Here is a 53806-nt window from a genome sequence, read left to right on the forward strand (position 1 = left end):
CTGGCATTAACGATGGCATCACCTTCAATGGGTGTGGTTATACTGGGTGTGCTTGCACTGGTATCAATGTTAATAGCAAGTGCGCTTGATGCACTACTATTATTACCGGCCAGATCTGTCGCAACTACGGTAATAGAATGTGTGTTTGCAGACAGTGCAGATGATGGCGTAAAGCTCCAACTTCCACCAGCAGGCACCACCACCGACCCTAACACACCATCCTTATCTGACGTGAGTGTTATCGTGTCTCCAGCTGCCGCCGTTCCATCAATGGTCGGCGTGGTATCTGATGTAATATTATCCGTATTTGAGCTACCGGTATCACTTGCACTGTTTAAGTCTGGGGTACTTGGTACACTTGGAGCTGTTGTGTCTAATGTGACACTCAAACCCGTTGAAGTTGATGATGTATTGTTACTAGCATCCGTTGCTGTTGCTGTAATCGTGTGTGATGTGTTAGATGTTAGCGTGCTTGTTGTTATCTCCCATGAACCACCGGTTGCAGTGCCTGAGCCAATAACAGTCGTGCCTGACACACTGCTAAATAGCTTAACCGTTGATCCTGCCTCTGCAGAACCTGACAACGTTAAGGTTGTATCATTGGTATAATTATCAGTGCTTGAAGCGCCTGTATCTGACGCTGCATCTAAATCTAACGAGGTTGGCGCATTTGGCGCTACATCATCACTGACTGTAATGGTAAATGACTCTTGAAACGAAGACGTACCATCATGTGATTGCACACACACAATATAACTGCCAGCGCTGATTGCTGCTTGTGTTTCTAATATGCTGCCATTTATCTGGAAACTGCCATTGCCACTATTGGCTGTACACGTCCCGCTTGTTGAAGTGCCAGCATCAACTAAGGTGTATGTGTGGCTACTATCATCCACATCCGTGGTACTTAAGGTGCCAACATCTGCCCCCGCACTGGTGCTTGATTGAGTCATACTTGATGAAGACAATGCAATATCGGTTGGCGTATCATCCACTGCTGAAATCGTGACTGTCGCTTGGTTTGTCCCTGTACTATCAGATGTACCATCATTAAAGGTGTAATCTAACGTTACACTACTTGATGGGTCTTCAGACGTATTAGCATAAGTAAGTGATGAAATAACCGAATCAACAATACTTGATGTTGCGCTGCTATTAAATGTGAGTTTAATCGTACCAGCAGAATTGGTCGTTACGGTGCCGACTGACACACTATTATAAGTAAAGCTATTACCTTGTGTCAGTGCCCCTAGTAAACCGGTGTTGGCAAATACATCGGTGCTATTTGCGCCACCATTTCTTGTTATTGTTAAACTGGCATTATTATAATCACCGGTATTGCCATTGAGTGCATCCAATTCTGTATCAGCAACGGTTACGTCACTGTCTATTGTAACGGCACTATTGCCCTCTGTGAAAGTTGCACCGCCATTTAACGAAGCAAAAACTGGGACGTCATTACTGGCAATAAAGGTGATCACCGTATTAGCGCCACTATCCGCAACAGTAAATGATAAATTTGATGCCGGCGCATTTGTCAGCGACAGTGTCAACTCAGATATATTAAAATCCGTTGCATCGGTATCAACTTCTAATGTACTTGAGCCATTAAAGCGTACATTGTTAGTCGATAAGCCAGTGACACCTGTTATCGTGATCATGTCCCCAATTGCTAAATCTGCGATGGTATCACCCGACAGGTCAGAGGTACTCCCTATGAAATTGTCATTCCCCCCGTTACCCGTCATTGCATCAGTGCCGCCGCCAGGGCGGATAGTATCAGCACCAGAGCCACCGGTATAAGTATCCGCACCGTTAAAATCGGTGGCTGAAATGGTTAACACGTCGCCACTAAAAGCACTGGCATTTAAGGTAATAGCGCCCGTTACAGCACTACCAGTTGCATTGGTTATATCAACCGTCCCGCCATCTGAAGCAAAGTTATCTGTTAAGGTAAGCGTAAAATTACTATTTGTTCCTATGGCTACACCTTCAACTGATGAAACCGATGTGCTGCTAAAATCAAACGTCCCACCATCCATTAATTTCAGTATTTCGCTGCCAGCCCCACCAACAATTGACGTACTAAAATCACCGATATTGGCAGCATCAATTGCAACGGTTGCACCGCTACTTAAGCTCAGGGTCCCTATATTAAAGTAACTGCCACCAGAGACATCCGCACCATTGGATGCAGATACAGTATCGGTTTGGCTTGCATCACCGGTTAGTGTGCCTGTATAGGCACTTGAGCCAATATCGAACGTAACCGTATCTGTGGACGAATTAGCTGTCACATTCGTTGTACCATTACTAATAGTAACAGTTCGCGTATTAGTACTATCATCACCTATGGTATAGGACTCAACGGAAGAGAATGTGGTTAAATTACCATCGCCACTGATAATAATTGTTTCAGAACCAGACGCCGTAATTGTGCCACCAAATGCGTTGTGCTGACTTGCCGTCATAGTCACTGAGGCGCCCGACGCTAAGGTGAGGTTATTCACATTAGAAATAGACCCTGCTGATATATTCGCACCACTGCTTAAGCTGAGCGTATCTGCAACAGTATTGTCACCCGTAATAGTGCCTGTAAACGCAAGCGTGCCTAAATCAAATGTGATTGCATCAGTCGCTGAGGTTGCAGTAACAGAATGCCCTGCGCTGGTGACCGTCACTGACCGAGCGTTCGTACTGTCATCATTTAAGGTATAATTCTCAATGGCCGATACGGTACTCACATTACCATCACCAGAAACAGATACTGTTTCTGTACCGCTGCCAGATATCGTTCCAGTAAAACTAGACAATTGGGCTGCATTAATTGTTACAGTACCACCAGCAGCAACCGATAAATTCTCAAAGCCACTGACGGTCGCACCCGATATATTTCCACCGTTGGTAACAGCCAATGTATCTGTGCCACTTCCACCCGCTAAAGTCCCTGTCGCACTCAGTGCATTCACATTAACCGTGTCATCGTTACCACTACCCGTTAGGTTTTGTGACGCGCTGCCTAAAGTAAATGTATTCGCTGCACTCAACACATACGTTTCAACCGCACTGTTCCCCGTTAAGCCATCGGTCGCTGCGCTTATGGTAATTGAATCAGTGCCGCTTGCAGTTACTGTTGAAAAGCCATCGTGTTGCGCTTCTGTCATTGTGACCGATGCGCCACCGCTCAATGTTAAAGATTCGAATGCACTGACTGTTGCATTGCTGATACTTGCCCCTGTGCTCATTTGCAGCACATCTGTATCGCCGCCGCCAGCAAGCGTACCCGTAACGCTTAACCCAGCAATATTAACGGTATCTGCACTGCTACTACCGGTAATATTTTGCGCTGCGCCAGATAAGGTAATGTTAAAACCAGCATTGAGAATATATGTTTCAATATCCGCATCAGCAGTAACCGTGCCATCCCCATCAGCACTTGCCAAGGTAAATGTATTTGTTCCGGTACCATTTATGGTTGTAAACCCATCGTGTTGAGACTCACTGAGCGTTAATGAACCATTATTATAAGTCGAGAGGGTTTCAAAGGTGGTTAAACTGGTAAATTGCGTCAGATCACTGCCATCTATTACAACAATTTCATCGGTACCATCGCCACCTTGAGCAGTTGATCCTGAAATATGACTGGCAGATGTTATAGTGAGCGTTTCATCTTCATTGCTAAATGATATAGCTGGGCTTAAGTTGGCACCCGATGTAGTATTAAATGATGCTGCAGAGCTACTTGCAGCGGTCACATTCGCAACACTTAGTACTGCACTTCGTGACGTACTGTTATCAGTACCATCGTTAACAACAACAGTGACTGTTCTAGATGTAGTATTAGGCGTCGAACTCGTATTATTATAAGTCACCGCTTGTAAAAATGTTGCTACTTCTGCGGTCGTCGCAGTTGCGCCCGTAATTGAAAGTGTGTCTTGTAGTGAAATATCAGAGGCACCACTTATCCCTGTCAATGCATTTTGCGCACTTGCTGATACATTGAGCCCTTCCGATGCGCCATCTTGATCATTCGTTAAACTAACTGTAATTGTTGTTATCGTGTCGGTATCTGTAACCGTCGGGCTCGTCATGAAACCGACTGCACCTGACCCTTCAGAAAATGACGCGGTTGTATCATTGCCTGATGTGCCACTATTTAAATCAACCACAGGCGCTGCGTTTACCGTAGTGAAATTAAACGTGGTATCGTCACTGATACCTGCAAAACTATTGCCTGCTGAGTCATCAACTGCCGTTGAATCTACGCGCAGTGCATATTGATTGCTACCGGTTAAGCTATTCGTCGGATTTATATAAATCTTGTCGTTGACAATACCAATGTGGCCCGCGCTCGGGGTATTGGTTGAACCTTCACTTTCAGTCGCAACGTTAAACACTTCAAAATCACTTGATCCTGTGACATCGCGAACGGTTATATTACCCGTGCTTAACGCTACATTTTCACTAAAATCGATGACGATATTATCAGACACCGAGACATTAGTACCATTATCTGTTGGCGTTGAGTTTGCGCTGTCAAATGTCGGCGCTGTCACATCTGCGGTGGTAAAATTAAACGTCGTATCATCACTGATACCTGCAAAACTATTGCCTGCTGAGTCATCTACTGCCGTTGAATCTACGCGCAGTGCATATTGATTGCTCCCAGTTAAATCATTCGTCGGATTTATATAAATCTTGTCGTTGACAATACCAATGTGGCCCGCGCTTGGGGTATTGGTTGAACCTTCACTTTCAGTCGCAACGTTAAACACTTCAAAATCACTTGACCCTGTGACATCGCGAACGGTTATGTTACCCGAGCCTAACGCCACATTTTCACTAAAATCAATGACTATGTTACTAGATACTGACACATTCGTTGCGTTATCTGTTGGCGTTGAGTTTGCACTGTCAAATGTGGGTGCTGTCACATCTGCACTACAAGAACCAACAACCGTGCCCCCAAAACCAAGATTAGGGCTTGTACAACTAAAAGCAGATGCAACCATTCGACAACTTCCATCTGGTAACAAACAGGCAACATTCGCAGCAAATACCTTTTGTATCAATAAATCACTATCAGCATATGTACTATCGCCTGATACAATCGTCACTTTTTGATTACTCGGTTTAAGTAACCCCTGTGAAGTCAAAAAGCTTAATGTACTTCGCACATCCAAGCTTGAACTATTTTGCTTGTCACTTTTTCCTCTGCCAAAGGTATCAAATGGATTACTATTCGCTGTATCAACTACCTCAGTTACCGCCTCGATGTGCTCTGTATCGTATGATTGATTATTATTTGAGGGGGTTTTTACTGTATCAGCATACGCACCAGTGGCAATCAAAGATGGTACAGCGATTGCCAAAATGCTCTTATTAATACTTGTGCGTTCCATGATAATTACTCCTGACAAAATTCAAAAATGAAACTAGATAGTGCATCTGAGCTTTGCAGCACCTCGGGTGCTGTACTACTGGTTACAATTGCAATATCATAAATTTGTTTTACGTCCCCTGAAAAAGTTAAGCAACTAATTACTTTCCCATTATTTATATCTAACAGCCAAATGCCACACTGATTTTCACCTAACAGTCTTTCGTTTCCTGTAAAATTCATTTTTCCGTCAGACGTACGTAATGTACTTGTACCCACAATCATTAAATCACCAAAGAATGTCATCCCTCTCGTGAAGCCCGGGAGCTCAGCCAAAACACGTGTAGTGTCTGCTTCTGGATCATACACATGAATAGCCCCGTCGCCAGATGCACAATAATAGACTTTCCCCAAGTGGCACCTCGGTGAATGCGGCATTGAAATACCCGCCTTGACTATTTTATTTTCAACAACGTCAATAAGTACGCCGTGACTGCCAATCTCATCTCGCCAGCCTTCTGCCGTATCTGATTCACTGAATGCAGTTGCATAACGAGGAATACCATCAAGCATGGCCATACCATTTAAATGGCATCGGTTATCAGGTTTTAACTCGGATATAAATTCAGGCCGCCAAGCTGCAACAAAGCTATAGTCAGGGCTGAGTTTGCATAAACATGAAAATACTGAATTAACTACCCATAACCCTTCGGTACCCCACGCTATATCATGGGCATTAATCAAACCAGTCGATAAGCTGGCCCTTTCAACGAACAAACTATCCGCTGATTTAACACTTTGAACTTGTTCACTTAATTCGTACCTAAACTGCGTAAGCTCTTTAAGCTCACTGTCTTGTAACTTGCTTGGCAGCGCTTCATAATTATCAAACTCACCGTCAATTATAGCCCTATGCCCACTTTTAGTTTTCTTAAAATCAATCACTTGATTCAATGTGCCCAGTGTTATCCGATTATCATCGGCATACAAACCCATTGGTCTTGGAAACGCTTTTAGTTTTGTTTCTAGTTTTCCAACTTGAGACCGCACTACAATAAGTCGTTGTGAGTGATAACTAGTCGCAAGTAAAGAAATACCGAGCTGAGCCAATATTTTTGGTAAGTTATCACTATAGGTGCTACTAAAATCTAAATTTTCAGTTTCAGTTTCAGTTTCAGTTTCAGTTTCAGAATTCACACCCAGTTTCGAGGTACGCAAAATCATATTCTCCATTATTCTTTTAGTGCTTTTTTATTACTGCCAATTACTGTCATTTTGCTATGCCTATTAATACGCTACGTGCTGACTTGATGTGTTCAACTAAATGTAGTTGGCTTAATGGCCGCGCGACACCACATGCTTTTAACTGAGCGAGTATGCCAGAAACAATGGCAGCTGACGCAGATGTCCCCCCCAAATTGATATCCCCCTCCAATGAGGTCGATTTGACTGAAGCTGATGCATAATAATCAACACATTCTCCATAATTAGAAAACTCCGCAAGTTTACCATTTGCATAGAGAGAACCCACCACGACAACCGATTCTAGTTTAGATAATTTATTAATTTCACATGCTTTTTGTCTATTATTACCAGCTGATGCAACAATGATGGGGTCGTGTGCTGCCAACGCTAAATCTTTAATAACGGCAGTAGTGATATCAGATAAAAATGGAAGAACCCAGCTACAGTTAATTACATCTGCTTTCATTAATTTAGCCACGTGAAATGCCAATATCAAAGAAGAAGTCCATGTTGATACTTGCCGAATCGCAATTATTTCACTGGTAGGCGCAAAACCCTCTCCCCCCATATTGTCGCGCTTGGCCGCGATAATCCCAGCGACCAGTGTGCCATGGTAGTCTATTCCCTTTTTAGCACTGGCATCCAATACATGTTCATCAGCGTCGTACTCGAGTAAAACAGTTAAATCATTAAATTCGCTATGGCTAAAGTCAAACCCGTCATCAATAATTGCGACCCTAACTTTCTTAATAGGTGAATGACAAAAAGGAGGCTTAAGTGATGTTACAGAGCTTGCTTGCACGTGAACTTTTTTTGGCTGAACTTCGTGATTGGCTTTAGGTAACTTTCTGACAGGGGCTATATCTGGCTCCACCGCTACGACACTTTGGTGGGCTTTTAATACAGAAAAAACATCAAAAAAATACTCTTTTTCTGGTGTGACCCAATAGACTGCTCCGCCTTGTATCTTTGCAATAACTTGCACTTGGGCAATTTGACTATGCAATTGTGAAATTTCTGTTTCTGATAGCCAAGACTGGATTATTATTTTTTTATTAAACGCATACTTTTTCCCTTTTTCATCGACTAAAAAGTCATTGCTGTATTGACTCAGAACAACCGTTTCTTTGTTACTCTGAAAACGTACCGAATTCACAAAAGGCTGCGCAGATAACCCCATGACAAACAAGTAACTGGTTAAAATTAACGCCAATTTAATCACACGCCAATATAAGCAGCTCAATTTAAGCACTTCGCTTTAATCAAGAAAATACCTACCTGATTCATTAAAATAAAATACATTATACTTCCATTACTAATACACAAGTAATACCCAAACAGCCCCAAAATGTGACATACAACAACAAGGTACACAGATTTTAGTTGATAAACCTGTGCACCTACACGTCAGTTCCGGGGTGGGTAAATCCCGTCCAATGCAATACAAAAATTGAGCACCAATGCAGGTTGCATATTCTCATGAGGTTGGCCTGCGCCCGCCACAGAAAAGCTAGAGCTATCCATTAAATCAACATCATTATCAAGTGGTGCTGTATACCTTAACACACCACCACCTGCGGCATTATCAAGTGCTAACTTGTTATTACTTGGTTCACCTGTATCACCTACCTGAAGCACACCAGAAATACTGTGTGTATGCTCAGGTAACTGAGATGGAACCAATGCTTCTTGAGTGAATCCTCCAAAATAAGAGAATGGCCGCAAGGATAGTCCAGGCCCCTGCCCTGCATGCATCGGCGTACGCCCTGCTAAATCAGGAATGCCAAATGTTGTTCTACCATTTCCTCCAAAATTAGCCCCTAACAAACTAAAGATTGCTGTCATCTGTGCAATACTTAAAATTTGGCCACTACAAGTGGCCCAATCTTGAGGACTGAACGTTGCGCCCAAACTTCGAATTTCTCCAATAAATGGATCTGCCATCATTTATTCTCCTCTAGTTTCTTGATGGAAAAATGCCTTGCAGGCAAATAACAAAGTGAATGGCCAAGTAGGGCATCATATTATTATGAGGCACATTACCTCCAGCGGACTCAACAGCTGATTCGCTCAATTCTTGTACCGCACCTGTTACTGCACCATTTAAATACGCGGTTTCATTTTGTGGACTCTTTGCAAGTACATTACCGATTGCAGTAGATGTGTTTGCACTGTTATTGCTTGCTTGTAAACTATGAGTATGGGCAGGAATTTGACTCACTTGTAAGGTCACACTCTCTACACCCGTTTTAGCCGCAAGTGGATAATTTTGTAAGCCTGGCCCTTGGCCAAAATGAACAGGTATACGGCTTCTCATATCTGGCAGTGCAAACGATGAGCGTCCATTTCCCCCGTATTGGGCCCCTATCAGGGCAAACAAAGCCTGATTTTGATTTACTGCCATAATGGTGCCATTACACATTGCCCATTGCCGTGGTGCAAAAGTGGTGGCCATCATCTTTATTTCACCAATAAATGATTCAGACATGCTTTCTCCTTATTAATTTCTTGGTGGGAAAATACCGTCAAGCGCCATGCAAAAATTCAGTGCTAATAAAGGCTGAATATTCGTATGAGACTGACCGCCCCCCGCGCTAGAAACAACGTCTTGTGCCAGCCCTGTTAGATTTGCAGAACTGCTGTACATAAAGGGCTCTGGTCCGCTAAAAGCATCCTTTGAATTAGAAAACACCCTATCGGTAAAAGTTGGGTTATTTATTGCCTCAGTACTGGTCGCTTGTACTCCATGAGAATGGGCGGCCATTTCAGCAATACTGAGCGTGACATTTTCCACGCCATACTGGTTGCCAGCCGTAAATACCCTACTAGGCTCACTTTTCAGAGTTCCTCTCCCGATTGGCGTTCGCCCTCGAAGGTCTGGTAATTTAAAATTCGTTCGACCATCACCTCCAAATTGAGTCCCTAACAATGCATAAAGTGCCCCATGTTGTGAGATCGTAACAAACCCACCATTACAAAACACCCAATCTTTTGGGGCAAAATTAAACGCAAATGGCCTTATTTCTGACATAAACGGGTCAGCCATAAAAATCTCCTATTCACTTAATTAAACGGATAATTTACTTTATTAATTAACTTAGAACGCCAACTACCTCTTTTGAGCAATATGTATCTCATACTCTGTTTCACTATTTGGCGATAAAAACAATTCAGCTTCACCAAATGCTTCATGCTCGAGCTTATAAGTACCTTGGCTTAGAGGTTCATTGGCTTTGCCGTTTAACAGCACACTAAATGCATTCCACTCGTCTCCATCAAGTTTTGATTTTTTGACCGATGATATTTCTAATTCCACTTCGCCGTTTTGGCCTACAATCTTGACAACAGACCCTTGTGCACTTTCAACATTTTCAAACGTAAATTTTTCCATATTAAACCCCTATGCTTACTTTGATTTAGTTACACACCGCTCATTAACTTCGCTGGGTGCGGGTACCACACCATAAATTCATATGGTGGGCTAATAGATTCAACTTGAAACCCTAAACGATAATATAACTGCTTTGCTGCCACATTATTTTGTTCAACAGAGAGCGTTAAAGGTGCACCCGACTGTAATGCCGCACTTTGAAATGATTGAATGATTGCGGAGCCAAAGCCATGTCCACGGGCGCTGGGTAAAAAACCAATGTCGACAATGCGAATTTCGTTTGGGCCAAAATCGATGGTTGCTTTACCTATCGCTTCATGGTGCTTTTCTATAATAAAGTACATTGCATTGGGAAACTTATCCCCATATCCTTCAGTTTGAGCCCGAAATTGCATTTCTACAATCGACTCTACGAAATCTTTCTCTCCATCAATTAGCTGTAAATCTTGGCGCATAGAATGGTGCAGCTTTTCTAAAAAAGGTTTATCTGCTGTATTAGACGGCCTTATATTGAGCCCTTTTGGAATATTAAATTTCATTACCTCGTTATCTCCTTAACTTACTTTTTTACAGCAATATGTTTTGTTTTTAGAGTTCATAATTAAGTTAAATAGCCACTCATTAACATTGCAGTCTATGACAAGGTTAATTCTTGATGTATCTCCGGTGTTTTTCACTGAATGTTCTGCATCGGCATTGATATACCAAACACTATTTACAGCCATCGGCACAGTTGCGCCGTCGACTTGAAACTGAACTTCTGGAGAAATCTCTAAAGGAATATGAATACGTGCTTGTGATGAAATCTCAACACTAAGCCCTTTATCTCTATGAGGTTTAATATATGAATTAGGGTGCAAACGCATCAGACGTACAGACAAGACGTCACATTCGAACCGAGCAATAAGAGCCCTAATAGAAGGCAAACGTTTCAAATACTGACTTTCTACCCAAGGGCTTTCACAATTATGTGAAAATGCTTGTAAAATGATATGGCTATCTAGGTGCTCTTTGGGAATTATTAAAGGCAATACATCCCAATCTCCGTCATAGCAAGACGTATTTACGTGGCTTACCCAGTCATGGCTTTTCGCAGCTTCAATATCAGATGATAGCTCCGACCCTTCTAACGAAAGATCTAACTGTGCAAACGCCAAAATAGGCTCAGACATCCAACTTCCTTATAATTATTTGGGAGATAATGTATGCCTCTACATAATCTGTCCATAATCATACAATACGATTAATTGCTTTAATATAAATAATTACACAGTTTGGCGTAATTCCAAATTACAACACATTACACTGGCAAAAACTGCCCAAATATGTGCTTAACTCTTTCTCATTATTACAAAAAGCGTATTGCTATCTTTTACTAGCTGCATCAAAATATAGCCTACTTCTAGCCATTATCAACTATTGATAGTCCATTTCAATCGCATGTATTTCTTGCTCCGACACAGCTTTAAGTAAGCCACTTAGTATTACTGCCTTTTCATGATTTTGATCTGAATAACCTATAAATTGCCTTTGTGAATGAACCAACTCAGGTAAAATTGAGACCGGTAAATTAAACTGAGAGATAATTTTCTTGGCCCAGCGCTTATCAACAAGCACTGCGCCAACACGGTTAGATGATAAAATGTCGAACAGAGCCCTCGCATCTTCGTCTGAGCCTTCATAGTAAGAACGTTTAATAATAACTGCATTGATATCAGCAAGTGTTTGAAGGGCTGCTTTTGGGTAGGGATATTCTTGTGCAATCACCACGCTAAATAAGGGCAGAGATTTTATTTTTTCTAACGTTAAAAATTGATTGTTCACATTGACTGCCAATGCCATTTCCCATACCGAAACTCCATGCTCAACCAAATTTAGATCATCTGCACTATCGATGTGTAGCGTAAAGTCGTATTTACCACTCAATACATCGTCAATACATCGTTTATACGGTAGTTCGGTGAACGAAGCCGACATATTTTCATTGTTTAACACATACTTTAGTAAATCGACTTGAATACCTTTTGCATCTCCAGCTTCTTCAACGAAACTGAATGGCCACCATCGTGAAAAACAAAAACTGTACGTATCCGCCTGAGCAAATACATTACAATGAAATAGCCATATAAAAATCAGCACCCATTTCATGTTAAACAACCTGTGAAGTACAGTAATACTTAACTAAGCGTAATAGGTTTTAGGTTAGGTGCAAATATACGCACCACATTTAGTCAGATTATATTTTTACCGTACAAAAGGGAGTGTGTTACTTAACAGTACACATATTACAACGCCTAACGACATTACAAACCATAGCTTCGCAAATTTCGTTTGTTGACACGCATTGTAGTAGCACTGTGTTGGGTTGTCAGGATCGATTAAAATAAACGTTGGCTCATTCGCACTGAATGATTTACACAGTTGCGTACGGTAAGCCGTTTGGCAACTATACTGCTTTTCTTGGAATGTAAATTCGACCAATAAGCTTTCTTCAGACAGCATTTCCATTGGGCCTGCTTTATGTTGCTTTACTTTTACCAAGTTATTGACTTGCACTTGTCGCCAAATACGCTTTTTAAACCGTTTTCTTTTCCCTTGCCAGAACAACAAAGACGCCATAACCAGCATTACTGCGCCTAAAACCAATAACCAGTTCATAAAACCAACCTATACACTAAATGCGCCGTTAGCAAATCACTTAACGCCATCCCGACTGATTTAAACACAGTAATATCATCACCTGAACGTACAAAACTGACATCATGTAGCTCACTTAGTTCAGCAACAACAAACGAGCTATCGATCAGTCCTTCCGAGATAGGAATGAGTACTTCCCCCGCTTCATTAAGCACGTTTACGCGGCTATCTACAAACAATTTAGAGCGGGTAACCGTTGTCGAGTCACATTCTCTGTGTTGTTTATGATGATTACCTATCAAATCAACATGGGCTCCAGGCTTTAACCAAGCGCCATCAAAAAGTGGCTCATGAGATCCGGTTGCACAACTGACTATATCTGCACTGTTTATTGTGGCTTCGTTTGCATTTCCAGATATAAATTCAATACCTTTAAACTTGATAGAAAGCGTTGAAATTAATGATGCTACTTTTGATTTATCACGAGCAACCAAGGTCACTTTTTCTATCGGTCGTACGGACAAATGCGCTTCTATCATATAAAGTGCCAAATTGCCGGAGCCAAAAAATACCAAATGACGGCTGTCAGGGCGAGAAAGGTAAGAAGATGCCAAAGCAGACACGCTTGCGGTACGCCAAAACGTCACGCTTGTACCGTCAATCAATGCTAATGGTTCACCATGTTGTCTGTCGAAAAGCATAATTTTCGAGTATAAGCTTTTAAACCCTTTCTCTGTATTACTTGGAAAATAAGTGAATGACTTAACCCCAATGACTTCATTGTTCCATGCCGGTAACACCGCAAAAGCATCATGATTGTTCGCATCTTCTGTAAGAGGAAACACCTGTCTTGGTGGCGTACCAGCAGGCTTTGCAAACCCTATTTTTAGTGCTTCAATCACAGCCTTAAAACTTAAACTGCTGTGTACTTGTTGCTCTGAGATGATATGCATATCTCTGTTACTCCACTATAAATTGTTTCGGTGCATGAGTTAAACACTCAAACCCCTCGTGCGTTACCAAAATGTCATCTTCAATCCTAACCCCCCCTAACTCTGGAATGTATATCCCGGGCTCTATCGTAATTACATTTCCAGCCTGTAATACAAAATGTGTTTTCGGTGTGATAAATGGTGTTTCATGCAAATGTAGTCCTAAACCATGTCCGAGCCCCTTACCTGCATACTCCTCATAGCCTGCACCAAACAAAACGCGCTCTGACGCTGCGTTCAATTCAATACAATTAGTGCCAGATTTAACCAGTTCAAGACTGGTATTTTGCGCCGCAATAACCGTCTCATACATATGCTGCTGCTTAGCAGTTGCTGATTGATAAACATAGGTGCGAGTCATATCTGAGCGATATCCATTAACCACAGCGCCAAAGTCAATGAGGATCATGTCACCCTCTTTAAGCTGTGTGTTCCCAGGCTTGCCATGAGGTAATGCACTACGAGGCCCAAATAATAATATGGTATCAAAGCTAACACCATCAGAGCCCAGCTTCTGCATCTTGTAGTCAAGCTCAGTGGCAAGCTCCTTTTCTGTTACACCCAAACGCACATGCCCTAGCATGTCAGCAAGTGCAAGATCAGCTATTGCAGCCGCTTTTTTAATGTTTGTGACTTCCCATTCACATTTTACCGTTCTAAGTTGCTCTATCAGACCTGTTATCGGTCTAAGTACCCTATCTAGTGTGGTTGCGATTTCTTGCCATAAATTCACTGTAATATACGCAGCATCAAATCCTGTATCTCCACTGGGTAAATGACGTTGAATACACGCCCCCAATGTTTCACTACTGCGATCTCGGCACACAATATCGCAATGCTGGCACTCCTGCTGAGCTCGCTCAAAGTAACGGTAATCTGTGATTAAAATGTATTTTTTTGGGCTAGCAATAAGATATGCTGCGTTACCGGTAAACCCTGTTAAGTAGTTAATATTTTCAGGGCCAAACACCAGCATGCTATTGAGCTTACTGTCGTTCAAAGTTTGATTAAATTTGGATTGTCGAGAAGTATACCTTGAGATCATTGCGCTATTAGAGTCGTTTTCCATGCGACACAACATAGCGCAATATTAAATTGCATACAATATTAAATATTCAATAAATTTACATATTTGTTATTTTGTTTGCTCTGTTTTTAGTAATAATTGCTTAATGTCATCTTTGGCAGCACTAATATGCAGTTTCAAGTACTGGCATGCTTTTTCTGCATCTTTGGTTTTGCACAATTCAAGTAAAGTACGGTGCTCTTCTGGTGCGGTTTTAATGCCACCTGCCAATAATATATGCATGCGCACGTAACGCTCCGAGTTTTTGCTATACATAGCAACTAACTCCGCCGTTTGCGGACGATTCGCTCTGCTATACAACTTTACATGAAACTCGGCATTAAGCTTACCTGTTGCCAATTGTGTATCACCAGCTTCTGTGGCTTCTTCTAAGTCGTATAATATAGCTTCAGCTTCAAGTAAGTCTCGAGGCGTTAAATTAGCGATTGAATGACGTAATAGTTCTGCCTCCAACAATGCCCGTAAATCAAAGATTTCATCAATTTGATCCGCGCTCAGCATTGTAGCCGTAGCGCCTTTATGCGCTTCAAAATTAACTAACCCTTCTGCTTCCAGCTGTAACAAGGCCTCTCTAACAGGAATGCGACTCACGTTTAACTCGTCCGCTAACGCAGCTTGACGTAATGGGTCGCCGGCTTTAATTTCTCCTGAAAGAATCTTCTCTCTTATTGCTTCTGCGACAAGTTGTGTACGTGTTTTATGCTCAATTCCCATGAGTGCCCCTATATTTTGCATTTAGCATACATTATACATATATCAGCTATTGCTGCTACATTTGACTGATAAACATCACAAATGCTGTATGATTTAATTATTCTTAAGCTACAACGCGCTGGCTTAATTTATCTTCTGCCAAACCTCTCGTTCAACCAGTTTACCATTTTTATGAAGTGTATGGTGCCACAAGTCTTGCTCTATTTGATACGTAAATGCCATCGACTTACCTATCAAATTGTTTACATTGCCATATTCAACGTGCTCGGTGAAATGGGTATTATCCAATTGGTACGATCCACCTCCTGCATACAAAAATTTTCCGTTATTTTGTGTTATGTAACTAAAGTGACTTTTTGAAATTATCTTTACGGAGCTTAACTCAGGCGCGCGTGCTGTAACCAGCCCTTTATCAGTTGCGTACTCTCCTTTAACAAACTGCCACGTGCCTATTAATGGATTTGCTATCACAACGTTGATATTTAAAACAACCGTTGCCAGCCCTAACTTTAACCTTACCATAAATTAACCTCTTGATTTTATTAAAAAACAATCAAGATATTAGAGCATACCCCATCAATTTTATCACTTGAGATACTTTCATAATACTAAGCAAGCTCTCAATATAATGTAATTTTTATATAAAACACAGGTCTATTATTAATTAGTCGTAGTTCAATTAACAATAGCGAAAAATAATGTATATGAACCTCAACAAATTACTCATGCTAGTGCTTTCTATCAGTTTTATTTCACGTGAGGCACTCAGTATAGAATTGAAGTATCAAAACTTTGATGCGCTATCTACTCAACAACAGTCTGTTGTTAAATCTTGGATAGAATATGGCGTACTGGCTAGCGAAAATACATTGGGACCATTATCCCAAGATTATGTCCCCGTTAAATTAAAACCACGATACTTTGCATTTGAGCCAGTTCCTTGGGCAACGGTAAATAGAGGTAACCCTGACGGTATTGAGCTACACTTCAATCGCTACGCAGCAGAATCTACCTTAAAAAAGGATTGGACGCTCTATCACGAAATTGCCCATTTGTATCATCCACTATTAAACTACGAAGACTTTTGGATAAGTGAAGGGTTAGCCACTTACTTGCAAAATATTACCATGTTAGAAAATGGCATTATTTCTTATCATGATTTTAAGAATCGCTTATGGTCTGGCCTTTCAAGAGGGAAACAACAAACTAAAAGTAAGCAAGGTAAATTATCCAGCGTATCAAGTAACATGTGGTCACTACGCGCACAACAAAGAGTCTACTGGAGTGGTGTAGCATTTTTTATTGAAGCTGAAATTGCGCTAAAATCCAAAACACCATCAGCGCCCTCAGTTGCTCAACTGATCAAGCAATACCAACTATACCGCAAAGACCCCACCCAAGATACTAACCACTTTATTAGTAAGCTTGATCAGTTAAGTCACAGTGCTGTTTTTACAAACTTATATCGTAAATACATACACAGAAAAGACTTTCCAATCATTACCCGAACTCAAATTGATCAGTTGAGGCATTAATAAATGATAAAATATCATGGCTAAAAGCAGCCAACGACTGCCCCGAATCAGCACTTCTTTCGTATATGGTAATATTTATATAAAGAGTAGAGCGATGAATTATAAAGAACCAGACATTTCACGAATAATTGAAATGGCGTGGGAAGATCGTACCCCTTACGAAGCAATTGATAATCTATATGGGCTATCTGTGCCTCAATTAACTCAGTTTATGCAAAACCACCTGTCTCGTCGCAGTTTTGTTACATGGAGAAAAAGACATCGAGGTCGCAAAAATAAGCACTTTCACCTGCGCCTTACAACAGTAACTCGTAGCCACTGTAAAACTCAATACAAATTAAAATAGTCTCCCAAAAAAGCCCAGTGCAATGGCGCTTCATATTATTGGCTGGCTTTTTTACAGATGGATTGCCTCAGAACAACACCAAAGCATTCATTTTGAGTTCAGAATGCAATTTAAAAAAGATTGTTTCGGTCTATTACACTATAATTGCAACACTTTTGCTAAGATTACAATTAGTTGCGCTTCATTCAATCTTATATGGGTATCAAATTGGACTATTTATCAACTTTAAAAGTAAAAACACGATTGGGAATAGGGTTTGGCTTTATATTAAGCTTGCTGATTCTACTCACTATAATGGGTATCATTAAAGTTAACTTTATTGATCACACTTTAGCAGAGATTACCGATGTTAACTCTGTTAAACAACGATATGCCATAAATTACCGAGGCAGTGTACACGACCGAGCTATTGCAATCAGAGATATCGCGATGGCACGTTCACCTCAAGAGATAACACGTTTTCAAAACGAAATTAAAGAACTCGCCGAATTCTATTTAGAGTCTGAAGAAAAGATGTCAAAAATGCAAAGAGACGGCATACACTTTTCCAGAGATGAACTGCGCATCCTCAATAACATTGATAAGATCCAATCACAAACCTTACCTCTGATTGAAAGTATCATTAATGATAAACGCCGTGGAGAGGTCATGACGACCACCATTTTAGACTCGGCCCGTCCCGCGTTTATTGAGTGGTTAAATGCAATAAATGAATTTATCGATTTCCAAGAAGTTAAAAACCAACAGCTGACCCCTGAAGCTCGCTCCGTTGCTGGTGGTTTCCAAGAGCTCATGTTGTCCCTTTGTGCACTTGCCATCGCAATATCCATTTTCGTTGGGCTTATGATAGAGCGTAGCTTTAGATCTTCCTTGGGAGGAGAACCGTTTGAGGCAGAACAAGCCATAAAAGCTATGGCCAATGGTTCCTTAACACATACTAATACGGATCACCCTACAGGCAGTATTCTCCACTCTTTGTCCGAAATGAGTAAAACACTCACAACCACAGTACGCAACATCGTCACAGCATCACAAAATGTATCAGTGCAAGTCAATGATGTCGCTCAAGGTTCAGCTTCTGTGTTAGACGCGGCCCGCCAACAAGCATCCTTAACTTCCGATACGGCATCTAAACTCTCTGACATGCGCCACAGTATTGACCAAGTCTCTCAAATAGCGCATCTAACGGAAAACAACTCCTCAATGACTACTGACAATGCCAAGCAAGGTCGAGAGCTCGTATTCGATGCAGCCCAAGAAATGGAAAAAATTGCCACGACAGTTGATGAAGCAGTAAACCAAGTAAAAAAATTGGAAGAAAGAACCAAAGAGATTGGCGGTATTGTTAATGTGATCAGTGGTATTTCTGAACAAACCAACTTACTAGCGCTCAATGCTGCTATTGAAGCGGCCCGTGCCGGAGAAACTGGTCGAGGATTTGCCGTTGTCGCCGACGAAGTTAGGCAGCTAGCACAAAGGACAGGTGAGGCAACCTCACAAATTGAAACAATGATCTCTGAAGTGCAAGCCGAGACAGCGGCCAGCGTATCTGCAATGGAAACAACCCAACCCCAAGTAGAAAGTGGTAAAGAACGTACAACTAAAGCAAGCGAGCTTCTCGCTAATATTGAAGAGCAGGCTGCTGATTCACTTAACAGAATAAAAGAAGTCGCCAAAGCCACTTCGGATCAAGTTAATGTAGTCAGTGATATAGCCACTGCGATGGAACAAATATCCGCGATGTCATCAGACGCTATTCATTCAATGCAAAATAATGAAAAAGCCGTAGATTCGCTGAATAACCTATCTAGTCAGCTTAAAGGGGAAGTGGACTACTTCAAAATTTAACATTAGACGCCTGAAATCTAAATAAGCATTCAGGCGTCTTTTTGACCACGATACGTGGGTCAAAACAACCTAACTGGATAGACTATGGGATTGAATTGGATACCTTGGGTTATTTCAATGACGCTTTCTCCTGCACCATTATTTAATGCGCTAAATGAAATTAAATCGCTTAACCGTACCGAACCAAATAAAGCGCTGCAATACTATGAAGAAATCATAGACCGCATTCCAACTATCCCTTCAAAAGGTTCAATGGAACTTCACTTAGCTGGACTGGAAGCCGCGATTCGAACCAATAATAGCCAACTCATCTCACATTCACTGGGTATCATTACTCAGACCCGCTGGCTTAATACAACTGTACATAGCCATTTTCGCATATTCGTACCAATGGCTATCCATCATCGCAGAATAGGTGATTATGACTATGCAAAATATTTGAACTTATGTGCACTTAATTGGGCTGCAACAGCCCGTGACTATACCAAAGTAGTTGGTAATTTGACCGTTGTATATCGTTATACAGGACAACATAAAGAAGCGGTCACATTACTCAAAAAATCACTACTTCGTGCCAGCACTCAAACTGTAAAAGCTGGAATTTATAACAACCTAGGTAACTTTTATCTACTTGAGAAAGACTATAAACAAGCCGAGTCTATGTATAAAAAAGCATTAAAAATTCATAATTTAGAGAATGATATCTTGCTGTCGTCAAGTGTCGGTTTAAACCTTTTATACATCATGACCCAACAGCAAGATTGGCAAAACTTTGCGCGTTACAAAGACGCTATACAACAAACCGTTACACATAGTGAGAAAGCTGATTTTATTGAGTATCTAAATTGGCTATTACTCGTATTTCGCACGCGCGGTGATGGCGCATTATTAACAGCTGATGAAGTTGCCAGATTAAATACACATATGTCTATGTTAGTCACGACTGAAATTGCACCGTCAATTGCCGAGTTTGTATTATTGTTTGACCATAAAGAATTAAGCGCGGCGTGGGGCCAAGTCTCCCCTTTACTTATCAACAAAATAACTAGCACTGGCAAACGTGCTCCTATTGAACTCTCATGCTCACCTCAGGCCCAGTGAATTACTGCTATAACGGTTTCAATAATCATAAATAGTACTTATAATTACCCTAATTTATTTAAAAACTCAGTGAGCAAAGATGAACAACAAAGATCTATACCGGAGCAACCCATTGACCGGTGTTAAACTTGACCAAGTGATTAACGAACTTGTCGAGCAGTATGGTTGGGAGCTTCTTCACGCTTATTTACAGCTTAACTGTTTTAAAAATAACCCGAGTACTGAATCAGCCGTAAAATTTTTAAAAAAAACAGTATGGGCACAAGAAAAAGTGGAAAATTTTTACCTGTACCGCTTAAAAAACCTACCTAAGCCTGATGATGTACAATACGAACTGCCCCCTCGCGACCGTATTATTCCTGAAGGTCATGTACCAGGCACACCGTGCGAGTTAAGCTTTTCGGATGCAAAGCGTATCCAAGAAAAAAAAGCTGCTAAAGATAGAGCCCGTACAAGAAAGCAACGTTCGTCTGCACAAAACCCTTGGGGTAACTAATCATGTATCGCTGGGCAGCTGCCCAGCTTATTTTTGTATTAATGTTACGCTTTATAAAAGCAGCAGTATTTAGCAAGAACCTCACCTTTCACCCTTGCTCATAACGTTTCACTAAATCATCAATTTTAGGCTTTAAGTTTTTAATTATATGATTAATTTCTTCAACTTGCTCTAAGGTGAAACGCTCTTTCCTAAGTAGAAAGTGCACATCATTGTCATGTACTGGATATGGCCAAACTTTCAACTTATCTAGTGCCAGTTTACTTGCTATGTATTGACCCGTAATCTTATCTTCAATAATGTAATCCACTCGTCCTATCGCTAAAAGCTCTGCTCTGCGTTTAATGCTAGCAATCGCAATAAACTGCTCTTGATATTTATCTTGATTAGCCAAATCTTTGACTTCTTCTCCATAATACGAGCCTAAGCTCACACCGATACGAATGTTTTGAGTTAGAATTTGTTCTAAAGAAGTGATATTAACCGGTGAATTAATTGAAAATAGTCGCATTTTTTCTGTGCGATAAGGCGCGGAATAGAGCCCGAGTTTGGCCCTTTCTTTAGTATAACTGGTCATCAAAACAACATCGACGGAGCCGCGCTCAAGTTCATTAAAACTGCGAGCTGAAGAGGGCAATTTTACAAAAAATGTGCAGTGCCCCCATTGCTTGAAAACCATTTTTGCGATATTCACATCTAAACCATCAGCTCCAGATGCCGTCAACATGGTGAGCGGAGGCCACTCTACCACAAACCCCACTTTAACTGAGTCAATACATTCCTTTGCTATATTTACAAATGAAACACACAAAAGCAAAGTTGCAATAATAAATTTAAATATATATGTAGTGATTCGCATAGCTTTAGATACGAGGAAAAGCAACGTCGCTTTTCCTCACAGCACCTTAAAACTGCTTAATTACTTTAACTTGATCTGTCACAGCACCTGAAGAAACAAATCCGATTGTATCAGGGTTAGCGGCAATCATTTTCAGCACTTCGGCATCATTAGACACCTCTTTTGGCGGCGTTCCTTTACCAGTAAAAATTAATTTTGACCAATACGCTTTAAGTTGCGCTGAGGACTTATTCAACACTTTATCGTTAAACTCATCGGTAACAGCACTCCCCGCCCCTTGCGAAATTGGGATAACTTTATTGCCATTAGAAAAAGACTTCTCTTTACCAGTAAAAATACGCTTAATTGTCGAAGCCTCAAAACTACTTCCGTTACTTGGATGAACAATAACAGACACATCAGCATATGCATTGATTGCACCGGTTAATAGCAGTAAACATGTTAACTTTTTCATGATCTATCCTCCTAAAAAACCACATCGATACCAAGTGTCAGCGCTTTACTATCACCTGCAACGGCCAGTGATACTGAGTCATCGTTAACTTTATCATATTGGACTTTAAATGCCGCGGATGGGTGAAAATCCCACCGCACACCAACCGCTTGCGTATCGTGTTTTTCTGCATCTTGACCTTCACCTTCAAAGTTAGAAACCATCACATATGGGGTGAAATCATTGATACGATACCCAGCACTAATCATGTAGGTATCTAAATTGCCGCCTAGATCTAATCGGTTAAATTCGGATAAGATAAAGAAATTACCAAAGTCAGCATTAGCAGCTAGCCCATAAAACTTGCCATCTCTTGAGTCTTTGCCATCCCACATGGTCGCTTCACCGTTACGGAATCGTTTATTGGTATATTGCATATGGGTAAATCGTAGCTCTAACCAATCGTAGCTTAACTGGACCACGCCTCCCAAAATATCTTCCCAGATTTCTCGCGTTGGCGTTTGAAAAAAGAAATCAGATAGAAGTTTGTTTTCGCCATCATCTTCACGCCCTGTATAAACGTTTGCAGATATCCCCCAATCTCCAATTGAGCCGTTATAAAGTACGTTAATCCCTTCATAATTAAATATTTGCCACGTATAATTATCAGCTGGCGCGCGCATCCAAACGTAAGCATAGCCTACATCGTAAAAATCTGAATAATAGAACAAGGGTAAGCGCTTTTTACCTGCCTGAATTGTCCAATTATCATTAATATCGTAAGACACATACGCCCATTCAAACTCGGCGTCATAGTCATTGGCACCACGCGCAACAATTTGCCCTGTTACACTTAAACCATCCCCTAAATCACCGCTAACCTGTAAGCCTATCAGTGATTCTGGCGAAAATGAGAAATCCTCTTTATATGCACTAACAATTGGATAGTCAGCAAGAAATGTGGGTTCTAAACCGAATTGAGGAACCCCTGTTCCACTCAAAACTTTACCACCATTGATACTTGCAAATCCGGATATATTTACCTCTGCGTGAAGCGCTGTTGAGGTCAACGCTGCGAGCAAGAGAGTTGATTTTAATTTCATAGATAGCTCCGCTAATCTAGTGTTATTGGCAGAGCTAAGTATAGTTAAACATCCGAAAAAGAAAGTTTTATTGATAAAAATTGGATTGGGACTAAGCTTTATTCAGATGACGGATACATCCGATATAGGCACTCAGCCTTATGGACCGACTCATCTGGTCGTATATCACAACTAATATGTTGTAATATTGTTAGCTAATAAGGTGTTATATGTCTTCACTATCGCATTTAAAAAATCTTAGTATCTCCAAAAAGATACACGCAATAACGATCGTGGCTGTGACGGCATTTGTCGTACTAGTTATGATTAACTACAACTCTATGCAAGCAAATCAGCACTCATTGGATGAGCTTGAAAACCAAACCTATAAACTCCTCATACTCACATCAAAAAATGTGACAACGATGCAGGCGTTAGATGAAACCTACACGCAATCAGTCACCTTTGGTGATGCCGAATTGATAGATAAAGCGGAGGGAATGAGCGAGACGTTGCTTGATAATTTAGAAGAAATACCAGCACTTAATCGTAACTTTCCAACAACGAGTACCATTAATGATATTAAAAAGTATGAAGTTATCGCAAAAAACATAGCGAATAGCATGATCGATGGTACGGCAGACTTTGCCACACTTCCTCAAAAAGCAAAACAGAAAAGTGATTTGTTTGACGAAGTGATGGCTCAGCTCAGCAGTGACCAAAAAAGAGCTGATGAGCGATTTTTCGAGCTGATCAATAATACCAAAGTTAATGCTGATAGCGCACTGACGAAAATGTTTATCGTCACGATTATTTCTTTAATTATTGTTATTATGCTGGCTGTCATGATTGCAAAAGGGATCAGTTCTGCTGCGAAAGAGGCTGCCGGTAATTTGAACTTGCTCGCTGAAGGAAAAGGCTCTTTGAGCTCACAATTAACGGTGCACTCGGCCGATGAAATTGGTCAAGTCTCTCGCAACTTCAACGCTTTTGTAAACTTGTTACGCGCAACTGTCGTTGACGTGATAGCCGTTGTTGAACCTCTTACACAAAACTCAACAAGACTCGTTGAAGGTATGCAATCAGCAGAACACGCCACCCAACAACAATCGAGTGACGCTGAGGTTGTGCGTCAGTCTATGGAGGAAATGAAACAAAGCGTTGGGGATATTTCACAGTCTGCTGCAAATGCATTCCAAGCTGCTGAGCTCGCTGAGAATGCAGTTGATGAAAGTATGAAACAAATCAATGTATCTGTGGCTCAGTCTCAGGATTTAAGCGAGGAAATTAATAAGGCAGCGAATACAATCAACAAGCTTGCTGACGACACCCAAAATGTTACTCAAATCTTAAACGTGATCACTTCAATTGCCGAACAAACCAATCTACTTGCTTTGAACGCAGCTATTGAGGCTGCCCGAGCCGGCGAGCAAGGCCGAGGTTTCGCGGTGGTTGCTGATGAAGTTCGAGAGCTTGCATCTCGTACAGCAAAATCAACCAACGAAATACGCGAACTGATCAGTATTTTGACCGTCGCAGCGTCAGATTCAGTTACAGCAATGAATAGCGCAAGAGATATGGCAACAAACAATGCTCAGGCTGCAGAAGCAACAGGGACATCAATACAGCTAATTTCTGAACAAATTTTAGCCATTAACGGAATGAACTCTCAAATTGCAACGGCCACTGAAGAACAAACATCTGTTGCCGCAATGGTGGTCGATAACGTATCGAGTATGCATAGCTCTTTTGAAGAAACAATGAACTCCCTTTCTCAAGTTGGTGATGTGGCTCAAAACCTACATAAGCTATCTGACAACCTGCTCGACTCTACATCTAAGTTCAAAATTTAGACTATTTTTATTAATTAAAACCTCAGTATCTTTATCTGGGGTTTTAATTACGAAAATTCAAAGTTTATGCCGTTTTCTATCGTGTTATCATCAATACTAGACAAACGATTCATTGTATTCCCAATGCATTTTAAAAATGATTAACCTCAGGTTTGGATAAAGGTTTTGGAATAGGAAATATTTTGTAAACAAACTTACGTACAATCCAATGATGATATTTTGTTCAATATCAAGGCGCTTTTATGCAGTAATAGCGGGCTATTACAAATGAAAGCAACGCCGAGAGTGAGTAAAATAGCTTTATTGGGCAAATTCGCTTATCCAGAGCTGAGGTTGATTACCCAAGTGTCAGGCGCATCAATCACATTAAACATAGACACTCTATTTGCACAATAAACATCGTATAATCACCAGGGAAAAGTTGTGCTATAGATAATGTGTATTGATACTACTGTTATCCGCACCCACAAAAAATGACATTTTTGAGTGTATTTTAATCGACCAGTCTCTTACTCTGCGAACGATTTAAGCATGCTGTTGTCATCCATAAAAATGAACAAAGATAATAATAGTGAAAAATTTTAAAAGAAGTTAATCCAAAAGTGATATGAAAGAAGTAGAATTGAAACGAGCCTAAATAAATGGATTAAGCCCGTCAAATGCGCTGCTTTTATTACTTGATTAGGTCTAAACCACCCATATAACTACGTAACGCTTCAGGCACAATAATACTGCCGTCGGCTTGTTGATAATTTTCTAAAATTGCAACAAGTGTACGACCAACAGCTAAGCCAGAACCATTTAAGGTATGTAGCAACTCTGGCTTTTTTTCACCCTGTCGACGGAATCTGGCCTGCATGCGACGAGATTGGAAATCCCACATATTTGAGCACGAAGAAATTTCTCTGTAGGTGTTTTGTGCTGGCAACCAAACCTCAAGATCATAAGTTTTACATGCGCCAAAGCCCATATCACCAGTACACAATACAACCTTGCGATAAGGAAGATCCAGTACTTGCAAAATTTGTTCTGCATGACCTGTTAGTTCTTCCAAAGCGGCCATTGAATCTTCAGGCTTAACTAACTGAACAAGTTCTACTTTATCGAATTGGTGTTGACGGATTAAGCCTCGTGTATCACGGCCATAACTGCCGGCCTCACTTCTGAAACACGGAGTGTGAGCTGTCATTTTTACTGGCAGCTCCTTTTCGTCAAAAATTTCGTCTCGCGCACAGTTGGTCAGCGGCACTTCCGCTGTTGGGATCAAACTAAAACCATCCTGTTCAACACCATCATCGCTAACCAATCCTTTCGTGTGAAATAAATCTTCAGCAAATTTTGGTAATTGACCTGTACCTAGTAAACTATCTTTATTAACTAAATAAGGGACATACATCTCGGTATAGCCGTTTTTATCTGCATGAGTGTCTAGCATTAACTGTACTAACGCACGATGCATACGGGCAATACCACCACGCATTACCGTGAAACGAGAGCCGGTAAGTTTCACACCAGCTTCAAAATCTAAGCCCTTACCTAAAGCTTCACCGAGGTCAACATGATCTTTCGGCTCAAAATCATATTGCTTAGGTTCACCCCACTTCAATATTTCAACATTTTCATCTTCATCTTTACCTTCTGGTACATCTTCAGCTGGTAAGTTTGGCAACGTCATTGCTATATTGTTTAACTCAGCCAAGATCTTATCTTGCTCTGCTTTTGCAGCACTCAGCTGGTCTCCAAGATTTGCAACAGCATCAAGTAACGGCTGAACATCTTCACCTTTCGCTTTCGCTTGGCCAATTGCTTTGGAGCTACTATTTCGTTCACTTTGTAATTCTTGAGTTTTTGTTTGCAGTGCTTTGCGCTGTTCTTCCAACGCATTTATTGTTGCTACATCCAGATCATAGCCACGCTTCGCTAAGCGTGCAGCTGCTTCTGTAATGTCTTGACGTAAATATTTTGAATCTAACATTTGCTATTTCTAACCTTTTTGCATGACCAAGCAAAGGCCTAACCAAGCCATAAAAATACACACAACCACGTTGAGTGTGACATTAAGAGCCATTTTCATAATGTGCCCTTGTTGCAATAACAACACAGAGTCCATCGAAAATGTTGAAAACGTTGTCAATGCGCCTAAAAAGCCAATCCCGAGTAAGGACTTAGCTGGGCTTACAGTAATTATTTGTTTTTCGATAAGACCATATAATATACCCATCAACAGTGAACCAAGAATATTAACGGTCAACGTGCCAAAAGGGAATCCCCTTCCTAGCAGTTTTAAGGCCATATCACTAATGAAAAACCGTAAACACGCACCAAGCGCGCCGCCAAGTGCTATTGTAAGGTACATTTTAATCATCTTGATATCTTTTTCTATTACTTTGCAAATTTTGTTGCTGTAAATATTCCAATTTCGATTTTATTTGTTTTTCTAGCCCTCTATCAGTCGGCTCATAATAAGTTCTATCTTTAATCTCTGCAGGAAAATAGTTTTCCCCTGCTGCAAATGCCCCAGTTTCATCGTGCGCATACCGGTATTCTTCACCAAACCCTAATTCTTTCATAAGCGCCGTCGGAGCATTACGTAAATGCGCGGGAACTTGAAAGTCTGCATCCGTCGTTGCATCCCTTTTCGCTTGTTTGAATGCAACATAAACAGCATTGCTTTTGGGGGCACTGGCTAAATACAAAGTCGCTTGTGCAATAGCGCGTTCACCTTCACTTGGGCCTACTCGTTGATAAATATCCCAAGCATTTAACGCCACTTGCATGGCTCTTGGGTCCGCATTACCTATATCTTCTGTTGCAATTGCAAGTAAGCGACGAGCGACATAGAGCGCATCGCCGCCTCCCGCTAATATACGGCACAGCCAATACAAAGCAGCATCTGGGCTGCTTCCTCTGACAGACTTATGAAAAGCAGATATTAAGTCATAATAAATATCGCCGCCTTTGTCATATTTTGCCAAATGGGTTGGTAAGATGTGGGTCAACACTGCTGAATCAATAAAAACGTTATTGCCGTTACGCTGCGCTAAATCAACAGCTTGTTCAAGTAAATTAAGTGCTTTACGGGCATCGCCCCCGCTGGCTTTTGCAAGCGCATTTATGGCCAACGAGTCAATATGAATATCCAATTGACTCAGCTGACTGTCCTCTACTATCGCGCGTGATAGTACGGTTTCGAGTTCTGAATCTGTTAATGTTTTTAGCGTATAAACACGGGCTCTAGATAGAATTGCATTGTTAAGCGCAAAACTGGGGTTTTCTGTCGTTGCTCCAATAAAAATAAAGGTGCCATTTTCTATATGAGGTAAAAAAGCATCTTGCTGTGATTTATTAAAACGGTGTACTTCATCAACAAACAACAAAGTACGTTTTCCTTGCATTAACCGCTCTTTGGCTAGATTCACGGCATCGCGTATATCCTTAACACCTGCCGCCACAGCCGAAAGTTGCGTCAACTCAGCATCCGCATGATGAGCAATAATTTCCGCCAGTGTGGTTTTACCAACACCCGGAGGACCCCAAACAATTAGACTATGACAACGACCTGAAAGTATGGCTTGATACAAAGGTAGCGCTGGATCTAAAATATGATTTTGCCCTATATATTCATTGAGGCTTATAGGCCTCATACGCGCAGCCAATGGCCTCACATCTGGTGCAAAGTCAAAACCAAGATTTGTCACAATCCGCTACTCACTGCTTGTTTGATCATCGATTACCACCCCTTCAGGGATCTCAAAGCTGAACAGTTTGTCCGTTAGCGCTTCATTTATTTGACTGTTTTTAAAAGCAAACTCTGATATTTGACCTGACACATCCGTGACGCTGACTGACTGCAAAGTATCGGACGCGGTAAACGCAATATCCAATATTTCAACTTGCGATTCAACACCCGTCTTCGGTGTTATTCTAAATCCTTTTTTAGTTTTACTAATTTGATACTTTTGCCATTGTTTTTCATCACGTGTCGTTAATAAAATAAAGGGTGTGGTATCAATAAGCCCATTGGTGCTCATTATCGTTACTTGCTCAGCAAACGCATCATAGTAAAATGTTTTTTTACCATCAGAAACAAACAATGTTTCATCTGGCGAGGCTTGTTGCCAGCGTATTTTTAATGGATGAGCTAATGCAATATTACCTGCCCCAGATTGCAGTACTTCACCTTGTTCGTCTTTTACTTGTTGTAAAAATTGTGCTTTAAAGCTATTCATCGACGCCAATTTGGTTTTTAAGTCACCAGCTGCGTCGGCCCAAGACTGTGAACTTAACATCAAACCAACAACAAGTACTGTTGGTTTGATTAAAAAAGAGTTTAAAACTTTAGATTGAAAGGTCATTAATTTACTCCACCTTTTGGCACCAAAACTTCTCTGGCACCGTTATGACCTGGTGAACTAACCACACCAGATGTTTCCATTTGTTCCACTAATCGCGCCGCTCTGTTGTAGCCTACACGCAATTTACGCTGCACGCTCGACACCGATACTTTACCGGTTTCAATAACAAACCCTACCGCTTCGTCATAAAGTGGATCAGATTCATCATCAGCATTTTCTGGTGCCTCTCCAGGTAATAAAATATCTTCTGTCGCATCTCCGCACAATATCTCTTCAATATAATTGGGCTTACCACGCGCTTTCCAATCACTCACCACCGCATGTACTTCATGGTCGTCAACAAATGCGCCATGAACTCGAATAGGTACACTGGTACCAGGTGGCAAATACAACATGTCACCCATACCTAATAAGTTCTCTGCGCCTTGTTGGTCAAGTATGGTTCGCGAATCAATTTTACTCGAAACCTGAAACGCCATTCGTGTCGGTATATTTGCCTTTATCAAACCCGTTATGACATCGACTGAAGGTCTTTGCGTTGCCAACACTAAGTGTATGCCAGCTGCTCGGGCTTTTTGCGCAATACGTGCTATAAGTTCCTCCACTTTTTTGCCAACAATCATCATCATATCGGCAAACTCATCAATAACAACCACGATACTCGGCAATTTATCCAGCTCTTGTGCTTCAGACGCCATACCATCAGTGTCTTTAAACAGCGGATCTAAAATCGGATGGCCTGCATTTTTAGCGTCTTTAACTTTCTGGTTATATCCCTTTAAATTTCGAACGCCCAACGCAGACATCAACTTATATCTGCGCTCCATTTCCCCTACACACCAACGCAATGCGTTAGACGCTTCTTTCATATCTGTCACAACTTCACATAACAAATGGGGGATCCCTTCATATACTGATAGCTCCAACATTTTTGGGTCAATCATGATCATTCGTACATCTTCAGGCGGTGATTTATACAGTAAGCTTAATATCATGACATTAACGCCCACTGACTTACCCGAGCCTGTTGTACCCGCAACAAGTAAATGTGGCATTTTACCAAGATCTGCCACTACAGCTTCACCTGCAATATCTTTACCCAAAACCATGGTTAGAGGTGACTCATTATCAGTGAATTTTGGCGCACCGATAACTTCAGATAGGCGCACGATTTCACGATGCTTATTGGGGAGCTCTAAACCGACATAAGTTTTACCAGGGATCACTTCAACAACTCGTACACTCACAGCTGACAATGAACGAGCTAAATCTTTTGCAAGACCAGTGATCTTCGCCACTTTAATACCCGGTGCAAGATCTAGTTCAAAGCGTGTTACAACCGGACCTGGATAAACCCCCACAACTGCTGCCTGAATATTAAAATCAAGTAACTTTACTTCTACCAACCTAGAAACAGCCTCTAGTTCTTCTTTAGAAATAGGGTTCTCTTTTTTGTCTGGCCTATCTAATAATTCTAACGAAGGAAGCGGTGCCATTGGCGGCCGCTCTTCTAGCAATGCTTCAAACTGTTCTTTAGCCGTTGGGGGTGGCACATACTGAGAAATTACATTTGGCGCTTCAGTGAGGTTTACCGTTTGTTTTATTGGTCGAGCAGGAGATACCACGGTTGTTTCTCTTGGTACTTCTCGCGATACAACAGGGGCTGCTGATTCATCAAGGGCATTTAATGCAGCCGCCGTATCAAACCCCTCATCATCGATTGCTGAAAAGTTAATCTCTTGCTCTAATATATTATCAAGTTCATCAAATACCGAGGCGTCTTCAATTACTTCAGGCTCTATATGAACAGCCGGTGTCGATTCTTCATTATTCTTTGTATTATTGTTGCCAAATAATTTATCTTTCAATTTTCGAGTTTTGGGATGAGTTGACTCGTTTTCAGCATTTTTTTCGAGCTCTTTATCAGCACCAGCTTGCTCATCTGACACTGTACTAACTGACTCAGTTATTCCTATATCAACATCATTTTCATTTTTTGGCGGTATTCGCTCTGCTTTTGACTTTTGTGTAGCTAAATCGACTACACCCTCTACTTGCTCATCAGACACAGCGTTAACCTCATTGACTCTATGTGCAGAAGCTTTTTGCGAGAGCTTTTTTGACAACCATTTAAAGAACCAAACGACCTTTTCACCCAAATAATCAACAAATTCGACCCACGAAACCCCAGTTAGTAAGGTTAATCCGGCAAAAAAGAAACACAATAGTAAAATAGAGGTCCCAGTAAAATTGAATGCAGGCATCATCGCGTCGGCAATAACGTCGCCAATAAAGCCGCCTGATGGAAACTGAAAAATATCGTCGAAGTTAATACTACTTATGGCACTCGCTGACGCCACAAACAAAGTCATGCCAATAACACGCAAACCCAGCGTTGTATAATCTAATTGCAGTATTTTATGTGGCTTTTTAAATAACAAATATCCAAACGTTTGGATAACCGCGGGAACTAAAAAGGCAAGCCACCCAAAACTCAGCAATAATATATCCGCAATCCACGCACCCGCAGTTCCAGTTATGTTTTTAACTTTTATAAACTCACCGGTTTGAGACCATGACGGATCGACGGGATCATAACTGATCAACGCGCATAAAATGAAAATGGCAGCAGCGGTGCTTATAATTAAGCCAGTTTCAAGGAGGCGTTGTATACCATTTAAACGCATACGAGCGTATTCCTCTATTTTATTCTTTTATTCATCATTTTAAGACACACCTTAGCAAGAATTTCCTTATGGTGCACAAGGTTTTATAATTTCCCCTTCCTCTCCTTTTACTTCTTCCATGACTACATATGTTCGGCTTTCACTCACATTGGGTAATTTTAGCAAAATATCACCTAAAACACCTCGATACTCAGACATATCTGTTACCCGTGTTTTTAACAAAAAATCAAAATTACCTGACACTAAATGGCACTCAATGATTTCATCATGCTGTCTAACCGCTTGATTAAACTTATCAAAAACATCTGGAGAATTCTTACTAATGGTGATTTCTACGTATACCAATAAGCCCTGCCCTACTTTAGCAGGATCCACTACTGCTTTGTATCCGCGAATAAACCCTTCTCGTTCTAACTTTTTTACACGCTCTAAGCACGGAGTTGCGCTTAAACCAATGCGTCTAGCAAGTTCGACGTTAGAAACCCTACCGTCTTTTTGTAATTCAACTAAAATACTTCTATCGATTCGGTCTAATTGTTGATGCATTTCACTAGTTACTTAAACTACATATTCCATAATTAAAGAGTATATCACTACAAAACTACTTTAAAAAGGTGAGACACACTAGCTGGGCATGAATATAATAGTCGAAAATTTTATCCCGTTCTATTTTAAGGCGATTTATTATGATTATCGGTGTACCTAAAGAAATAAAAAACCACGAGTACCGCGTAGGTATGGTTCCAGCAAGTGTTCGTGAACTAATTAACCATGGCCACCAAGTTTTTGTTGAAACTAATGCAGGTAATGGTATTGGTTTTACTAACGAAGACTACATTCAAGCAGGTGCAGAAATTTTAGATACTGCTGCTGATGTGTTTGCTAAAGCAGATATGATCGTAAAAGTAAAAGAACCTCAAGCTGTTGAACGCGCTATGTTACGTGAAGGACAAATTTTGTTCACATACCTTCACCTTGCACCAGATCTTCCACAAACTGAAGACCTTGTTAAAAGTAAGTCTATTTGTATTGCATACGAAACGGTTACGGACCCGCGTGGCGGCTTACCGCTTCTAGCACCAATGTCAGAAGTTGCTGGTCGTATGTCAATTCAAGCTGGTGCGCAGGCACTTGAAAAATCAAATGCCGGTCGCGGTATGCTACTAGGTGGTGTACCTGGTGTTGAGCCTGCTAAAGTGGTTGTTATCGGCGGTGGTATGGTTGGTAACAATGCAGCTCAAATGGCTGTTGGTATGGGCGCAGATGTTGTTATCCTTGATCGTAACACTGACGTACTTCGCCGTATTGATGCACAGTTTGGTAACCGCGTTAAAGCGATTTACTCTACTGCAGATGCATTAGAGAAGCACGTTTTAGAAGCTGACCTCGTGATCGGTGGTGTGCTAATCCCAGGTGCAGCAGCGCCTAAGCTAGTTACAGCAGATCATATCAAACGTATGAAGCCTGGCGCTGCTATCGTAGACGTTGCTATCGACCAAGGTGGTTGCATCGAAACGTCTAAAGCGACGACACACGCTGACCCAACATATATTGTAGATGAAGTTGTTCACTACTGTGTTGCTAACATGCCGGGTGCTGTACCTCGCACGTCAACATTTGCCTTGAATAATGCAACGCTACCTTACATTATCAAACTGGCGAACAAAGGCTACAAAGCAGCACTTCTTGAAGATCAACACTTCATGAATGGCCTAAACGTACTTAACGGTAAAATTACATGTAAAGAAGTTGCTGAAGGCTTCAACATGGAGTTCGTTGAGCCTCGTGCTGCACTAGAAAACGCGTAATTATTATCGCATTTCAAAAACCTGCTTTCTACTAAGCAGGTTTTTGTATTTGGTACAGCCATCATCATATCAATTAGCTCCTCTAGATTCTCACAGAGTACGAACCTGCGTTCATACATCCCTTCGAACACCTGTAAACGCATTAAAAAATAAAACACAACGGTTATGCAGACTATAATTCGTAGTAAACTCACAGATATAATTGTTTATAGCGTGTTTGTACCTGAAAAAACTATATTTCTTTGTTTCTTATAAAAGAAACTCTGTTACAGTAATCACAGCGAATTGTTGCAAGTTTTTGTTAATGTTTTACATTTAAATGATGTCGAGTGTTGGAGAAGTGCCGTGAAGTTCAAACACAAAATAATAGTGGTATCATCTATAGTGTTATTTCTAGCACTAAGTGTATTGTCAATAAAACAATACTTTTCAATCAAAAGTAACCTTGAAACTCAGGTGGACCAAAGCGTTGCTGAGATTATTCAGGGTATTAGTAATACCGTTACGGCGCAAATGGATGGCAGCGCAGACTTAGCCTCTTTAGCAACCAGTTTAGTCGCTGATCTTGACTCTTTGCAAAGTGCTGCACCTTTGTTGTCGCAACCAAAGCTCATCGAGCAATTTATTCTCATTGGATATGGTGAAGAAAATACGGGCAAGTATGTAGCCAGTGACCCATCGTGGAACCCAGGACCAACGTGGGACCCAAGAAAGCGTCCATGGTATACCGATGCAAAAAGTGCCAATGAACTCATTGTGACAGCACCCTATGCTGATTCTGTAAGTAAAGAAATTGTCGTTTCTATCGGTACTCCTGTCAAAAAGAATGGTCGTTTTCATGGTGCTATATTTTTCGATGTGAGTCTGTCTAAACTTGGTAATATGATTAACTCGTTTAATCTTTTTGATGCTGGATTTGCATTCATGGTTAGTAAAGACGGCACCATTATTTCTCATCCTGACACTAAATTAAATGGTGAAAAAGCATCCAGTTTCCTAGGCAATCTTCCCTTTGACACAACATCTACTCAATCGCTTGATTTGAACAATAAAGAGCATGTTATCGTGTTTCGAGAGGTCGCCGGCTACGACTGGTTAGTTGGTGTTGCACTTGAAAAAGAGAAAGTATTTTCAGCAATAGATAAACTCACCCTAGACTCTACCGTATTTACGGTTTTATTTGTCATCATTAGCATCATTGTCCTGTCAATCGTTATCAATATACTACTTAAGCCACTTGCTGATATAAATGAAGCAATGGCGAACATTGCGCAAGGAAATGCAGACTTAACTGTACGACTAAATACAGAAAGTGAACCAGAGTTCGCTTCTTTGGCGACAAACTTTAACCTGTTCACCGCTCGGCTTCAGCAGCTAATCGCTGATATTCAAGTGCTTGGACATGAGATTCTTGCTGACGCTAAACAAACCTCCTCTGGAGCGAACCATGCTAGTACTGCTATATCAAGGCAATTAGAATCGTTAAGTGCACTTGCAATCGCCACTGAAAGCATGTCAACCACAGAACAGCGTGTAGCCAATACTGCACAAGATGCCGCAGAAGCGATTCAAAACACTGACGGCGTCGCACTTGAAGGTCAAAAGATTGTATCCGAAACAACCGATACTATTGCACATTTATCGGAGCAAATTACGACTGCGGTGACTGTTGTCAATGAACTAGAAGTTTCCTCCAGTGGCATTGAGCAGATATTATCGGTGATAAATGGTATTGCCGAACAAACCAACTTGCTCGCCCTCAATGCGGCTATCGAAGCCGCTCGTGCTGGTGAGTCAGGTCGTGGTTTTGCCGTGGTAGCTGATGAAGTGAGAACATTGGCCCAACGAACACAAGAAGCAACCACTGAAATAAAAACCATGATTGATCAACTACAATCAGGGGCTGTAAACGCTGTACAAGTCATGAAGAAAAGCCAAGCCGTGGTTGAAAAAACCGTTGGTAAAGCAGATGAAACCAAGTCATCTTTACAAGCAATACGCAGCGCAATAGAGCATATTGTTGAGCTCAACTTACAGATTGCTAGTATGTTAAATGAGCAACGGCAGGTGGTTGATGAAGTGAATCATAATGCGTTAGAGATCAGAAATATCTCTGATATGGTATTCAATGAAGCAAACACGGTTGATCAAACCATGCAAAGTCAAGTAGACAAAATAGCCCATCAGGAAAGTATGCTAGAGCAATTTAAGGTGTAATCACGCTTTCCTTCTTATATGGATGCAAACCTGTTCTGAAGGCTTGCATCTTCCCTTCTCCCCTATCATGCGGACTTTTCGTCACGTTCAACAAGTTCTTGATTAATAAATCATGTTCTTTAAATCGCATTAAGTACCTAACCTCAGCTCTGGATAAGCGAATTTGCCCAATAAAGCTTATTTTTCTCACTCTCGGCGTTGCTTTCATTTTTAATAGCCCGCTATTACTGCATAAAAGCGCCTGATATTGAACAAAATATCATCATTGGGTTGTACGTAAGTTTATTTACAAAAACATTTTCTATTCTAAAACCCTTGTCCAAACCTGAGGTTAACTATTATTCCAATAATACAATTGCGAATACTTATCATTATTCGTATAATCCGCATGAAAAATACTCTCAATCACATATCCTAGGTTGTAAAAATGCAAAAACTGAAACTAAAGTATCCAAAGCTCCTTGCTGCCTCTCTTGTTGCACTATCAAGCAACGTCATGGCGGAAGATGTTAAACATGATGATATAGAAAAAATTACCGTGAGTGCCAAAGGACTTATCTCATATGTCAGCGCATCGGCAAGTAAATCAGATACACCCATTATCGAAAGCCCTGTATCTGTTTCAGTGTTAACATCGGAACGGATCCAAGACTTAGGTGCTGAAAATTTGCAGGAAGCAATCGGCTATGTGGCGGGTGTATTTAACGGGCCATATGGTGTCGACACCCGAGGAGACTGGGCTAACATTCGCGGTGTTGCGCCTGTTCAATACCTCGATGGCTTACAACTCATGTTTGGCTATTACAACAATGCCCGTCCAAATACATACAATATGGAACGCATCGAAATTCTCAAGGGCCCTTCTTCAATGCTTTATGGGCAAGGCTCAACGGGTGGTATCATAAATATGGTGACCAAACGCCCTCATTCACAAACATCAGGTGAAATCGTTGCGCAAGTTGGTAATTTTGGCCGCACGCAAATTGCTGGTGATTTCAATACCACATTAACTACGGATAAATCTGTCGAAGCACGCTTTGTTGGCCTGTACCGTGATAGTGATACGCAAACAGACTTTGTAAATAACGACGCAAGCTTCTTCGCACCAAGTATTGCTTGGCATATTAGTGAAGACACCAGTGTGACCTTGCTTAGCAATTTTCAAAAAAATAAGTCTGGGTCAAGTACGCAGTTCTTCCCTCATGAAGGAACCATCTTACCCGCAGAACATGGTCAAATAGAAAGTCGTCGTTTTGTCAGTGAGCCTGGTTGGGATCAATACGATACAGAACAAAATGCTATCACATTAATTGTTGATCATATGTTGAGTGAAGACTTCTCTGTTAGCTGGACAGCACGTCACCTAGAAAGTGAAGCCATTTATCGCACTATGTATGCGTGGCCACCAAAGCTGCAAGACGACAAGCGTTCTATTGTTCGCAATTTCAGTTTACAAGATGCTTCGTCAGAGACGGTGACATCTGACTTGCAACTACATGGACTGATTTATACTGGCGATTTCGAACATAACCTAGTAATGGGCGTTGACTATCAAAGTGCAGACACAGATACGGACCGTCTCTACCTCACACCAGATTCGATTAAAGCGGCAATCGGCTTAGACGTAAACACCTCATTAGATTTATATAGCCCAGTATATGGTCAAGCAGGGTTTTTACCAGGGTCTGAATTGGTCCCCGACACCCCTGGGAAAAATGACCGTCAAGTAGGTCTGTACATACAAGATACAATTAAGTTTGATAATTGGGTACTTAACGCAGCGTTACGCCGTGATAATGTACAAAGTCAAAGTGATGCACCAAACTCGGTGAAAACAAAACAAAGTGCAACAACAGGTAGATTAGGTATTTTATACAGCTTTGATAATGGAGTTGCACCCTATGCGAGTTACTCAGAGTCTTTTTTACCCATTTATGGCTCGCGCCCACAAGGTGGAGACTTCAAACCTCAAGAAGGTGAGCAAGTAGAAGTCGGGGTAAAATTCCAACCTCAAGGTAGTGAACACTTGATCACTGCATCATACTTTGACATTACTGACAAAAATAAAAAACGCGTGGTTTCTCCTGAACTCACCGTACAAGACGGCAGTGTTGATATCGAAGGATTTGAGCTTGAAGCACAACTAGAGTTTGATCAGGTTGATGTGTATTCTGCCTACGCTTACACAAAATCAGAGCAAAATACCTCTGATAAAACCCTTTCAGAGCTTGTGCAATTATATGCATCAGGCGATACAAGCTACTTGAGTCAAGCATTAACCGATACGGCACCGTTATCTGCAACACCAAAACATATGTTAAATACTTGGGTTACCTATCGTCCAGAACAGTTCATCAACGGGTTTAAAGTGGGTGCTGGATTTAGATATGTAGGTGAAACATATGATGGTAGTCGAGCAATTGAGTTCATGGGTCAATCGATTAATAGCCCAAAAACAACCGATAGCTACACCTTATTTGATTTTATGATTGGATATGAATTCGACAATATTGATGTCAATCTTAATATTAAGAACTTAAGCGATAAAACGGTTATCACCAGTTGTTTATACCGCGGAGACTGTTTCTATGGCCAGCGTCGTACCATCACAGCAAATGTAAAATACACATTCTAACTTAATTAAGTCACCTGCTGATTTAACGGCAGCCTATTACACTTTTAAATTAGGCTGCCCTGTTACATATTCTCGCAAATTAGTTTAATTGACTCGCCAAGGTGGATTTAAACGGTTTTCTCCAGCCCAGTACAGTTTGATTTTATTCCCTGATGGGTCAAACAAAATTGCTTCCCGCCATAGATACCTTTGGTCTGTAGGGGATTGTTCAAATTTAAATCCTTTCGCAACGAGCTTTTCACACAATAGATCCAACTCTTCAGACTCAAAGTAGATTACCGCCCCATTGCAAAACGATTCAGATTCTAATGACAGTGAAAACGTCGCTTGACCTTTTAAGCATTCAAATCTGGCGTAATGTGCCGTATCAACGATTTGCTTAAAACCCATTAATCGATAAAATTGTGTTGCTTTATCCATATCCGTTACGGGTAATGTTACCTGATTCAACTCCATATTTAAGTTCCTACTAAAATGTTATTCATCTACGTTACCTACACCCAAATGTGGCCTTTCAAATAGGTCACCGCCTTACCTGAAATTAATACCCGATGATCTTTTACCGTACATAACAGCTCTCCTCCGCGCCCCGACGCTTGATATGCATGCAAACTATTATTATTCAGCTTCTTGGCCCAATATGGTGCCAGGCCAGTATGAATAGAGCCCGTTACTGCATCTTCTGATCCACCATTACTTGGCCAAAAATATCGCGATATAAAATCATACTGTTTGCTCGGAGCACTTACAACCACATCTTTAGGGGCTAGTTTTAGTAACTCACTTTCGATTTGCTGCACCGCTATCACGTCGGCTTCATCATTATATATCGCAAAATATGCTTGCTCGTTACATCCGATTTCATCAGGTACAATGGATAACCCAGCCAAAAGTGCTTGTGGCGGGGTATCTAGGTGACTGGGAGCTTGATTTGGAAAGTTCATTTCTATCATGCCATCTGCCAATTTGCGTACCACCATCGAACCCACAGCTTTTGCATTAAACGTGACATTGGTTAATTTTGAATTTTCTTCAAATAAATAGTGAGCTGATGCAAGCGTAGCGTGCCCACAAAAACCAATTTCCGTCTTGGGTGAAAACCAGCGAATATGATAATTGTCATCACGTAAAACCATAAATGCGGTTTCTGACAGGTTATTCTGGGAAGCGATGGATTGCATCAGTGAATCACTCAACCAATCCTGCGTTTTCACTACTGCTGCGGTATTTCCAGTAAAAGGGCGACTAGCAAAAGCATCTATATAACAAATTTCCAATTTACGATTCATCCAATATCCCTAAATATACTTAACTATTTGTAAATACATAGCATTTTATAAGCCCCCCTCAGCGCATTATAGTTATTTTACTATCGGGGTTAACGCGACTTAAATTATTATGGGACCCAAAATAGCGGCCTACATTTTTTCGAGCACCTCTCGATACACATTAAAATAACACCTCTGCCTACACTTATAGTCATTGGTATCAATATGTCTCGTCTGCGTACCTTAATTTTTTAAGCAAGCCAAATCAACTTTACCGCACCATAACTCAAAAGCAGCTTAATTCCAGCACATCGGACACCATCTCTTCGTAATTTACTTGATTTCTAATTTAAACTTTAGTCTAACAATTACTTACCGCACTTCTACTAATGTAACCAAAAATATTACGACGCTTATCGTTATAATCACATTTCGCGACGTTGCTATAACATAGGACTAGAACGCATGAACCCGACATTTTACGTTCTTGTCTGCTCAGCTAATGGTCTATAATTTACTCTCTATGCCATGGTATTAACCATGTATAGGAAATAGTCAGAGGACGCCGTAATTGTTCAAGAAACACTCTGCTACAACGCAGCTTTTCAATTAAATGATTACTCGGCGAGGCAAATCAGGTAAAATAAGCCGGTTTTATATATGAGCATTGTATAGCAAAAGAGGTTTCTATGAGTTTGTACACAGAATACATGGATGAAATCCAAAACCGTAAGCAAGAACTTGGGTTGAATCCAAAGCCAATCGATAGCGAAGCGTTACTATCAGAGATTATTGGCCAAATAAAAGATACGGGTCATGCGCACCGCGCAGACTCATTAAATTTCTTTATCTACAACACACTACCAGGAACCACCAGCGCAGCCGGTGTAAAAGCAAAATTCCTAAAAGAAATCATTCTTGGTGAGTCTGTTGTTGAAGAAATTACGTCTACTTTCGCTTTTGAATTACTATCTCACATGAAAGGTGGTCCTTCTATTGAAGTATTGCTTGATCTAGCGCTAAGTGATAACACTGACGTATCTGCTCCAGCAGCCGATGTGTTAAAAACGCAAGTATTCCTTTACGAAGCAGATACTGAACGTCTAGAGGTTGCATTCAAAGCGGGCAATGCAATTGCAAAAGATATTCTAGAAAGTTACGCACAAGCAGAGTTTTTCACTAAGCTACCTGAAATTGAAGAAAAAGTTGACGTTGTTACTTATATTGCTGGTGAAGGCGATATCTCAACTGACTTACTTTCTCCAGGTAACCAAGCGCACTCTCGTGCAGACCGTGAATTACACGGTAAATGCATGATCACACCTGAAGCACAACAAGAAATTGTAGAGCTACAGAAAAAGCACCCTAACGCAAAAGTTATGCTTATTGCTGAAAAAGGTACTATGGGTGTGGGTTCGTCACGTATGTCTGGCGTTAATAACGTGGCTCTTTGGGCTGGTAAACAAGCAAGTCCATATGTCCCATTCATTAACATTGCACCAGTGGTTGCAGGTACCAATGGTATTTCACCTATTTTCTTAACGACGGTTGGCGTAACTGGCGGTATTGGTCTTGATCTTCAAAACTGGGTTAAGAAAACAGATGAAAATGGTAACAATGTTACCGACGCAAATGGCGACCCAGTACTTGAGGAAGCTTACTCGGTTGCAACGGGTACTGTATTAACAATCGACACCAAAGAGAAAAAGCTTTACAACGGTGACAAAGAGCTTGTTGATGTGTCTTCTGCGTTCACACCTCAAAAAGTTGAGTTCATGAAAGCAGGTGGTTCTTATGCGGTTGTATTCGGTAAAAAGCTACAAACTTTTGCAGCTGAAACATTAGGTGTTGAAGCACCTGCTGTATATGCTGCGTCAAAAGAGATTTCTCATGAGAACCAAGGCCTAACTGCAGTTGAAAAAATCTTTAACAACAACTCAGTTGGTGTAGCATCAGAAACTGCACTACACGCAGGGTCAGATGTGCGCGTTAAAGTAAACATTGTAGGCTCGCAAGATACAACTGGCCCAATGACATCACAAGAACTTGAAGCTATGGCTGCATCTGTAATATCACCAATTGTTGATGGTGCATATCAGTCAGGTTGTCACACGGCTTCAGTTTGGGATAGTAAAGCACAAGCTAACATTCCAAAACTAATGGCGTTCATGAACAAGTTCGGTTTAATCACAGCACGTGACCCGAAAGGTGTTTACCATTCAATGACTGACGTTATTCACAAAGTACTGAATGACATTACCATTGATGACCGCGCGATTATTATCGGTGGTGACTCGCATACTCGTATGTCTAAAGGTGTCGCATTTGGTGCTGATTCTGGTACTGTTGCTTTAGCATTGGCTACAGGTGAAGCGGCAATGCCTATTCCTGAGTCGGTAAAAGTGACTTTTAAAGGCCGCATGAAAGGCCACATGGACTTCCGTGATGTAGTACATTCAACTCAAGCGCAAATGCTTAAGCAATTTAGCGGTGAGAACGTTTTCCAAGGCCGTGTTATTGAAGTACACATTGGTACTCTCATGGCCGACCAAGCGTTTACTTTTACTGACTGGACTGCAGAGATGAAAGCGAAAGCGTCAATCTGTATTTCAAATGATGAAACGTTGATCAAATCTATCGAGCTTGCGAAGAGCCGTATCCAGATCATGATCAACAAAGGTATGGAAAACGACGCTAAAACACTTCAGGGTCTTATCGATTTAGCTGACAAGCGAATTGAAGAGATCAACTCTGGTACTAACCCTGCCCTAGCACCTGATGACGCAGCGAAATATTATGCCGAAGTTGTTGTTGATTTAGACCAAATCAACGAACCAATGATTGCTGACCCTGACGTAAATAACGAAGATGTATCTAAGCGTTACACGCACGATGTGATCCGCCCTGTATCATTCTACAACGACAAGCCAGTTGACTTAGGGTTTGTTGGGTCTTGTATGGTACACAAAGGCGATATGAAGATCATCGCGCAAATGCTTAGAAACCTTGAAGCTAAAAATGGTGCAATTACATTCAATGCGCCATTGGTTGTAGCGCCACCAACCTATAACATTGTTGATGAGCTTAAAGCAGAAGGCGACTGGGATATTCTTGCTAAATACGCGGGTTTTGAGTTCGACGACGAGAAGCCTAAAACAGCAGCTCGTACTAAGTACGAAAACATCATGTATTTAGAACGCCCAGGTTGTAACCTTTGTATGGGTAACCAAGAAAAAGCAGAACCTGGTGATACGGTTATAGCTACCTCTACACGTCTTTTCCAAGGCCGTGTTGTTGCTGATACATCAGAGAAAAAAGGTGAATCACTGCTTGGTTCTACTCCACTCGTTGTTCTTTCAACTGTATTGGGTCGTTTCCCAACAATTGAAGAGTACACAGCTGCAGTTGATGGTATCGACCTAACCGCATTTACGCCGTTAGAAGAAGAACTAACAACAAAATTCAGTGCTGAAAAAGCAGTACCTGTAAAGGTTGTTGACGCTAACTAATAGCCGCTGAATTAAAAGCGTACCAGATTACGTTTTTATAAGGTGTTTAAAAGGCTTATGTTGTTACTGATATTTATATCATAATCTATTAAGCCTTTTTTATTTACGCTGAGTAATGCAGAGCCCGCTGCTTATCACAGCTCCATTAAATATCACATACATAACTCCATCGGCTGATAGACAAGCCCTGATGACTCTTGTATTTCACCAACGCAGTTAAATCCATACTTTTTATAAGCGCCCACAGACGTTAATGACGCACTGACTGTTAAAATATCAGCTCTCACATGGTTGAGTATCGCGTGTAACAAAGTACGACCCACCCCATTATTTTGAAATTCAGGGTCAACAAAAAGCATTGCTACATGACATCCAGCCTTAAGTTCAATCATACCAACTAGGGTACCATTGCACTCTACGGCCAAAAGTACATTGTCTTGCTGCATCCTCTGTAAAAACGCGCTGTGTGCCACAATACTTTTAAAAGTATGAATGCCTTCATCATGCAAGCTACTTGCAATTGATTTTTTAAATGCTCGGATACAAATCGCTCTCACCCGCTCAAGATCGTGCTCTTGGACTTTCCTAACCTGCATCACTCTCCCCTTCACTATACCCCGTGTCATTTCTGACTCTAAGCTGTACATAACCATTGGGTGAAAATAAGCTAATCAGTGACAATACCCTCACCAATAAACTCTCCCTATCGCGGTCTAAACTTACACCTAGATATAAGCACTTTGTATACTTTGCCAAATATGGACTATGTTACATACGTACTGCACTTAAGCAAAAATAATGCGCGTTGATCCCCATAAAACGCACGGAAATAACTTGCCGTATAGGAAAAAAGAAATTACATACATCACTAAGTATGCACACTGCAAAGTCATTATGTGACATAGAAAGTAATTATCCAAATATGCCTAGGTACAATAATTGGCATGTTTTATTTCATATTTAGCCAAAACCAGTCTCATATGCATGATTTATACGTTAAGCAACCAAAATTTGATGTCTTTTCAGCTCTAGCAGTGGAAATAATTAATTCCAACAAATTATTTTTCCAATGATTTTTTTGTCATATGAAAGATGCCCTTTATCACAGTATGCTTAGCCATACGCCTTTGTAAAACAAAAAAACGTCCTATCAAAAAATAATATACAATACTTTCAATGACTTAACAATAATATACTAAACTATTTAGCCACTCCATTCCTACTCCACACAAACAACGTGTAGTGATCTCATGTCGTGAAAAACAATAAAGGTATAAAGATAGAAGAAAGTGTTATAGGCAAACCCATTGAAAAATATACTGTATACAATATATTCATATTGGTTGTTTATACACCAAGATAATTACAGAAAAATTACATTACCTTCACAGTAAAAACACAACATAAATAAGTTACAACATGATAAAGGAGAACACGATGAAAATCGTTTCATCACATTGGACCAAGTTGATGCTCGGTTCAGCAATACTGCTTTCACAACAAGCGTTGGGTGCAACTCTGCCTGATGTATGTGCGACGCAGGGACCTTCAACCTCGATAACAGACGGCACACCAATTTGTGTCAACGACAACGGAACAGCCTATTTGAGGTTGAGCGGTGCAAATGAGCATAACAGTGTTGCTATCAGTACAGGACATGGTACTGGAGACCTAAGTTTATATGTAGATCAAGGCCGCTGGCCTAGCACAGGCTCTAATAGTAATGCTTATAAGTCAATTACGTCTGGAACTAATGGTGAGTGTGTCGTAATTAGTAATCCTAGTCAGTACTGGTTGATGATCGCAGTCACTGGCACCCGCAATAAATCATCTCTTGCTGTTGATTTTGGTGCAACGTCTTGTCGAGATATAAATGGTGGTGGAGATAACCCTGGAGATGGAAATACTGGGAGTATCGTTGCACCTAGCAATCTAACGGGTACAACGACCGAATCGAGTGCTACCGTCTCTTGGAGTGACAACTCTAACAACGAAGATAACTTTATTATTCAACGTTCATCAGCTGGTGTATCTTGGCATACCGTAGCGACTGTTAACGCGAATGAAACCAGCTTTACTGATACAGGTTTAGTACAAGACAAAGTTTATTACTATGTCATGTATGCAAAAAATACGACAAATACATCTGGTTGGAGTGCGATATTAACGACTAAAACCAAAAAGTCAGGGTCAACTACCCCACCAGGTGACGGTGGCGATTTAGCCAATATTTGTGCAACCAGTGATCCTACGACTGAAACAGCACTCACAGATGGTGTACCTGTGTGTGTACCCGCTGCTTCACAAGGCACAGGTTTTGCTATTTCAACGTTTAACCAAAATGTAACGAGTATCGCAATTAGTTCATCTTACGGCCAAGGTAACTTAACATTGGCTGGCAGAACCGACGGTGAGTGGCCAAAATCTGGTGACGATAGTATCCGTTCATCTAAAGTCGGCAACACTGAATGTGTGGTATTAACTAACCCTCGTAACGGTTGGAACAATATTCGTTTAGAAGGTTTATTTAAAGGCGCAAGTGTTGTTGCAGACTTTAACAAAACCAGCTGTCGAGTAACTCCTGGCGCGGATGATCCCGGCAATGATGGATATGATCACAATGGTGTGCATGTATTGGTTTACCCATTTAGATTCCCAGATCAAGATTTAGAATTTACCACGGATCAAATCAATGCTGAAATGCAGAAGACCAAAGATTACTTCACCGAGCAATCGTATGGGAAGTTCAACTTTACTTGGGAAATTAAGCCAAAAATTACCATGCCACAGAGTCATAATTATTATAATAATGACAAAGACTTGTGGGGCCCAGCCTATAGAGAGCAACTCGTCAATGCCGGAGTAGATCCAAACTTTCCGGGCGAAGCGACGATTATAATGGTGACTGCACCGCCTGTAGGCACAGACGCAACTTATTTCATTAACTCTCAAGCAGGTCCACCGCTTATGGAAATTTACACTTATGCGGCAGGCACAATTGCACATGAAGCTGGGCACGCTTTAGGGTTACATCACTCAATGTCAATTGAAGGTGGTAATAGCATGCTTAATGGCAATTCAAATGATGTTGTCACCAACTATGGTAATGTGTTTGGCTTAATGGGCATGGGGGCTCACTCGTTAGAAGAAATGAATCTAATGTATAAAGGTTACTTTAATAACTGGATTTCTGACACCGACGTGCCCACTATAACAACATCTGGTAAATACCGTATTTACACATATAATCATGGCACATCATCAGGGCACAATGCACCGGGTGTTATTGGTCTTAAAATACCATCAGGTGATAAAACGTTTTGGGTTGAATATTTAACACGCCAAAAAGCTGAAGCAAATACATCACCGGATCTACAATTACGTACACCACTTTTACAAAATGGTATTGTGATCAACCTGCAAAATTATATGGATAACAATGCAGCACCTTGGTACAACCATAACTCATTATTATTGGACTCTACCCCAAACTCTCGCAGTTCAAATTGGCCGTTAGAAGACTTTAATGATGCCCCTTTGCAGAAAAATAATACCTTCACTGACCCTTGGGGTAAGTTTAGTATTTACCCTGTAGAAACAGGTGGCACTCTAGGTACGGCAAATGCTTGGATTGATGTACAAGTGACGTTTTTCTAAGCATTATTAGAAAGTCATATTGAAAAGTAATATGAAAAAAATAAAGCACCGCTAGATTTAATGCGGTGCTTTTTTATCTGGCCTTTATAAAATAGTGAACAACCATACTTTTATACTTCAACTACCTATGTTATTCGCCAGCCAAGGTTGCTCAGTTATACCGCGTCTTTTTTTACGCTTTTAAAACGTAGCAGTAAGGGCTTAAAGCAATAGTGAGACAGTACCGACACGGTTGAAAATAAAACTACGCCAATAAACGGGATCACAGGCCCAGTAAAAAATGCCGCGCCCATAACATAGCCTAGGATACACTCAACTTTGTGTAACGGTATAAACAGTGCCGTGATCATCAGGCCCATCAGCATATAAACAGCAATATTTTGTAAACCAAAACTGAACGCGAGCGATGCCAATAAGCTCACCAACAACATTCCCATAAAGCCAATCAGTATATTACGATAGAAGTCGCTTAAGCTCAGCGCTTCATGCGCGCGTGTTAATAGCCTTCCCTTAATACGTACAAAAGCGATGAACACCAAAGACGGTAATATAATTAACCCCCACCAATTGGATATACCCGGCAAGTCTGAGCGCATCAAAATGTGATGTGTAACAATTCCTCCATTAAAATATTCCCATGACAAGTGACAGATTTGAAAAATCACGACGATGATGAGTAAGCTATTTCTAATTCGTTCTAATTGCCTATCTTTCATATCAACTAATTCCTATTACCAAGTTAATGTAGTTATCATTAATAGATATTCTGCAATAAACAAACCAACTAAAAACAAATAAATTTCAACAGCTTAGAAAATCAAAAAAACATCGCTTAACCAATTAACTCAAATAGTAGTGTTTATCACTAAACAATCACGAATTTTCCTATGTACAATAACAGCCATTATATGAGTGGGAAGATAATAAATTTATCCATTCTCACTTGCTGTGGTTGCAGCCCCATTATGGTCAGTTGCCGGTGCAGTAGCTGTAGATCTTTTGTGGTCAATACCAACGAACTTTCATTTGGATGATACACAGATCCTGAAGGGTAATCTTTTTTCGCACACGCTGACATTTCGATGTGCGCGCCTAAAATAGCTGAAACAGGATTCATCTCAGTAAATGCTACCAGCCTTGCTATACTGCTTTTAAATGTTAACCAATCGCGAATGTATAGCCTACCTGGATAAAAGGTATCGCCAGTCAAGAGCCACTGTGTTTGGTCATCGTATAAACTGATAGCCTCTCGTTGATGCCCTGGTGTGGGAACAACCGAAATATTTCTCCCACCTAACTTAAACACACTAACCGAATTGGGCCAGTCGCTTAGCTGCAACGTTTTTTGTAATGCTGTTAGTTGATGAGGAGGCACAACGGATACGCCCTCCCCCCCATAAAACTGAGAGTCAGCTGCTATATGGTCGCTATGACTATGCGAATGCAATACATGTAACGCATAATCTTTTGCTTGACGCTTTATCCGTATTAAATGTTGTTGAATAATCATTTGCACTGTGCGCGCAAGCGGGAATAGTTTGGCACTGGTTGTGGCCCCAGTATCAAGTAATAGTGCTTTTTGATCACCTAATAATAAATAACCTCAGCTCTGGATAAGCGAATTTGCCCAATAAAGCTATTTTTCTCACTCTCGGCGTTGCTTTCATTTGTAATAGCCCGCTATTACTGCATAAAAGCGCCTTGATATTGAAAAAAATATCATCATTGGATGGTACGTAAGTATATTTTCAAACATTTTCTATTCCAAAACCCTTATCCAAACCTGAGGTTAAATAGATAAAAGGCGCTTCATAATGCACGCATTTACTCTGCCGAATGATGTAGGTAGTCAGATTAAACTCGAACACTTCCATGCTAGGACGCGTATCCAGTTCACACTCTTTACCCCCCGCAAACCACTGCTTTTGAGAAAGGTTTGGAGTTGCTTTCCCATATGCAACAGTGCAACTGATTACATAAAGTACACATGCTACTAAAAAACGAATCACGCCATTCATAAGGTAAAATCCTGTGTTTCCAAATAGCGTATATTTTTAATACCGCACTGTTCCAACGCGTTTGAGATAGCAACGTGGCTCAATATCTTGGGCTTATTGCATTGATACATTGTTTGTTTATGCTCTTTATCATTTTGCATAACAGCAATGACATCGAACGACGGCGGCTGCTGTATTTTATGGACGACAAGATTGGTTTGGTTGTTTAATTTAATTTTATAAAAAACCTGATTTTGTGATTGATAATTACGCGTTATAGGTTCAACTAAAATGGCTTTATGAAAATCAATGTTCGTTTTGTCAAAGTGTATTCCGCCTCTCTCAAAATGACCTGTATAAAAGTCAGCGCCAATTGTGAACACCTCTCTGGTAACCAACCTATTCAAATCGAACTTACTCGGTAATAGCGTAACCACACCTTGGCGTAATTCAGCTAATACCTGCTGCTCGTTTGGTACAATGATCTGGTAAATTATCTGGTAATCGTGCGGCGTAGAATAAAGGGGTAAATGACTGGCGTATATATTTTCTTGGTCATCAGTAAACAGTACCATACCGTGAGCGCCATAGCGCTGATGCGTTTGATGTGACTGATGTGATTGGGACTCTGCGAATACTTGAGGTGATACGCCGATGAGTAGCACGCACATAAGTAGCCCACAGCGCGTACAATAGTTAAATAGTAGAAAAAGCAACATAGCCATCTCTTGATGAAAAATTGTAGCTACTTTACACTGTCATTCATTGAATTTTTATCGATTAAATATCATTAATCATTTACCTTTTGGAATCAATATGAACGTTGAAGACCTGCGAAAACTGGCGCATTTAGCACAAACTCAAAACCTTCATACATCTGCCGCGGCGCTTAATATTACCACTGGCGCTCTGTCGAAAACACTTAAGAAAATTGAAACTCAACTTAATAGTAAAATTTTTGACCGGGTCGGTCGGAACATCCAGATCAACACCAACGGTAAGAAATTTACGCTGTATGCTAATGAACTTATCAATCAATATGATCAAATGCTCAGTGAATTCATAAGTACACAAGCCAAACATTCACTCAATATTGCAGGCCCATCCGTGTTACTTGATCACGTGCTTGATAAACTCCTCCCTCACATCAGCACTGCGCAATTTGAAGTAAACTTACAAGCTGTTTTTGAAGGCGATGCCATTAATAAACTTAAAAGCGGCGCCGCTCATCTAGCCATCGTAACCGATGACGCTTTGCCTGATTGGCAATCAGCAGGATTTCATGCCCTCCCTCTAGGGGTTACCACATTTGAACTGGTTGCCGCCACCGATCACCCCATTCATCAAATTAAAACGCCAACACTTGCAGATATAAATAATACATTTTTTGCTTGCCCGAGCAGCTCGTCATTTTGCGGCATTGTGCGTGGTGTTGGCTCTGATGGGTGGCCAGATCATACCCACCCCCGCCATATTGCTTTTCGCTGTGATAACTTCGCTTCACTGCTTAGTGTAATTAAAAAGCACCCTGCGTTGGCTTATCTGCCCGATATTGCAATTGATGAGCAGCTTAGCGTTATCAAACTTAGTGATTTTGCTGCGCGAAATCAGGAGCGTATTAACCTCGTTTATAAACCGAGCTTCTCGACTGGTTGGTTGAACCAGCTAATTGACCGTATTAACGCGAGTCATACTCAAACGCCCAGCTTAAAATGAATAAAAACGATACCTTAAAAGAAGTAACAATAACCCACAGCCTAAGCAAATACACACGGTAATCTAAAATCCATGATGCCTGCGAATATGCTTGATTAACCCTTTATCGTTGAATTCTAACGACACAATATTGGCAGATTCATAGTCAATGACTTTACTTGAATGACTCGGTTTTACTTTACCTACTTCAATCATTTTAATAAATACGACATTTGAGCCGACCATCTTTTCCACAATGCGTATAGAGCTAAAGATAACTTTATCGGCCATCTTAGCAATCAGGCTATTTCGAAGTTCAGTTTTGCTGTTGATAACCACATTGTACTTAATATGTTCATCAATAAATGTATCTGCAAGCAACGACAAATAATGATCGATATCTTCAATATCTGTATCTGGTTGTTGTCTGGCATTTTTGGCTGCTACAAAGGCATTAGCAAGTTCCGTTAACTGTGCTTCACTGAATACCTTCGCCAAAGATGGCAGTGAATATAATAATAATGTGACTATTAATAGTAATTTATGCACGTCGGTCTTCCTTTTATTGTAAATCCAGTGCGTTTTAAGTGGCTTTACTGGTAGGCTCATCTGGCCCTATATAAAGCTAAAAGCACCATTATTTCACCCTGAGTTACGACTCTGATTTTGCTAAAACAACTCCCATACTAATAAATAACGTGCCAAATAATTTGTTGAGAAACGACATTACTCGCTGATTTGATAAATACGGTTTTACGCATAACCCCAACAATGAATAACCCAGCATTACAACACTATCGATCACAATAACCGTTACACCCAAAATCATATATTGTTCGGAAAATGAGTGATTAACATTTACAAACTGCGGCAAAAATGCAGCAAGAAACACAATGGACTTCGGGTTGAAAAGGTTCACGATAAAACCTTGTTTGATAAGCTGACCATACACAGTTGACACTTGGGCAAGTTCGGTGTTCATCGTGCCTTTTTCTCGCCATTTTTTTATGCCAAGAAAAATTAAATATGCAGCACCAATATATTTAAATACCTCAAAAAAGGTCACTGAAGATGCAAGCAAAGCCCCTAAACCAAAAGAAACAACCATAATGTGTAATGCTAGCGCCAATTGCAGTCCTACTAGCCCTTTGATAGCGGCAATTATGCCCCCTGTCATTGAGTTATTAATCGACGTAATTGTCCCAGCGCCAGGGGCCAAACTAAACACAACACACGCAGCAACAAATGTGAGCCAAATACCGATATCCATAACTTTCCTCAAAACATTTTATATTTTTGCTACCAAAGAAGGCACCACTATCTCACAGTGATTTATTCCAAAATAGCACTTATCGCTTTCTAAACAGAACAAGTTACATAACACGATACAAATTATGCTAGTCTAAGTCTCCTCTTATTTTTCATAAATAAAAGCTGGCGTACCTAATGCTGACCATACCTCGGCCATAAAAGTATCGTTTGTCTGCCTTAAACGCGCTTGATTTAGATCCACAAATATAGAACAACCGCCTGTAGCGTAGTGACCCGCATCTTTTAAATGTCCGAATACAAGAAACTGATTGCCTATTGTCGGTGACAGAGCACCACATGAGTTACTCTCAACCTCAGTTCGAATAAACACCTTAGGCGTTACACCCTGACCCTTCCACACCTTTTGAACTTTCATTTGTGTTTTGTAAAAGGATGGCCTCACACCGTTACCGTTTATCACTTTATGAGTTTCTACTGTGACACCACTGAAAATCACATCATAAAACTCAAACCTTTCTTTCATACTTTGCGCGTCACCACCACAGGAGCACGCTGAAACCCACAATGGTAAAAGCGTAAAAATCAATAATATGGCTTTGAACACAACCGGAACTCCATTAGATAATAAACATGATGCCTTTTATAAGATACTTAACGCTTATCAGGCTATTACTATAAAGTATAGCGCTTCACATAAGCGAAATACTAAGTGCCAGTCCCAGATGAACCATCGCAAATAAACACGTTATAGTTCGAAAAACCCCATGTAACCTTTTCAAGCGGCTAATTACCGTTAGCTTAAATTATATAACGAACAGAAACAGAGCAACCGGCTGGTCGATCCACTCTGTTGATATAGACTCAATTCAAGCTAACTTGTTGTATAAATTAAGAACTTGATAAATCAGAATCGCTTACTATCTTGCCTAAAAGCTCTCCCACCCTTTCTTTTTGATAATCCTCCATAGATACATAAAGTGCAGTCCCAGAAAGTAATAAAATTGAAACTGAATATACAAAACCTTTCTTTAACCTTGTATTCATATTAATAATCCTTGCACCAATGCTAATAAAAATCTTATGAGTCGGTAGAACGACCCAGCTTTGTAAATGAACCAACCATAACTTAGTTCCTATTTTGATTCAATCGTGTAGTAACAGGCTTTATTTGCCGGCGTAGCTCTTGCTTGCTCTATTTTTCGCCATAGCAAAACCAGCTCATTAAATGGTAACCATCGCTGACCTTCCGTTGCTGACTCCCCCACATGCTTTGTTTGCAAATTAAAGATCGGGTTATTGTTAGGTAACTCCCCTCTCATTGCAGCCCAACGTAATGGCGTTTTAACTCTCACTAATATCACTGACGCGGTTTGAGCTGTGCCTTTTTCTCTAATATAGTCAAAATATTTATGCCAATCGGCTGCGGTCAGTTCACACGCTGGCTTATCTTTTAAATACGGTAACACCCTCTTACCCATATGATGTGAGTAGAGTTCTTGTGTTTTAGGTTTGTATGTAATGTATTGTTTAACCATTTCTGGGCTATCTCCGAGGCCGTTGGGTCATCTGCTGTCCCTTTTGAAAGGGCTTTAGGAACCTAGAGATGACACCCATTCAAAAATTACTATCCTTTGGTAATTTAGCTAATGCCAAGGCTTGATTAAATTTGTCACCTTCAACTTTGGCTACTTCAAGTGTATCTAACAT

47 protein-coding genes and 1 pseudogene are annotated in these 53806 nt (G+C 40.8%); 12 read left to right on the forward strand and 36 right to left on the reverse strand.

The window, feature by feature from the left end; all coding sequences use genetic code 11:
* The 15 genes from J8L98_RS21535 to J8L98_RS21605 all read right to left on the reverse strand — a co-directional run.
* On the reverse strand, positions 1–5402 hold a 5402-nt coding region (locus J8L98_RS21535), incomplete at its 3' end, for an Ig-like domain-containing protein (protein ID WP_210998150.1).
* 5 nt (positions 5403–5407) lie between these two features.
* Positions 5408–6604 (reverse strand): TIGR03032 family protein, encoded by a 1197-nt coding sequence (locus J8L98_RS21540; protein WP_210998151.1) that lies wholly within the window; start codon positions 6602–6604, stop codon positions 5408–5410.
* A 46-nt stretch (positions 6605–6650) separates the two neighbouring features.
* Positions 6651–7868: a S8/S53 family peptidase gene (locus J8L98_RS21545; RefSeq protein ID WP_247682657.1), complete on the reverse strand. Its 1218-nt coding sequence runs from the start codon at positions 7866–7868 to the stop codon at positions 6651–6653.
* 164 nt (positions 7869–8032) lie between these two features.
* Positions 8033–8572: a tail fiber protein gene (locus J8L98_RS21550; protein ID WP_247682658.1), complete on the reverse strand. Its 540-nt coding sequence runs from the start codon at positions 8570–8572 to the stop codon at positions 8033–8035.
* Positions 8573–8582: 10 nt separating this feature from the next.
* Entirely contained in the window at positions 8583–9113 is a 531-nt protein-coding gene (locus J8L98_RS21555; protein ID WP_210998152.1) for a tail fiber protein, read from the reverse strand.
* Between the two features lie 12 nt (positions 9114–9125).
* Positions 9126–9671: a tail fiber protein gene (locus J8L98_RS21560; RefSeq protein WP_210998153.1), complete on the reverse strand. Its 546-nt coding sequence runs from the start codon at positions 9669–9671 to the stop codon at positions 9126–9128.
* A 63-nt stretch (positions 9672–9734) separates the two neighbouring features.
* On the reverse strand, positions 9735–10016 hold the full coding sequence (locus J8L98_RS21565) for a hypothetical protein (RefSeq protein ID WP_210998154.1): 282 nt from the start codon (positions 10014–10016) through the stop codon (positions 9735–9737).
* Between the two features lie 29 nt (positions 10017–10045).
* Positions 10046–10555, reverse strand: coding sequence for a GNAT family N-acetyltransferase (locus J8L98_RS21570; protein WP_210998155.1), 510 nt, complete (start codon positions 10553–10555; stop codon positions 10046–10048).
* Positions 10556–10570: 15 nt separating this feature from the next.
* Positions 10571–11188 carry an aspartyl/asparaginyl beta-hydroxylase domain-containing protein gene (locus J8L98_RS21575; RefSeq protein ID WP_210998156.1) on the reverse strand — a complete coding sequence of 206 codons (618 nt, stop codon included), beginning with the start codon at positions 11186–11188 and terminating at the stop codon, positions 10571–10573.
* Positions 11189–11432: 244 nt separating this feature from the next.
* Positions 11433–12164, reverse strand: coding sequence for a transporter substrate-binding domain-containing protein (locus J8L98_RS21580; protein ID WP_210998157.1), 732 nt, complete (start codon positions 12162–12164; stop codon positions 11433–11435).
* A 96-nt stretch (positions 12165–12260) separates the two neighbouring features.
* Positions 12261–12674 (reverse strand): hypothetical protein, encoded by a 414-nt coding sequence (locus J8L98_RS21585; RefSeq protein WP_210998158.1) that lies wholly within the window; start codon positions 12672–12674, stop codon positions 12261–12263.
* Complete coding sequence (locus J8L98_RS21590; protein WP_210998159.1) at positions 12671–13606, reverse strand: ornithine cyclodeaminase family protein; 936 nt, start codon at positions 13604–13606, stop codon at positions 12671–12673. The genes J8L98_RS21585 and J8L98_RS21590 overlap by 4 nt, the downstream gene beginning before the upstream one ends.
* 7 nt (positions 13607–13613) lie before the next feature.
* Positions 13614–14714 (reverse strand): Xaa-Pro peptidase family protein, encoded by a 1101-nt coding sequence (locus tag J8L98_RS21595; protein WP_348771922.1) that lies wholly within the window; start codon positions 14712–14714, stop codon positions 13614–13616.
* Positions 14715–14780: 66 nt separating this feature from the next.
* Positions 14781–15446, reverse strand: a complete 666-nt coding sequence (locus J8L98_RS21600) for a GntR family transcriptional regulator (RefSeq protein ID WP_192507350.1) — start codon at positions 15444–15446, stop codon at positions 14781–14783.
* 123 nt (positions 15447–15569) lie between these two features.
* The gene (locus J8L98_RS21605; RefSeq protein WP_210998160.1) at positions 15570–15968 is read right to left on the reverse strand and encodes a hypothetical protein; all 399 of its coding nucleotides are present in this window, start codon (positions 15966–15968) and stop codon (positions 15570–15572) included.
* A 182-nt stretch (positions 15969–16150) separates the two neighbouring features.
* Between J8L98_RS21605 and J8L98_RS21610 the strand changes: the two genes are divergently transcribed.
* The 5 genes from J8L98_RS21610 to J8L98_RS21630 all read left to right on the forward strand — a co-directional run bounded on the left by J8L98_RS21610 (position 16151) and on the right by J8L98_RS21630 (position 20772).
* Entirely contained in the window at positions 16151–16981 is an 831-nt protein-coding gene (locus J8L98_RS21610; protein WP_247682659.1) for a hypothetical protein, read from the forward strand.
* Between the two features lie 94 nt (positions 16982–17075).
* The gene (locus J8L98_RS21615) at positions 17076–17327 is read left to right on the forward strand and encodes a TIGR03643 family protein (protein WP_210998161.1); all 252 of its coding nucleotides are present in this window, start codon (positions 17076–17078) and stop codon (positions 17325–17327) included.
* A gap of 207 nt (positions 17328–17534) precedes the next feature.
* Positions 17535–19175, forward strand: a complete 1641-nt coding sequence (locus J8L98_RS21620; protein WP_247682660.1) for a methyl-accepting chemotaxis protein — start codon at positions 17535–17537, stop codon at positions 19173–19175.
* 84 nt (positions 19176–19259) lie between these two features.
* Positions 19260–20276, forward strand: a complete 1017-nt coding sequence (locus J8L98_RS21625; protein WP_210998163.1) for a tetratricopeptide repeat protein — start codon at positions 19260–19262, stop codon at positions 20274–20276.
* Positions 20277–20355: 79 nt separating this feature from the next.
* Positions 20356–20772: a VF530 family DNA-binding protein gene (locus J8L98_RS21630; RefSeq protein ID WP_210998164.1), complete on the forward strand. Its 417-nt coding sequence runs from the start codon at positions 20356–20358 to the stop codon at positions 20770–20772.
* 88 nt (positions 20773–20860) lie between these two features.
* On the opposite strand, the gene J8L98_RS21635 is transcribed toward J8L98_RS21630, so the two are convergent.
* From J8L98_RS21635 to J8L98_RS21645, 3 genes are read right to left on the reverse strand one after another with little or no spacing between them, the layout of a single operon-like run.
* Positions 20861–21631 (reverse strand): transporter substrate-binding domain-containing protein, encoded by a 771-nt coding sequence (locus J8L98_RS21635; protein WP_282098542.1) that lies wholly within the window; start codon positions 21629–21631, stop codon positions 20861–20863.
* Between the two features lie 46 nt (positions 21632–21677).
* Positions 21678–22085 carry a phosphate ABC transporter substrate-binding protein gene (locus tag J8L98_RS21640; protein ID WP_210998166.1) on the reverse strand — a complete coding sequence of 136 codons (408 nt, stop codon included), beginning with the start codon at positions 22083–22085 and terminating at the stop codon, positions 21678–21680.
* 11 nt (positions 22086–22096) lie between these two features.
* On the reverse strand, positions 22097–23167 hold the full coding sequence (locus tag J8L98_RS21645; protein WP_210998167.1) for a porin: 1071 nt from the start codon (positions 23165–23167) through the stop codon (positions 22097–22099).
* 209 nt (positions 23168–23376) lie between these two features.
* Between J8L98_RS21645 and J8L98_RS21650 the strand changes: the two genes are divergently transcribed.
* On the forward strand, positions 23377–24999 hold the full coding sequence (locus J8L98_RS21650; RefSeq protein WP_210998168.1) for a HAMP domain-containing methyl-accepting chemotaxis protein: 1623 nt from the start codon (positions 23377–23379) through the stop codon (positions 24997–24999).
* A 673-nt stretch (positions 25000–25672) separates the two neighbouring features.
* Here J8L98_RS21650 and serS read toward each other — a convergent pair.
* The 6 genes from serS to lrp all read right to left on the reverse strand — a co-directional run bounded on the left by serS (position 25673) and on the right by lrp (position 32587).
* Entirely contained in the window at positions 25673–26974 is a 1302-nt protein-coding gene (gene serS / locus J8L98_RS21655; protein ID WP_210998169.1) for a serine--tRNA ligase, read from the reverse strand.
* Positions 26975–26983: 9 nt separating this feature from the next.
* Positions 26984–27364, reverse strand: coding sequence for a fluoride efflux transporter CrcB (gene crcB, locus J8L98_RS21660; protein ID WP_192507338.1), 381 nt, complete (start codon positions 27362–27364; stop codon positions 26984–26986).
* Complete coding sequence (locus J8L98_RS21665; RefSeq protein WP_210998170.1) at positions 27357–28697, reverse strand: replication-associated recombination protein A; 1341 nt, start codon at positions 28695–28697, stop codon at positions 27357–27359. The genes crcB and J8L98_RS21665 overlap by 8 nt, the downstream gene beginning before the upstream one ends.
* 6 nt (positions 28698–28703) lie before the next feature.
* Entirely contained in the window at positions 28704–29354 is a 651-nt protein-coding gene (gene lolA / locus J8L98_RS21670; RefSeq protein WP_210998171.1) for an outer membrane lipoprotein chaperone LolA, read from the reverse strand.
* On the reverse strand, positions 29354–32041 hold the full coding sequence (locus tag J8L98_RS21675) for a DNA translocase FtsK (protein WP_210998172.1): 2688 nt from the start codon (positions 32039–32041) through the stop codon (positions 29354–29356). Before J8L98_RS21675 ends, lolA begins: the two co-directional genes overlap by 1 nt.
* A 66-nt stretch (positions 32042–32107) precedes the next feature.
* On the reverse strand, positions 32108–32587 hold the full coding sequence (lrp, locus tag J8L98_RS21680; protein WP_192507334.1) for a leucine-responsive transcriptional regulator Lrp: 480 nt from the start codon (positions 32585–32587) through the stop codon (positions 32108–32110).
* A 140-nt stretch (positions 32588–32727) separates the two neighbouring features.
* Between lrp and ald the strand changes: the two genes are divergently transcribed.
* The 3 genes from ald (at position 32728) to J8L98_RS21695 (ending at position 38701) form a co-directional block, all read left to right on the forward strand.
* On the forward strand, positions 32728–33849 hold the full coding sequence (gene ald, locus J8L98_RS21685; RefSeq protein WP_192507333.1) for an alanine dehydrogenase: 1122 nt from the start codon (positions 32728–32730) through the stop codon (positions 33847–33849).
* 345 nt (positions 33850–34194) lie between these two features.
* Positions 34195–36066: a methyl-accepting chemotaxis protein gene (locus J8L98_RS21690; RefSeq protein WP_210998173.1), complete on the forward strand. Its 1872-nt coding sequence runs from the start codon at positions 34195–34197 to the stop codon at positions 36064–36066.
* A 427-nt stretch (positions 36067–36493) separates the two neighbouring features.
* Complete coding sequence (locus J8L98_RS21695; protein ID WP_210998174.1) at positions 36494–38701, forward strand: TonB-dependent siderophore receptor; 2208 nt, start codon at positions 36494–36496, stop codon at positions 38699–38701.
* A gap of 84 nt (positions 38702–38785) precedes the next feature.
* Here the strand turns inward: J8L98_RS21695 and J8L98_RS21700 are convergent, their stop codons facing one another.
* The gene (locus J8L98_RS21700; RefSeq protein WP_210998175.1) at positions 38786–39157 is read right to left on the reverse strand and encodes a VOC family protein; all 372 of its coding nucleotides are present in this window, start codon (positions 39155–39157) and stop codon (positions 38786–38788) included.
* 38 nt (positions 39158–39195) lie between these two features.
* Positions 39196–39990, reverse strand: coding sequence for a PhzF family phenazine biosynthesis protein (locus J8L98_RS21705; protein ID WP_210998176.1), 795 nt, complete (start codon positions 39988–39990; stop codon positions 39196–39198).
* A gap of 668 nt (positions 39991–40658) precedes the next feature.
* Between J8L98_RS21705 and J8L98_RS21710 the strand changes: the two genes are divergently transcribed.
* Positions 40659–43478 carry a bifunctional aconitate hydratase 2/2-methylisocitrate dehydratase gene (locus J8L98_RS21710; protein ID WP_210998177.1) on the forward strand — a complete coding sequence of 940 codons (2820 nt, stop codon included), beginning with the start codon at positions 40659–40661 and terminating at the stop codon, positions 43476–43478.
* Positions 43479–43630: 152 nt separating this feature from the next.
* Here J8L98_RS21710 and J8L98_RS21715 read toward each other — a convergent pair whose 3' ends face one another.
* A complete protein-coding gene (locus J8L98_RS21715; protein WP_210998178.1) occupies positions 43631–44074 on the reverse strand; it encodes a GNAT family N-acetyltransferase in 444 nt (147 codons plus the stop codon).
* A gap of 841 nt (positions 44075–44915) precedes the next feature.
* Between J8L98_RS21715 and J8L98_RS21720 the strand changes: the two genes are divergently transcribed.
* Positions 44916–47135, forward strand: a complete 2220-nt coding sequence (locus J8L98_RS21720; protein ID WP_210998179.1) for a hypothetical protein — start codon at positions 44916–44918, stop codon at positions 47133–47135.
* Positions 47136–47290: 155 nt separating this feature from the next.
* Here J8L98_RS21720 and J8L98_RS24970 read toward each other — a convergent pair whose 3' ends face one another.
* The 4 genes and pseudogenes from J8L98_RS24970 to J8L98_RS21740 form a co-directional block, all read right to left on the reverse strand.
* Entirely contained in the window at positions 47291–47851 is a 561-nt protein-coding gene (locus tag J8L98_RS24970) for a hypothetical protein (protein WP_247682662.1), read from the reverse strand.
* A 188-nt stretch (positions 47852–48039) separates the two neighbouring features.
* Positions 48040–48723, reverse strand: a pseudogene (locus tag J8L98_RS21730) (MBL fold metallo-hydrolase); the annotation flags it as partial.
* 160 nt (positions 48724–48883) lie between these two features.
* Entirely contained in the window at positions 48884–49153 is a 270-nt protein-coding gene (locus tag J8L98_RS21735) for a hypothetical protein (RefSeq protein WP_210998180.1), read from the reverse strand.
* Positions 49150–49851 carry a hypothetical protein gene (locus tag J8L98_RS21740; RefSeq protein ID WP_210998181.1) on the reverse strand — a complete coding sequence of 234 codons (702 nt, stop codon included), beginning with the start codon at positions 49849–49851 and terminating at the stop codon, positions 49150–49152. The genes J8L98_RS21735 and J8L98_RS21740 overlap by 4 nt, the downstream gene beginning before the upstream one ends.
* Positions 49852–49948: 97 nt before the next feature.
* On the opposite strand from J8L98_RS21740, the gene J8L98_RS21745 reads away from it, so the two are divergent.
* Positions 49949–50848 (forward strand): LysR family transcriptional regulator, encoded by a 900-nt coding sequence (locus J8L98_RS21745; protein ID WP_210998182.1) that lies wholly within the window; start codon positions 49949–49951, stop codon positions 50846–50848.
* 63 nt (positions 50849–50911) lie between these two features.
* Here the strand turns inward: J8L98_RS21745 and J8L98_RS21750 are convergent, their stop codons facing one another.
* From J8L98_RS21750 to J8L98_RS21770, 5 genes are all read right to left on the reverse strand, one after another.
* Positions 50912–51376 (reverse strand): nuclear transport factor 2 family protein, encoded by a 465-nt coding sequence (locus J8L98_RS21750; protein ID WP_210998183.1) that lies wholly within the window; start codon positions 51374–51376, stop codon positions 50912–50914.
* Between the two features lie 103 nt (positions 51377–51479).
* A complete protein-coding gene (gene rhtB / locus J8L98_RS21755) occupies positions 51480–52097 on the reverse strand; it encodes a homoserine/homoserine lactone efflux protein (protein WP_210998184.1) in 618 nt (205 codons plus the stop codon).
* Positions 52098–52241: 144 nt separating this feature from the next.
* Entirely contained in the window at positions 52242–52622 is a 381-nt protein-coding gene (locus J8L98_RS21760) for a hypothetical protein (protein WP_210998185.1), read from the reverse strand.
* 365 nt (positions 52623–52987) lie between these two features.
* Positions 52988–53143 (reverse strand): hypothetical protein, encoded by a 156-nt coding sequence (locus J8L98_RS21765; RefSeq protein WP_210998186.1) that lies wholly within the window; start codon positions 53141–53143, stop codon positions 52988–52990.
* 89 nt (positions 53144–53232) lie between these two features.
* The gene (locus J8L98_RS21770) at positions 53233–53634 is read right to left on the reverse strand and encodes a hypothetical protein (protein WP_210998187.1); all 402 of its coding nucleotides are present in this window, start codon (positions 53632–53634) and stop codon (positions 53233–53235) included.
* Positions 53635–53806: the final 172 nt, after the last annotated feature.

The sequence above is a fragment of the Pseudoalteromonas sp. MMG013 genome (assembly GCF_018100885.1).
Classification (GTDB): Bacteria; Pseudomonadota; Gammaproteobacteria; order Enterobacterales; family Alteromonadaceae; genus Pseudoalteromonas; species Pseudoalteromonas aurantia.

Coding starts and splice junctions, on each gene's coding strand:
- J8L98_RS21540 (WP_210998151.1), bottom strand. CDS start 6,604: ATGATTTTGCGTACCTCGAAACTGGGTGTGAATTCTGAAACTGAAACT.
- J8L98_RS21550 (WP_247682658.1), bottom strand. CDS start 8,572: ATGATGGCAGATCCATTTATTGGAGAAATTCGAAGTTTGGGCGCAACG.
- J8L98_RS21555 (WP_210998152.1), bottom strand. CDS start 9,113: ATGTCTGAATCATTTATTGGTGAAATAAAGATGATGGCCACCACTTTT.
- J8L98_RS21560 (WP_210998153.1), bottom strand. CDS start 9,671: ATGGCTGACCCGTTTATGTCAGAAATAAGGCCATTTGCGTTTAATTTT.
- J8L98_RS21565 (WP_210998154.1), bottom strand. CDS start 10,016: ATGGAAAAATTTACGTTTGAAAATGTTGAAAGTGCACAAGGGTCTGTT.
- J8L98_RS21570 (WP_210998155.1), bottom strand. CDS start 10,555: ATGAAATTTAATATTCCAAAAGGGCTCAATATAAGGCCGTCTAATACA.
- J8L98_RS21575 (WP_210998156.1), bottom strand. CDS start 11,188: ATGTCTGAGCCTATTTTGGCGTTTGCACAGTTAGATCTTTCGTTAGAA.
- J8L98_RS21580 (WP_210998157.1), bottom strand. CDS start 12,164: ATGAAATGGGTGCTGATTTTTATATGGCTATTTCATTGTAATGTATTT.
- J8L98_RS21585 (WP_210998158.1), bottom strand. CDS start 12,674: ATGAACTGGTTATTGGTTTTAGGCGCAGTAATGCTGGTTATGGCGTCT.
- J8L98_RS21590 (WP_210998159.1), bottom strand. CDS start 13,606: ATGCATATCATCTCAGAGCAACAAGTACACAGCAGTTTAAGTTTTAAG.
- J8L98_RS21595 (WP_348771922.1), bottom strand. CDS start 14,714: ATGGAAAACGACTCTAATAGCGCAATGATCTCAAGGTATACTTCTCGA.
- J8L98_RS21600 (WP_192507350.1), bottom strand. CDS start 15,446: ATGGGAATTGAGCATAAAACACGTACACAACTTGTCGCAGAAGCAATA.
- J8L98_RS21605 (WP_210998160.1), bottom strand. CDS start 15,968: ATGGTAAGGTTAAAGTTAGGGCTGGCAACGGTTGTTTTAAATATCAAC.
- J8L98_RS21610 (WP_247682659.1), top strand. CDS start 16,151: ATGAACCTCAACAAATTACTCATGCTAGTGCTTTCTATCAGTTTTATT.
- J8L98_RS21615 (WP_210998161.1), top strand. CDS start 17,076: ATGAATTATAAAGAACCAGACATTTCACGAATAATTGAAATGGCGTGG.
- J8L98_RS21625 (WP_210998163.1), top strand. CDS start 19,260: ATGGGATTGAATTGGATACCTTGGGTTATTTCAATGACGCTTTCTCCT.
- J8L98_RS21630 (WP_210998164.1), top strand. CDS start 20,356: ATGAACAACAAAGATCTATACCGGAGCAACCCATTGACCGGTGTTAAA.
- J8L98_RS21635 (WP_282098542.1), bottom strand. CDS start 21,631: ATGCGAATCACTACATATATATTTAAATTTATTATTGCAACTTTGCTT.
- J8L98_RS21640 (WP_210998166.1), bottom strand. CDS start 22,085: ATGAAAAAGTTAACATGTTTACTGCTATTAACCGGTGCAATCAATGCA.
- J8L98_RS21645 (WP_210998167.1), bottom strand. CDS start 23,167: ATGAAATTAAAATCAACTCTCTTGCTCGCAGCGTTGACCTCAACAGCG.
- J8L98_RS21650 (WP_210998168.1), top strand. CDS start 23,377: ATGTCTTCACTATCGCATTTAAAAAATCTTAGTATCTCCAAAAAGATA.
- serS (WP_210998169.1), bottom strand. CDS start 26,974: ATGTTAGATTCAAAATATTTACGTCAAGACATTACAGAAGCAGCTGCA.
- crcB (WP_192507338.1), bottom strand. CDS start 27,364: ATGATTAAAATGTACCTTACAATAGCACTTGGCGGCGCGCTTGGTGCG.
- lolA (WP_210998171.1), bottom strand. CDS start 29,354: ATGACCTTTCAATCTAAAGTTTTAAACTCTTTTTTAATCAAACCAACA.
- J8L98_RS21675 (WP_210998172.1), bottom strand. CDS start 32,041: ATGCGTTTAAATGGTATACAACGCCTCCTTGAAACTGGCTTAATTATA.
- lrp (WP_192507334.1), bottom strand. CDS start 32,587: ATGCATCAACAATTAGACCGAATCGATAGAAGTATTTTAGTTGAATTA.
- ald (WP_192507333.1), top strand. CDS start 32,728: ATGATTATCGGTGTACCTAAAGAAATAAAAAACCACGAGTACCGCGTA.
- J8L98_RS21695 (WP_210998174.1), top strand. CDS start 36,494: ATGCAAAAACTGAAACTAAAGTATCCAAAGCTCCTTGCTGCCTCTCTT.
- J8L98_RS21700 (WP_210998175.1), bottom strand. CDS start 39,157: ATGGAGTTGAATCAGGTAACATTACCCGTAACGGATATGGATAAAGCA.
- J8L98_RS21705 (WP_210998176.1), bottom strand. CDS start 39,990: ATGAATCGTAAATTGGAAATTTGTTATATAGATGCTTTTGCTAGTCGC.
- J8L98_RS21710 (WP_210998177.1), top strand. CDS start 40,659: ATGAGTTTGTACACAGAATACATGGATGAAATCCAAAACCGTAAGCAA.
- J8L98_RS21715 (WP_210998178.1), bottom strand. CDS start 44,074: ATGCAGGTTAGGAAAGTCCAAGAGCACGATCTTGAGCGGGTGAGAGCG.
- J8L98_RS21720 (WP_210998179.1), top strand. CDS start 44,916: ATGAAAATCGTTTCATCACATTGGACCAAGTTGATGCTCGGTTCAGCA.
- J8L98_RS24970 (WP_247682662.1), bottom strand. CDS start 47,851: ATGAAAGATAGGCAATTAGAACGAATTAGAAATAGCTTACTCATCATC.
- J8L98_RS21735 (WP_210998180.1), bottom strand. CDS start 49,153: ATGAATGGCGTGATTCGTTTTTTAGTAGCATGTGTACTTTATGTAATC.
- J8L98_RS21740 (WP_210998181.1), bottom strand. CDS start 49,851: ATGTTGCTTTTTCTACTATTTAACTATTGTACGCGCTGTGGGCTACTT.
- J8L98_RS21745 (WP_210998182.1), top strand. CDS start 49,949: ATGAACGTTGAAGACCTGCGAAAACTGGCGCATTTAGCACAAACTCAA.
- rhtB (WP_210998184.1), bottom strand. CDS start 52,097: ATGGATATCGGTATTTGGCTCACATTTGTTGCTGCGTGTGTTGTGTTT.
- J8L98_RS21760 (WP_210998185.1), bottom strand. CDS start 52,622: ATGAAAGAAAGGTTTGAGTTTTATGATGTGATTTTCAGTGGTGTCACA.
- J8L98_RS21765 (WP_210998186.1), bottom strand. CDS start 53,143: ATGAATACAAGGTTAAAGAAAGGTTTTGTATATTCAGTTTCAATTTTA.
- J8L98_RS21770 (WP_210998187.1), bottom strand. CDS start 53,634: ATGGTTAAACAATACATTACATACAAACCTAAAACACAAGAACTCTAC.